Source organism: Natrinema sp. LJW11 (assembly GCF_056135975.1).
This window is the reverse complement of the sequence record NZ_JBWBDM010000008.1, coordinates 55819-113489: the sequence shown is the minus strand read 5'-3', so window position 1 is coordinate 113489 and position 57671 is coordinate 55819. Positions and strand designations below refer to the sequence as shown.

Sequence of the window (57671 nt, the reverse complement as noted above, 5' to 3'; positions counted from 1 at the left end):
TCCGATACCTCTCGCCGTGGCAGTAAAGTAGCTCCGTTCTTCGCTATTCGATCGAAAGGGAACGCTTTTGAGTATTTCCGCAGAGGGGTCACACATGCAAATCGCAGTTCTCGGAGCCGGCAGTATGGGACACGGAATCGCACAGGTCTCCGCGATGGCGGGCCACGACGTGGTCCTCCGAGACATCGAGGAAGCGTTCGTCGAAAACGGCCTCGAGGGGATTCGAGACAACCTCCAGGGCGGCGTCGACCGGGACAAGCTCGACGAGTCGGAGATGGAAGCGACCCTCGAGCGCATCGAGGGGACGACCGACCTCGCGGGAGCGGTCGAAGACGCCGACCTCGTCGTCGAGGCGGTGCCCGAGGACATGGACCTGAAGAAGGAGGTCTTCGCGGACGTCGAAGACGCCGCTGGCGAGGACACCGTCATCGCCTCGAACACCTCCTCGCTGTCGGTCACGGAGATGGCCAGCGCGCTCGAGCACCCCGAACGCGCCGTCGGATTGCATTTCTTTAATCCGCCGCATCTCATGGATCTGGTGGAGATCGTCATCGCCGAGCGGACCGACGAGCGCACCGAGGAGTTCGCCGTCGACTACGTGCAGGGTATCGGGAAGGAGGACGTCGTCGTCCGCGACACGGCCGGCTTCGCCACCTCGCGACTCGGCCTCGCGCTCGGTCTCGAGGCGATCCGGATGGTCGAGCAGGGCGTCGCCAGCCCGGCCGACATCGACGAGGGGATGGAGATCGGGTACGGTCACCCGATGGGGCCCCTCGAGTTGACCGACCACGTCGGGCTGGACGTGCGCTTGCACATCGCCGAACACCTCCGCGAGGAGCTCGGCGAGCGGTTCAAGCCGCCCCAGTCCCTGCGCCGGAAGGTCCGGGCGGGCAACCTCGGCAAGAAAAGCGGCGAGGGCTACTACGTCTGGGAGGACGGCGAACGCGTCGGTATGAGCGGCGACTGGGGCGAAGACGCGTAGGACCGATACCGGCAGTAGCGGACGGCGAGTTCGACCCGGCCGGGCGCGACGCGCCCGGCTCCAGGGGACGAGAAACCCAACTAGTTAGGCAAATCGGTTGTTTCGCTGTCCCCGGTACCTGCTGGTACCGTCCGTGGATTCGGACGGCGGCCCCACGGCCGTGGGAAAACGACGGGGCCACGTTGCCACTCGGTCACCACTCCCAGTCCCTCGGCCCACGTGCCGGCCGGGCGGTCCGAGATCCGCCGCCCGTCCGCTTCCCGTCGACTCGTGACGGTCGACCGACCGAAATCGAACGGCATAGATCTCGCCAATGCGGATCCTTTTAGCCACCCCTGAGCAAGGGTGACGTATGTCTCTCGAGCCGAGCGCCGACCCGGCCGCCGACCGGCGAGCGAACTACGACTATCGGAGCGACGACGTCGATCGTCCGGCCCTGGTCGCGGACCTCGAGGAACTCGTCGCCTGCGAGGTCCGCGCGGACTCTTACTCTCGCGAACTGTACGCGACCGACGCGAGCGCCTACGAGCTGACGCCGATCGCCGTCGCCTTTCCGGAGTCGACCGCCGACGTTTCGGGTATCCTCGAGTACTGCGCGGAGCGCGAAATTCCGGTCCTCCCGCGTGGCGGCGGGACGAGCCTCGCCGGGCAGACGGTCAACCGGGCCGTCGTCCTCGACTTCACGCGGTACATGAACGAGATCCGCGAGATCGACCCCGACGGCCACTGTGCGACGGTCCAGCCCGGAACGATCCTCGGGACGCTGAACGAGGCCCTCGAGCCCCACGGCCTCAAGTTCGCCCCCGACCCCGCGTGGGGCGACAAGAGCGCCATCGGCGGCGCGATCGGCAACAATTCGACCGGCTCGCACTCGCTGCAGTACGGCAAGACCGACGCCTACATCGAAGAAGTCGAGGCCGTCCTCGCCGACGGCACCGTCACCCGCTTCGGCGAGGTCACGCTCGAGGAAATCGGCGAGCGGGCCGACCCCGACGGCGACCTCGAGGGCCGGCTCTACGCCGAAGTCGAGCGCATCATCGCGGAGGACGCGGATCGGATCGCGGAGACCTACCCGGATCTCAAGCGCAACGTCTCGGGTTACAATCTCGACCGGCTCGTCGCCGAGGCTCGCGGCGAGGAGCTGCCGGGCGGGGAAGAAACCGGGGAGGCGGGCACCGTCAACCTCGCGCGGCTGCTGGCCGGCAGCGAGGGCACGCTGGCGATCGTCACCGAGGCGACCGTCTCGCTCGAGCCGATCCCCGAAACGAAGGCCGTCTCCCTGCTCTGCTATCCCGACCTCCACCAGGCGATGCGAGACGTCGAGCCCGTCCTCGCACACGATCCCGCCGCCGTCGAGGTGCTCGACGATGTGTTGATCGATCTCGCGCGGGACACCGCCGAGTTCGGCCCCGTCACGCGGATGCTTCCCGACGGGACGAACGCCGTCCTTCTGGTGGAGTTCTACGCCGAGGACGACGACCACGGGAGAGAGCGGGTCGCCGGCCTGCTCGCCGACCGCCTGCCGTCGGCGACGCCCGCGGCGGAACCGGCCGCGGACGCCCCGCGAAGCGAACGCGAGACGCTCGCGATCGAGGCCCTCGAGGCCTACGACGACGCCGAGCGCGCGAAGCTGTGGAAGCTCCGCAAGTCCGGGCTCCCGATTTTGCTCTCGCGGACGACCGACGAGAAGCACATCTCCTTCATCGAGGATACCGCCATTCCGCCGGCGCGGCTCCCCGAGTTCGTCGAGGGCTTCGAGGCGATCCTCGAGGAACACGGCACCTACGCCAGCTTTTACGCGCACGCGGGACCCGGCGTGCTCCACGTCCGGCCGCTCGTGAACACGAAGACCGACGTGGGCCTCGAGCAGCTCCACGGGATCGCGGACGATGTAACGGACCTCGTGGTCGAACTGGGCGGCTCCGTTTCGGGCGAGCACGGCGACGGCCGCGCCCGCACCCAGTGGAATCAAAAGCGCTACGGCGACGAACTCTGGGAGACCTTTCAGGATCTCAAGACGGCGTTCGATCCCGACTGGATACTGAATCCGGGACAGGTCGTCTTCCGCGAGGAGAATCCGACGGATCTGCGAGACCACCTGCGATTCGACCCCGACTACGAGTTCGAGGCCGGCTTCGAGCCCGCGCTCGAGTGGGAGAACGACAACGGCATGCAGGGCATGGTCGAGCTCTGTCACGGCTGTGGCGGCTGTCGCGGCGAGCAGGAGACCACCGGCGGCGTGATGTGCCCGACCTACCGAGCGAGCCGGGAGGAGATCACGGCGACCCGCGGCCGGGCGAACGCGCTCCGACAGGCAATGAGCGGCGACCTCGAGCCCGAAGAAGCCGTTTCCGACGAGTTCGTCGAGGAGGTGATGGGACTGTGTATCGGCTGCAAGGGCTGTGCCATCGACTGTCCGAGCGAGGTCGACATGGCGAAGCTCAAGGCCGAAGTCACCCACGAGTACCACCAGCGCAACGGCGCGAGTCTCCGGGATCGACTCTTCGCCAACGTGTCGGCCCTCTCGAAGTGGGGGAGCCGGCTCGCGCCGCTGTCGAACGCCCTGCCGAAAGTGCCGGGTGCCCGCGAGGCCCTCGAGGTCGCCGCCGGGATCGACGCCGACCGGCCGCTGCCGACGTTCCGCGCGGAGACGTTTCGGGACTGGTTCCGTGAGCGAGGCGGCGAAGCCGCCTCGGAAAGACGAGCAGCGGCGGTACGAGCGGAGCGAGGCGGCGCGACTCGCCGAGCCATCCTCTACCCGGATACCTACACCAACTACAGCCATCCCGACGCCGGGAAGGCGGCCGTTCGGGTGCTCGAGGCCGCCGGCGTCCACGTCGCCGTCCCCGACGACCTCGGCGATACCGGTCGCCCGGCGTTTTCGAAGGGATTCCTCGAGAAGGCGGAAGACGCCGCCCGCGAGAACGTGAACGCGCTCGCCCCGCGGGTCGCGGACGGCTGGGACGTGGTCGTAATCGAGCCCTCCGACGCGGTCATGTTTCAGAAGGACTACCTCGATCTCCTCTCCACCGAGACCGCGGAGACGCTCGCGAGCGCCACCTACGGGGTCTGCGAGTACGTCGACGCCTTCCGGCTGGACGAGGAGATCGATTTCGACGAGCGCAGGGCGACAGGCGAACTGGTCTACCACGGCCACTGCCACCAGAAGTCGGTCGCGAAGGACCACCACGCCGTCGGCGTGCTCCGACGGGCGGGCTACGCCGTCGACCCGCTCGATTCGGGCTGCTGTGGGATGGCCGGCAGTTTCGGCTACGAGTCCGAACACGCCTCGATGAGCGACGCCATCGCCTCGATCCTCTACGACCAGGTCGACGAGAGCGACGGCGACCGCGTCGTCGCTCCCGGCGCTTCCTGCCGGACACAACTCGAGAACAGACCCGGCGCGTCCGAGGAGCCGCCGACGCCGATCGAAATCGTGGCCGAAGCGCTCGACCGTCGGTAAGTACGACATTCCGCACGGCACGCCGTTTTTCGCCGTTCGGACGGCGGTTGTCTTCGCGTGGGGCGAGTTTCCGACGGATGTGAACCGATGTTTCTGACGGATGCGACTCGGTGGGAGTTCGACGCGCAGGCCACCAGTCCCGGTAGTCCCGTCGATACCGATGGGTCGGACCGTATCGAGTCGGCGTCTTCGAGCGGTGTGACAAGTTTTCTTTACATTTATGTGGGAGGGCCAACAACTGTCGCGTATGCCCAATACCCCACTCAGGGCCTACGGTGCGCTCCTGGTCCTCGTCGCAGCGATCGCCAGTGGAATCGTTATCGCCGCCGGGTTCGTGGCGATCGAGTTCGTCCTCGAGACGATCACGGTCTGGGGCTACATCGGTGCCGTGGGCGTGATGGTCGTCTGCGGGTTCATCGGTGCGTTCGTCGATCTCCGAGGGATCCTCGAGCGGGAGTTCGTCGGGGAGGATCGAACGGAGTCCGACGCGGCCGACTCGAGCGGCGTGCCGATGGGGTCGTTTCTCCCCCTGCAGTACAGCCTGTTGTTGTTTCTGATTCCGGCACTTGCCGTTCCCGCGCTTAAGGTCGTAATCGGCAGCCTGCCCGCCGATCCGTCGCTCGGATCGCTCCTCGTTCATCCGACGATATTCGTCGTGATCTTCAACGGCGTCTACTACGGACGGACGCGCCGCGGTGCGGGCGGCGTCATCGACGAACGTGATGTCCGTAACTTAGATCTCTCGTTGATCGTCACGGGAGCCGTCCTCCTCGGCTCGATCGTGGGCCTGTACGGCTGGTACGCGATCAGTGGCGGGACCGTGCCGCGGGAGGTCGACGTCCTCGCTGCGATCGCCGTCGTCACGGTACTGACCGTCCTCGGCGCGACGGAGATACGCCAGCGTATTTGATACCGGCGACCGACGTCCGAGCAAGGGATGGAGAACGACCTCCGGGACAAACGCACGGAACGCGGGCTCACCCAGCAGGAACTCGCCGATTCGGTCGGCGTGAGCCGCCAGACGATCTACGCGATCGAGAATTCGAAGTACGATCCGTCGCTGGAACTGGCGTTCAAGTTCGCTCGTCGGTTCGACTGCGCCGTCGAGGATCTCTTCCACCCGGAACTGGACGATTCCTGAGGATCGACATCGCTTCTCGAGTCCGTTTCCGCACGTCCAGCGGTGTCGTTTAGAGCCCGACCAGTTCGTCGTAGCGCGCGCCCGTCTGCTTCAGCGTCTCGGTCGAGTAGAGTCGCTCGTGGTCGACGGGGAGGTAGTCGGCGGCGAGTTCGTCGATCTTCGCGTCGACGGCCTCGGGGTCGCGACCGTGGATCATCGTGAACAGGTTGTACGACCACTCCTGCTCGGGCCGGCGCGGTCGGTGGTAACAGAGCGTTACGTAGGAGAGTTCGCCCGCGCGCTTGCCCCACTCGTCGAGGTCGTCGTCGGGGACGTCCCAGACGACCATGCAGTTGGCGTCGAACCCCGTTACGACGTGGTTGATCACGCACCCGATCCGCTTGAGACACCCGCTCTCGAGCAGGCGCTCGATAGCCGCGAGCACGTCTTCGACCGCGTACCCCACGTTCGCGGCGATATCCCGATACGGCGTCGCCGACAGGGGGAACCCGTCCTGAATCTCGAGGAGGAGTTCGGCCTCGAGCGCGGAGAGATCGCCCGTGGCCTCCTCGCTGATCCGGGTGGCCGAGGAGTCGGTGCGCCGCGCCAGCGATTCGCGCGCGAAACGATCGCTATTGACGACGGGGAACTCGAGGTCGATATAGTAGTCGGTCAGCATCGGCAGGTTCAACACGGCACAGCCGGTTCGGGCCTCGATGTCGGCGAGGATCTCGTCGCGGGCCTCGCGCGAGCCGGCGGTAACGACGAACCACATGTTCCACTCGTGATCGCGGGCGTAGTTGTGGTTGACCTGCCGATACTCGTTGATGACGGTCGCGATCTCGTCGAAGCGGTCCGCGGGTGCCCGCACCGCGGCGAGCGTCGAGGAGCCGATCACGGGCGGGTTGAGTACGGCACCGAACCGGCGGACGATCCCCGCCTCCCGGAGTGCGCGAACGCGGTCGATCGCCGCCGATTCCTCGAGTCCGAGGTCGGCGGCGACGCGGCGGAACGGGCGCGCTTCGATCGGAAAGCCGCTCTGATAGCCGTCGATCAGCGCCGCGTCCGCGTCGTCGATGGCCTCGCGCCAGTCCCCCGACAGGCTACTCATTGGTTGCCCTAGGGAGAAGGGGACCGTATCGTTTTCGGGTCCGACTCGAGCCGCGCGCGACGGAGCCGTTCTTGTGGTTCATCCGAGTATCGGCTCGAAACCCGTCAATTGACGGCCGAACGAGCGCCGGAAGCGGGAGACTTTTGCGCGATCCGGCCTAACGGGTGCACAACATGGCGCACGCAACCCAGGAATTCGGCGACTGGCCGCTCAAGCGGCTCATGACCGAAGTCGTCGGCTCCGGCCCGAAGTCGGCCGACGATATGACCCGCGAACAGGCTCGAGAGGCGTTCCAGCGCATTCTGGCGGGCGAACCGGACGAAACGACGCTCGGCGCGTTCTGGCTGGCCAACCGCTGGAAGCGAAACATCCCGACGGAGCTGGCGGCCTACGCCGACGTGATGCGCGAGGAGTCGGTCGTCCCCGCCGAGCCGGAGTGCGATCCGGTCGACTGCGGGGCGAACTACGACGGCAAGCACAGCTCCGCCGTCCTCGGCGTCGGCGCCGGCGTCGTCGCCGCGGCCGCGGGCACCCCCATCGTCGTCCACTCCGGCGATCGCGTCCCGACGCAGAAAGCGACGGCGTACAAACACGTCCTCGACGAGCTCGGCGTCCGAACCGAACTCGAGCCCGACGAGAGCGCGAACATGGTCGACGAGACCGGCTTCGGCTTCTACTACCAGCCGAATTTCAACCCCGGGGTTCAGGACCTGTACGGTCGGCGCGATCAGATGGGGGTCCGAACGTTCGTTAACACCGTCGAGACGATCGCGAACCCGTCGAACGCCGACGTTCACCTCGGCTCGTTCTACCATCTCGCCTTCGCGAAGAAGCTGACCGACACGCTCGTCGAAAGCGAGGAACTCGACTACTCCCGCGCGATCTTCTTCCAGGGAATGGAGGGGTACGACGACATCCGTCCCGGCTACACCAAAGTCGCCGAATGGGACGCCGGAAACGAGGAACTCGAGGACTACGAGATCGAGACCGCCGAGTACGGCATGGAGATGGAAGCCGAGGATCTAGAAGTCGACGACGTGACCGCCGATTCCGCGGCGATCACCGAGGAAGTCCTCGCCGGCGACCGCGAAGACCACTTCACCGACGCGATCGCGCTCAACGGCGCGTTCCGGATGTACGCCCGACAGGACGTCGACAGTCTCGAGGACGGACTCGAGCGGGCCCGCGAGGTCATCGCCGACGGCAGCGCACAGGCCGTGCTCGAAGATCTCCGGGCGTTCTGAACCGAACGTTCTGCGGCGGGCGTTGTGAGCCGGACGTTCGTCGCGGTCGAACACGTTCCTACCGTTGCTCGAGCGGAGTTCGAGCCGGCACGCAGTATCGGCCGCAGCTCGTCGAAATGGAGATCGTTCCACTCTGTCGACTATAGTCTAGATTTGATGTGTGTGCCATTCGACTGGGGACAGCAACAGAAAAGAGAGAGAGTGGGGAAGACGGCCATTCGCGGCCGAAGTAGAGGGTTTTGACGTTTCTCGACCCGAACACGACCGGGCCATCTCCAACCTGACGGAAGGCTCGTACCCTTCCGCTTACGGCGGTTTCTCGCTCGGGATCGGTTTTTGGAGCGGAACTCGAATAGGTATATGAAATAATACAGTACTCCACTAGTATAATCAGAGATATATTTTGGCGGTTTTCCCGACCCTCGTTACCGGCAGTTCTGATTTGCGACTCGAGCACGCGATCGCATCGGCGGCTCACTTCCGACCACACGGTGTGACGACGAGGAATCGGGGGGTTTCGCCTCGCACCGTCCGTAATCGGTGTTCGGTACGGTCGTCGGGAGAACGAATTCGCGACGGCCGATACGGTCCGTTGTACCGATCTCCCGGAGCAATCGCAGGCCGGTTCGCGGGTGCTCCGGAGCTGACTTCCAACAAACCGTATGAAACGGCGAACGATGTACCTTTTTGACTGTTGCCCGTGACCACCGTACATGGACCGATCATTCGACACTGTCCTGGTAGAGTACGACGAGGATCGCGGCGTCGGCACGATCACGATGAACCGACCGGACGCGCTGAACGCGCTGAGCGCGCAGTTGCGAGACGACATCGTCGCCGGGCTCGAGTCCCTCGAGGAGCGAAACGAGGGTGCAGACGGCGTCGCCCTGCGCGCCGTGGTGCTCGAGGGAGCCGGCGAGAAGGCCTTCTGTGCCGGCGCGGACATCGGCGGCTTCTCCGATGCGTCCGCCGGCGGCTCTTCGGCTCGGACGCATTACGACGTCATCCGGGACTTCCCGGCCCCGGTCATCGCGAAGATCGACGGCTACTGTCTGGGCGGCGGCCTCGAGACCGCGCTGGCCTGTGACTTCCGGCTGGCAAGCGAGGGCAGCACGTTCGGCTTCCCCGAAGTGAATCTCGGCATTCTCCCCGGTGCCGGCGGCGTCCAGTACGTCGAGAAACTGGCCGGTCCCGCCGTCGCGAAGGAACTCGCGATGACCGGGAAACACATCTCGGCGGAGCGAGCGGGGGAGGAAGGGATCGTCAATCACGTCTACGCTGACGACGAGCTCGAGGACGAGGTCGACGAATTCGTCACCGAACTCGCCGGGCAGGCACCGCTGGCGATCCAGGGGATCAAGAAGTCCACGGATATGGCCGTTCACTCCGGACTCGAGGAGGGGCTGGCGTACGACCGCTCGCTCTTCCAGGAGCTGCTCAAGACGGAAGACCACGCGGAAGGCGCGGCGGCGTTCGCCGAAGACCGCGACCCCGAGTTCGAAGGGAAGTAACGACTTCGCACCGGTAACTTTCGTTTTGCGCCATCCGACGAACCAGCCTGCGGTGGCGCGCGCCGTGTCGCGGTGAGTGACGAACGAACCGCGACGCAACGCTGCGCGAGGTTGTCGCGAGTGAAACGAGCGACTGCTCGGAAGACGCACCGCGTCTTCCGTCGGATGAGCGAAGGAACGGAGTGACGGAGCGAATCGGTTGGGGAGGACGTGGAATTCCTAGTTGCCACGGTAGCAGGACGCTCTCACTCGTTGGTTCTAAACACCACTCAACGAGTGTCATCGACCAAGATAGAGTGTACTGCTATCGTGGCGACACGGAGGAACCACACCCTCCCCAGCCGATTCGCTCGCTACACTCGCTCATCCCTCGCGCAGTATCGAACCGCAGTTCGCTTATCGCTCACTGCGGTTCAGCGCGCGCCACCGCAAATCGATTCATCAGTCAAAAACTGAAGCGAATCCGCAACAGTTGCCGAAACAGCCCTCAGTCCCACTCCTCGCCGAGGCCGGCCAGCGAGAACGGGCCGACGGGGAGGTTGTATCCGTCCTCGAGCGCCTTGTCGACCTGTTCCTCCGTGGCGATCCCCTCGTCGACGATCTTCTTGGCCTCTTCGCGCATCGCCGCGTGACAGCGGTTGGCGAGGAAGCCGTAGGAACCGGGGTCGTCGTCGATGGTGACGCGCGTCTTCCCGAGTTCGTCGACGAGTTCCTCGGCGCGCTCGACGACGGCCTCGTCGGTCTCCGGTGCCTGGACGATCTCGACCATATCCATGACCGCGACCGGGTTGAAGAAGTGCGTGACCGCGACGCGGGAGGGATCGTCGACGGCGTTGGCGATCGACGTGACGGCGAACCCGCTCGTGTTCGAGTACAGCGGCTGCTCGTCCGTGACCTCGTTTAAGTCGCGAAAGACCTGCCCCTTGATCGCCAGGTCTTCGGTGACCGCTTCGATGGTGAAGTCGGTCCCGTCCGTCGCCGCGTCGAGATCCGTGGTGAACGTCATCCGGTCCAGGACCGCCTCTTTCTCTTCTTCGGAGAGATAGCCGCCCTCGACGGCGTCGTCGAGCCCGTAGTTGCCCGAGATCACGCGCTCGCGGGCCTCGTCGGCCAGTTCCTCGTTGATCTCGCGGACGGCCACCTCGTAGCCGTTCCGTGCGAGTACCTGTGCAATACCGGCGCCCATGATGCCGCCGCCAACGACGGCAGCACTCTGTTGTGCCATGCCATCACCCTTCATCAGTATCGACTTAGTTCTTGTCAACTGACGTGGCTGCTCGGGTCGGCCGGCGCTCTCTCCGGGTGTCAAATACCCGAAGACATTTTATCATTGGTATGGACAACCATGACATGGCAATCGGACAGTACCGCGACGACCCGGCGGAGATGGACGACGTCGAGCGCGAGGTAGCCGCGGCGCAGTACCCCGAGGGCGGGCTCGTGGTCGGTCTCGGTATCGGGATCGTCCTCCCCGTACTGACGCTCCAGACGCTACTCGTCGTCACACCCTTCCTCGGCGGTATCATCGGGTTCGTCCTCGGGCGACGGTTCCGCGACTACGCGATTCGTCGCCGCCGCAGGGACCGTTCGGCGACGGAATGAGCGCGATTACCGACGGCGACGGGGAGACGCTTTCCTCGAGCATCGGCATCATCGGGGTGTTGGCGCTCCTGGTCGGGAACGCGATCTCGATCCCGATATTCGTCTTGCCGGGGCCGCTGGCGGGGACCGCGGGGCCGGCGCTCGTGCTGGCGATCGTGCTGGCAGCGATCCCGGCCGGGTTCGTCGTCCTCTACAACGCCTTGCTCGGCTCGGCGATGCCGGTCGCCGGCGGTCTGTACGTCTACATCTCTCGACTCACGGCCCCCTACTGGGGGTTTCTGGTTCCGTTCACGATCCCCCTCGTCGCGTGGGCGTCGCTGCTCATTACGGCGACCGGCTTCGCCGAGTACACCCGAATTTTCTTCGACGCGCCGTCGACGTGGCTCATCTACGTCCTGCTCGGGTTCGTCTTGCTCGTTAACGTCGTCGGGCTCAGGGTCGTCGCGCAGGTGCAGATCGTCTTTTTCGGCGGCCTCGTCGTCGCGCTCCTGACGTTCATCCTCCCCGGGGTGACCGCGATCGAGACCGCCAATTACGCCCCGTTCTTCCCGGATTACGGCGGGTTCGCGCTCGCGGTCGTCGCGCTGTTCTACCCGTTCCTCGGATTCGGGTTACTGATCGAACTCGGGGAGGAGATAGACGACCCCGGACGGACGATCCCGCTCGTACTGGGGCTCGGAATCGGTATCGTCGTGTTGTTTTACGTGGGGCTGATCGCCGTTCTCGTCGGGGTCGTTCCGTCCGCGGAACTGGGGAACGAAGCCGATCTCGCGCTCGCCGCCTCGAGATATCTCCCCTGGTGGGGCGAGTACGTCGTCGCCGCCGGCGCGATCTTCGCGGTCGTCACCACGGTGAACACGACGCTGCTCGTCTTCTCCCGAACGCTCATGCGCGCGAGCCGTGACGGCATTCTCCCGGCGTCGCTGTCCCGGGTTCATCCCCGGTTCGACACGCCCCACTACGCGGTCGCCGTGCTCGGCGTCCCGCCGTTCGCGCTCGTCCCCCTCGCGGACGAAATCGTCGGGCTCTCCGTCTTCATCGGCCTGGCCAGTCTCACGGCGTACTTCTTCTGTGCCATCGGCCTCTGGAACCTGCCGCGGGAGTTCCCGGCACACTACGCCAACGCCCCGTTTCGACTCCGCCGATACCGCGGGCTCCTCCTCGCGGTAGTGGGCGGGGGAATCGCCACCGGCGCGTTCTGGCTGGTCACGCTCCTCCAGCGACCCGTCGTGGGCGTCGTCCTCATCGGCTGGTTCGGCGTGGCGTACGTCTACTACCGATACCGACTCGCCAAGACCGACCGAATCGAAACGTACCGAACGATGACCACGCTCGACGTCCACGAGCGCGTCGAGGAGAGCGAGGCCCAACGCGCCTCGGATGACGCGAGCGGGGACACCCCGCGAGCGAACACCGGCGAGAGCGGCGACTAACTGACGGACCGCACCTCCGCCCCCGTGTCGGCTGCCAGCCCACACGGTCCGAACGGAGTCCCTAACGAGTCGAACACAACCGACAACCACCGCACATTTAATAGTCGAGTCGACATATGTGTGGTATGGCAACAGAGTACACGCCGACTGCGATGATGGACCGGGAGTCCAGATCGAACCGCTACTATCGAAACGCGGTCGAGCGCCACTGGGACCCCGGCGAGATCGACCTCGAGGAAGACGTCGAGAACCTCCTCGAGTTCATCGAGGCCTCGGAGTCCTACGACCGGGAGTCGTGGTACGGGACCCTCAACGGCATCGCGAAGTTCGGCGCGGGCGAGGACGCGGTCACCGAGGATCTCGCGCCGCTGGGGGCCGTCCTCGATAACATCGACGACCAGCTGTTCCTGACGACCCAGCTCTACGAGGAGGCCAAACACGCCGACTTCTTCGATCGCTACTGGCGCGAAGTCGTCTGGACGGTCGAAGACGAACTCGGCTGGGAGCGATCGGACCCCCGCCACGAGCGGTGGTTCAACGACCCGTACATCGAGCTGTTCGACCGCAACCGGAAGGCGCAGTTCCGGCTGCTCGAAGAGGACACGCCCGAAAACCGAGCAAAGGCGTACTGCCACTACCACCTCACGGTCGAGGGCATCCTCGCCCAGACCGGCTACTACGGGATGCAGACCTCCTACGGCGGCGAGTTCGAGGACCTGCCGCACCTGCCGGGGCTCGTTCAGGGCTTCACCAAGATCCGCAGCGACGAGGGTCGCCACGTCGGCTTCGGGATGAACCAGCTCAAGAAGCTCATCGCCGAGGGCGTCGACCCCGCGCTCATCGAGGAGACGGTCGAGGACCTCCTCCCGCTCGTACAGGGGATCACCGAGGACGAGCGGTTCCAGCCGGACGATCCCGAGGAACGCGTCGGCCTCGAGGACGGGAGACTGGCCGCCTACGCGGTCGACAAGCACACCGACCGGATGCAACAGATCACGGACGCCGCGGCCGATATCCCGGACGTCGACGAGCTAGTGCAACTCGAGGGCGACGACTGACGGAACGAGGCGGCGGCTGACGGGGCGAGGCGACTGCCGACGCAGCGGCGGTCGCCGCGGTGGCCGGCTGCCCGACGACAGTAGGCTTTTGAGAGAAGACCGGGACGTGGTACCATGCAGCTCGATTCCGTCCGAGTACTCGACCTGTCCCGCCTGCTTCCGGGCCCGTACGCGACGCAACTGCTCGCCGACGCGGGCGCCGACGTGATCAAAGTCGAGGACACCGACGCGGGAGACTACGCGCGGTACACGCCGCCGACGACGGACCGCGGCGTCGGCGCGCTGTTCGACGGCGTCAACCGGGGCAAGCGGAGCATCGCCGTCGACCTGAAATCGGCGGCGGGGCGGGACGCCTTCTACGGACTCGTCGCGGACGCCGACGTCGTCTTCGAGCAGTTCCGACCGAGCGTCGCCGAGCGACTCGGGATCGACTACGAAACGCTGCTCGAGTACAACGAGGAGGTCGTCTACTGCTCGCTTTCGGGGTACGGTCAAACCGGGCCGTACGCCGAGCGCGCGGGCCACGACCTCAACTACGTCGGGCTCGCAGGGCTGCTCGATATGACCCGCGAGGACGAGGCGATGGCACCGCAAATCCCGGGCTACCAGATCGGCGACCTCGGCGGCGGGCTGTTCGCGGCCTTCAGCATCGTCGGCGGACTCCTGTCTCGCGAACTCGGCAACGGCGGCGAGTATATCGACGTGGCCATGACCGACGTGGTCGCCTCGTTCTCGCAGGCGGTTTCACACGGAGCGCTCACCGGCGACGATCCCCGGCCCGGCGAGACCGCGCTCACCGGACGGTACCCCTGGTACGACGTGTACGAGGCGGCCGACGGGCGCTACGTGACGCTCGCGGCGCTCGAGCCGAAGTTCTGGGAGGCGTTCTGCGAGGAGACCGGACGAGTGGAGCTGATCGACGCTCACGGCACCGACGACCCGGCCGAACTCGAGGCGGTCCGCGAGGAACTCGAGTCGCTGTTCGCGAGCCGCTCGCGGGACGAGTGGCTCGAGGCGCTCTCCGACGAGACGATGGTCGGGCCGGTGTGTACGCCCGCCGAAGCCCTCGAGCACCCCCAGCTCGAGGCGCGCGGACTGATCGAGCGGTCGGCGGACGCGCCGCCGCGGATCGGCTTCCCGGCACGGGGATCGAACGCGTCCGAGAGTCACGACGAGTCGCTTCCGGGCCACGGAGAGGACACCGACGACCTGCTCGCGTCGATGGGGTACGACGAAAGCGAGCGGGCCGACCTCCGCGAGTCCGGGATCATCCGCTGACGGCTCCGTTCATCCGTCGCGGCGGCGTGCCCCTCCCAAATCATAAGGTACTGGACAGAATAGGGACGATGGCTATGATGGGAGTCGAGTTAACACTTGACAAAATTCTCGAACGGGCGGTCGACCTGTTTCCCGACCGGGAACTGGTGACGAAACTGCCCGACGGGAGGGTGCACCGATACACGTACGCCGACGCGTCCGAACGGATCAACCGGCTCGCGCACGCGCTCGACGAACTCGGCCTCGAGCGGGGCGACCGCGTCGGCGTCGTCGCGACGAACCACTACCGGCACTTCGAACTGTACTTCGGGCCGGCCTGTTCGGGGCGGTCGATCCACATGTGCAACATGCGACTGCCCGATCACCACTTCGTCCACACGGTCGACGACGCCGAGGACCGGGTGATCTTCGTCGATCCCGGCCTCATCGAAAAGGTCGAGGCGAACGCCGACGACCTCGAGACGGTCGAGCAGTACGTCGTGCTGGACGACGAGGTCCCCGAGACCGACCTCGAGCCGGTCACTGACTACGAGTCGCTACTCGAGGGCCACTCGAGCGAATACGAGTGGCCCGACATCGACGAGGACGCGGAGTACGGGATGTGCCACACCTCGGGGACGACGGGGCTGCCCAAGGGCGTCGCCTACTCCCACCGGGCGATGTATCTCCACAGCATCATGGGCGGTCACACCGACGCCAACGCGATCGGCGAGCGCGACACCGTGCTCCCGGTCGTCCCCATGTTCCACGCCAACGGTTGGGGGATTCCCTACGGCGCGACGCTCGTCGGCGCGAAGCAGGTCTTCCCCTCGGTCCACACCGACCCCGAGTCGATCGCGCGCCTGATCGCCGAGGAGGACGTCACGTTCTCGGCGGCGGTGCCGACCATCTGGCTCGAGATGGCCGAGTTCTTGGACGAGAATCCCGAGGTCGACATCTCGAACATCGATCGGCTGACGGTCGGGGGTTCGGCGCCGCCTGAATCGCTCATCCGGAAGTACGACGAGGAGTACGACGCGCCGATCATCCAGGGGTGGGGAATGACCGAGACCTCGCCCCTCGGAACCCTCAGCACGCTCCGCAAGGAGGCTGCGGAACTCCCGAGCGACGAACAGTACGAGTACCGAACCAAGGCGGGCCTCCCCGTCCCGGGGATGCAGACCCGCATCGTCGACGACGACGGCGAGGAGGTCCCCGCCGACGGGGAGACGATGGGCGAATTGCAGGTCCGCAGCCCGTGGGTGACCGACGGCTATCACAACCGACCCGAGGAGAACGAGCAGGCGTTTACGGACGACGGCTTCCTGCGGACCGGTGACATCGCCACTCGCGACGAGATGGGCTACGTCGACGTCGTCGACCGCGACAAGGACGTGATCAAGTCCGGCGGCGAGTGGATTTCGTCGGTGCAACTCGAGAACGAACTGATCGGCCACGAGGGTGTCAGCGAAGCGACGGTCATCGCCGTCGAGCACGAGCGCTGGCAGGAACGGCCCATGGCGATCGTGGTACCGAAGGCGGGGACGGACCTCACGGAGGACGACCTCGAGGCCCACCTCGCCGAGACGTTCCCCTCCTGGTGGCTGCCCGACGCCTACGAGTTCGTCGACGAAATCCCGAAGACCTCGACCGGGAAGTTCGACAAGAAAACGCTGCGCGAGCGGTTCGACGTGGTCCTCGAGGCGGAAGACGACGAGCCCGCGGCCCAGCAGTGAGCGGTTCAGAGAACGCGTTTCAACATGGTAACAAACACCACAGGCGGCGTGAGCTTCGACACCGACGACGAGACCCGACTGATCCTCGAGAGTCTGGACGACTTCGTCGAACGAGAGGTCGACCCGATCGTCGAAGAACTGGGAGACGTCTACACCAACCCCCGCAAGGGACACCACGAGAACGGGCGCGTGACCGACGAGGTGCTCGAGGCCCGAGACGAGATCCGACGCCGATCCGCCGAGGCCGGCTTCTACGCGATGAACCTGCCGGAGGACGCGGGCGGCGACGGCATCTCACCAGTGACGTGGTATCGGGCGAAGAAACACGTCGCCAGCCACGGCGGCGGCCTCGAGCGCTACGTCCTCGCCGGTCCCGAAGGGCCGAAACCGCTCCTGTTGCAGGCCGAGGGCGAGCAGGTCGAGCGCTACCTCGAGCCCGTGGTCCGCGGCGAGAAGTCGACGGCGTTCGGCCAGACCGAGCCCGGTGTGGGGTCTGACTCGCCGAACATGGAGACGACCGCAAAGAGGGACGGGGACGAATGGGTGATCGACGGCCGCAAGCAGTGGATCACCAACGCGCCCTACGCGGACTTCGTCCAGCTATTCGCTCGGACGACGCCCCAGGAGGAGGGCGGCCGCTACGGCGGCATCACCTGCTTCATCGTCGAGCGCGACGAGTACGAGATCGGGTCGTACAACAACGCCGTCGGCGCGGAGGGATCACAGGCCGAGATCGTTCTGGACGGCGTGTGCGTCCCCGAGGACCGCGTGCTCGGCGCGGTCGACGAGGCCTTCTACGCCGCGATGGACTTCCTCTCGCTCGGGCGACTCGAGCTGGGTGCCGAGGCCGTGGGGTACAGCGAGTACCTGCTCGAGGAGGCGAGCGAGTACGTCACCGAGCGGGAGGCCTTCGGGGAACCGATCGGGAACTTCCAGCAGGTCTCCACGAAGCTCGCGACGGGGCGAGCGAAGACCTACGCGGCCGACGCGGCGGGGCTGAAACTCGCCTGGAAGATGGCCGAAGGCGAGCGGACGATCATGGACTCGTCGGTGCTGAAGTGGTTCGCGACGAACGTCCTCTGGGAGGTCGCCGACGCGGCCGTGCAGGTCCACGGCGCGAACGGGTTGGCCGAGGAGAATCCCTACATGGACCTGGTCCATCAGGCGCGGATCCTGCGGATCGTCGAGGGAACCGACGAAATTCAGCTCAACACGATCGCGAAATCGATGGGGATCACGGACTGATCCGGATGGTCGCATCACCCACACGCACGACTGCCGCGGGGCTCGCGAGAGGGATCCGGGACGGAGTGTACTCGCCGACCGAGGTCGTCGACGCCGCCCTCGAGCGCATCCGCGAGCGAAACGACCGGACGAACGCGTTCGTCACGGTGACGGACGATCTGGCCCGCGAGATGGCCGAAGACGCGGAGCGGGCGATCGACGAGGGCGAGCCGCTCGGGCCGCTGCACGGCGTCCCCGTCGCGATCAAGGACCTCGACGACGTCGAGGGGGTCACGACGACCTCGGGATCGCTGCTCTTCGAGGGCCGCGTGGCCGAGTCGGATTCGCCGTTCGTCGCCCGGCTCAGGGAGGCGGGCGCCATCGTCGTCGGGAAGACGAACACGCCCGAGTTCGGGCTCGGGACGACGACCGACAACCGCGTCGCCGGGCCGACCGGAACGCCGTTCGATCCCGACCGCGTCTCGGGTGGCTCCTCCGGCGGGGCCGGCGCGGCGCTCGGCGACCGGCTCGTCCCGCTCGCACCAGGCTCCGACGCCGGCGGCTCGGTCCGGATCCCGGCGAGCTTCTGTGGCGTGTACGGACTGAAACCCACGCAGGGCGTGATCCCGAACGTCAGCCGCCCGAACGGGTTCGCGAGCCACACGCCGTTCTCGACGACGGGACCGATGGCCCGGACGGTCGAGGACGCGGCGCTCTCGCTCGACGTGATGGCGGGGATTCACCCGCGCGATCCCTTCTCGGTCCCGAAGCACGGCGAGTACCGCGCGGCGGTCGACCGCCCGATCGACGAGTTGGACGTCGCGTACAGCCCCGATATGGGGATCTACCCCGTCGATCCGGCGGTGCGCGAGGTCCTCGAGGACGCCGTCTCGGCGTTCGAACGCGCCGGCGCGACCGTCGACGCGGTCGATCCCGATCTGGGCCACACTAACGAGGAGATACTGGACGCCTACTACACGATGGCGACCGTGCGGTGGGGATCGCTGCTCGAGAACCTCGAGGACGAGGGCTTCGACCCGCTCGGCGAGGACCGCGGCCGCCTTCGGCCGTATCTCGTCGACCTCATCATGGACGCCGAGGAGCCGACCACGCGGGAGTACAAGCGCGCTGACGTCGTTCGGACCCGCGTCCTCGACGGACTGGGAGACCTGTTCGCCGAGTTCGATCTCCTCGCGACGGCCACCTGCGGAACGACGCCGTTCCCCCACGGTGAGGAACCGACGGAGATCGACGGCGTCGAGATCGAGCCGTACCGCGGCTGGGTGCTCACGCAACCGTTCAACCTCACCGGCCAGCCGGCGGCCTCGGTCCCGGCCGGCGTCGTCGACGGGCTTCCGGTCGGCATGCAAATCGCGGGCCCACGCCACGCCGACGACGACGTGATCGCCGCAAGCGCCGCGTTCGAGCGCCAGCGGCCGTGGCGCGACACGTATCCCGAGTGACCGGGACGGCGCAGTCGACGGTTTTTCGCGTGCGATCAGAAGCTAAAGAGGTCGATCCCGCCAGTGACGCCGACGATCTGTCCCGTGACGTAGGAGGCTTGCTCCGAGCAGAGGTACGCGACCGTGTTGGCCACGTCCTCCTCCGTCCCGAGGTGGCGCATCGGCGTCGCTTCGGCGATACGAGCGTAGTACTCGTCGACGTTCTCCCGGAGTTCATCGGGGTCCATATCGGCCCAGTCGCCGACGACGATGTTGGGCGCGATGACGTTCGAGGTCACCCCGGACTGGGCTCCCTCGAGCGCCATCGTCCGGCCGACGCCGATCATAGCGGCCTTCGTCGCGGAGTAGGAGATCTGACCGAAGCCGCCGTACCAGCCGGCCATCGAAGACATGTTCACGACGCGACCCCAGCCGCGGTCGCACATCTCCGGGAAGACCTCCGCGCTGATGTTGTACGTGCCCGTGAGGTTGATCTCCACGTCGCGGTTCCAGACGTCGTCGTCGTAGTCGGCCAGCCGCGAGCGCGCGTCGACCATCGCGGCGTTGTTCACGAGGATGTCGACGCCGCCGAAGGCGTCGCGGACCTCGTCTATCGAGTCCGCCACGTCCTGTCGGTCGGTGAGATCGCACTCGAGGGCCATCGCATCCCCGTTGTCAGCGGTCTCGTCGATCTCGTCGGCGACCTCCCGCGCGCCGTCGGCGTCCACGTCGAGGACGACGACGTTCGCACCCTCCTCCGCGAGCAATCGACAGTCGGCGCTTCCGATCCGTCCGGCTCCGCCGGTGACGACAGCGGTCCGGTCCCGTAGTCCGAAGTCCATCGTCCGAGCGACTACTACGCTATCTGATTTAATCATTGTGTCGCGATAGCAGCGAACACGGTTTTTCACGGATCGATTCAACCGAGAAAGAGTCCAACACCGTCGATCACGAATTTATGCACAACCTCTATGATCGATCGTGTAATAGCCAATCGCACGTCATGAACTCCGCAGTCATCGTCGACGCCGTCCGAACGCCATTCGGGAAACGCGACGGGTCGTTCAGGGACACGCACCCGCAGGATCTGGCCGCCGAGCCCCTCGAGGCGCTCCGAGAGCGCAACGGATTCGAGCCGGAGACGATCGAGGACGTCATCTACGGCTGTGTAACACCGGTCGACGAGCAGGGGCTCAACATCGGGCGGCTCGCGCCGATGGTCGCCGGCTGGGGCGATATCGTACCGGGGGTACAGCTCAATCGGATGTGCGGCTCGGGCCAGCAGGCGGCTAACTTCGCCGCGGCGAACGTCATGGCCGGCCAGCACGACGTGCTCATCGCGGGCGGCGTCGAGCACATGACCCGCGTGCCGATGGGGTCCGACGGCGACGCGCCGACGGATACGTACTTCGAGTATTTCGACGAGCTGACCACGCAGGGCGAAGGTGCCGAGCGAATCGCCGAGGAGTACGGCCTGACGCGAACGGAACTCGACGAGATCGCCGCCGACTCCCAGCGGCGCTGGAAGGAGGCCTGGGACGAGGGCCGCTACGACGACCAGATCGCGCCCGTCGAAACGGAACTCGACGGCGAAGAGGTCGTGGTCGAACAGGACGAACACCCGCGTCCGGGAACGGACGAAGAAACCCTCGGCGAGCTCCCGCTGTCGTTCCGCGAGGAGGGCGAGGGCTTCCACCACCCGGGCAACTCCTCGGGTATCGTCGACGGCTCGGCCGCGCTGCTCATCGCGAGCGAGGAAGCCGCCGCGGAACACGGCTGGGAGCCGATGGCCCGCATCGTCCAGACGGAGGTCGTCGGCGTCGATCCCGTGACGATGCTGAAGGGGCCGATCCCCGCGACCGAGAACGTCCTCGAGCAGGCCGACATGACGGTCGGCGACATCGACCTCTTCGAGGTCAACGAGGCGTTCGCGGCGGTCGTCGGCGCCTGGCTCGAGGAGACCGGCGCGTCCTGGGAGGACGTCAACGTCAACGGCGGGGCGATCGCCCACGGCCACCCGCTGGGCGCGACCGGCGCGATGCTCCTGACGAAACTGGCCCACGAACTCGAGCGGACGGAACAAGACACCGCGCTATCGACGATGTGCATCGGCTTCGGCCAGGGCGTCGCGACGATCCTCGAGCGGGTCTGATCGCTCCACTCGAGCGAGGATCGACGCGGTGAGCCGCGAGGTGGACGGTTGAGACGACGACGGAGAAAGGGGGAGGACGGCGACAGCACTCGAGGAGCGGCTCGTATCGCGTGCGTTTGCCAATTCATGGGAAGCGTTACCTATATCTTTACAGTGCTGTACCCGATCATGAGTGATATGGAGTACCACGACTCCGAGAAAGCAAAAGAGGTTGCGGGTCGCGTAGAGGAGTTCATGGACGAAGTCGTCATTCCGCGCGAGCGCGAGGCGCTGGCCACGGGTGAGCAGATCACCATGGACGAGATCCACGAGATGTGGGACATGGCTAAAGAGCGGGACCTGTTCGCACCGCAGGTACCCGAAGAGTACGGCGGTCAGGGACTCGACTTCAGCGACATGCTGCCGTCGTTCGAACAGGTCGGTCGCTCGCTGATCGGCGCGCTCGCGATTCGGGCCAACGCGCCCCAGGAGGGGAACATGCACACCCTCGAGATGGTGGGCACGGAAGAGCAGAAAGAGGAGTGGCTCCGCCCGCTCGTACAGGGAGAGATTCAGACGGCGTTCGCGATGACCGAGCCCAAGGTCGGTGCCGGCTCGGACCCGAAGATGCTCCAGAGCACCGCCGTCAAAGACGGCGACGAGTGGGTCATCAACGCCCACAAGTGGTGGACCTCCGACGGCCTCGGCGCGGACTACTATCTCGCGATGGTCCGAACCGATCTGGACGCCCATCCCTACGAGGGCACCTCGATCATCATGGTCCCGCAGGACGCCGACGGCGTCGAAGTCCAGCGGAACATCCCCCACCTCGGCGGCCACGGCATCACCGAACGAGAGGGCGGCCACGCCGAAGTGAAGTTCGATAACGTCCGCGTCCCCGTCGAGAACACCATCGGCGAGGAAGGCGCAGGCTTCCAGATCGCCCAGATGCGACTCGGCGGCGGTCGGCTCACTCACTGCATGCGTTACTCCGGCATGGCCGAGCGCTCGCTCGACATCGCGAAGGCCTACCTGCAAGAGCGCGAGGCCTTCGGCTCGAAGCTCGAGGAGAAGCAAGCGCTGCGCCATCGCATCGCCGACGCCGAGACGCGCCTGCACGCGGCTCGCTGTATGGTCCGGCACGCGGCGCGGGAACTCGACCGCAGCGACGCCCGCATCGAGGTCGCGATGTCGAAGATGTTCACCGCGAACGTCACCAACGAGACCATCGACCTCGCCCTGCAGTGCTGTGGCGGCAACGGGATCGGCAAGGACCTCCCGATCGCGCACTTCTACGAGAACGTCCGCGCGTTCCGCATCGTCGACGGGGCCGACGAAGTCCACCGCCGCTCGATCGCCCGCTGGGCCTTCGAGGACGTCGACGAAGCCGAGATCGAAAACACCCTCCAGTTCGACGAGGACCTGCGCATCGACGGACTCGACGACTAACGCGTTCGACGCGAGACCCACGTTTCTCTCTTTCGACGGCCGTTTCAAACGTAAAGCCCGTCCTCCGGTCCTCGGAAAGAGCGGGACACCGTCCTCGAGCGAGTCCGAGTCGATAGAACGGAGACCAACACAGCGGGCCGCGACGGGACGCGACGCGATCAAAAAGGGCAGCGACGGGCCTCGAGGCCTCGGTAGTACCGCGTCCGTTTCCAATAAATGTGAATAGTGACCTATATCTTTACAATCCTGTGATTCAGTGTAGGTACTATGGAATACCACGATTCCGAGAAAGCAAAAGAGGTTGCGAGTCGCGTAGAGACCTTCATGGACGAAGTCGTCATTCCGCGCGAGCGCGAAGCGCTGGCCACGGGCGAGGAGATTACGATGGGCGAGATCCACGAGATGTGGGAGATGTCCAAAGAACGGAATCTATTCGCGCCGCAGGTACCCGAAGAGTACGGCGGTCAGGGACTCGACTTCAGCGACATGCTGCCGTCGTTCGAACAGGTCGGGCGCTCGCTGATCGGGGCGCTCGCGATCCGGGCCAACGCGCCCCAGGAGGGCAACATGCACACTCTGGAGATGGTCGGGACGGAAGCGCAGAAAGAAGAGTGGCTCCGACCGCTCGTGCAGGGAGAGATTCAGACGGCCTTTGCGATGACCGAGCCAAAGGTCGGTGCCGGCTCCGACCCGAAGATGCTCCAGAGTACCGCCGTCAAGGACGGCGACGAGTGGGTCATCAACGGCCACAAGTGGTGGACCTCCGACGGCCTCAGCGCCGACTACTATCTCGCGATGGTCAGAACCGATCTGGACGCCCACCCCTACGAGGGGACCTCGATCATCATGGTGCCCCGCGACGCCGACGGCGTCGAAGTCGTCCGTAACGTTCCCCACCTGGGGGGACACGGTATCACCGAACGCGAGGGCGGTCACGCCGAAGTGAAGTTCGACAACGTCCGCGTCCCCGTCGAGAACACCATCGGCGAAGAGGGCGAGGGCTTCCAGATCGCCCAGATGCGACTCGGCGGCGGCCGCCTCACCCACTGCATGCGCTACTCCGGGATGGCCGAACGCTCGCTGGACGTCGCGAAGGCCTACCTGCAGGAACGCGAGGCCTTCGGCTCGAAACTCGAGGAGAAACAGGCGCTGCGCCACCGCATCGCCGACGCCGAGACGCAACTCCACGCCGCACGGACGATGGTTCGTCACGCCGCGCGCGAACTCGACCGCAACGACGCCCGCATCGAGGTCGCGATGTCGAAGATGTTCGCCGCGAACGTCACCAACGAGACCATCGACCTCGCCCTGCAGTGCTGTGGCGGCAACGGGATCGGCAAGGACCTCCCGATCGCGCACTTCTACGAGGCCGTCCGTCGGTTCCGGATCGTCGACGGAGCAGACGAGGTCCACCGCCGCTCGATCGCCCGCTGGGCCTTCGAGGACGTCGACGAAGCCGAGATCGAGAACACCCTCCAGTTCGACGAGGACCTGCGCATCGACGGACTCGACGACTAACCGCGCAGTGAACCGCCTCGAGTCGTTCGAGGCACTCGGCCTGCGTTTCGCTGTAGAACTCGAGCAACGCGTTCCGGACGCCGCGTCTCGATCGAGGACTCGAGTCAGCGATGTCGAGTCAAGTCGGGGCGCGTCGATGACGTTGATACTGCCGTCGAGGAGTGAAGCGGACCGCTGTACACCGTTATCAGCACACCCACAGGGACGGTCGCAATCGCTCCGGGAACCCGTCACAGCGGTCCGTCTGGCCGTAGCGACGGGGTGCAGACCCGCCGGAGGGCCGCGACGCCGACCGGGCGACCGGATCGGGCCCTCCGTGCCACTGTCACCCACATCTATTTAGTCCTCGGAAGAAATTGCAGCTATATATGAGTGGAGATACCACATCACGGAAAACGGAGAACGCAGGGTTAGAGAACATCCGTGAGGCGTCGGACGCAGTCGAGAAGTCGACGACCGGTGTCGTCCTCGAGAAGATCGTGGAACGCTGGCAAACGGTCGGTACCATCGTCGTGCTGGCGGTCACCAGCGTCCTGCTGTACCAGGTGGACGGCTACCTGTCGATCGATTCGCAGGTCTTCGGCGGGATTACGCTCTTCCTGTTGGGCTACTTCCTCGTGACGTTGCGAACGGACATCCGAATGGAGTGACTGCGGGCGAGCGACGGCAGGTATTTTGTACCCGCTGGCGAATAATACCGCCATGAACGGCGAGGCGGTGGGCTCGTGATCGACTGGAAGCTGGACGGGTTCTTGCCGACCCAGCGACAACCGGCACCGAGAGTCGAGACCGCGAGCGACCGGGACGTGGTGCTCGCCCGCGGCGTCGCGGCGGCGATCGATCTGTTCGTCTGTTACGTACTGATCGAGTTTCCGCTGATCTACGTCGCGAGCGTGGTCTTCAGCGGGCCCTACGAGGCGCTGGGCGGATACGTCGTTCCCCTCTCGCTGCTCGTTCTCCTGCCGCTCTACGCGACGTACTCGTTTACCCTCGAGTGGCGCTACGGCCGGACGCCGGGGAAGGTTAACCGCGGCCTGCTGGTGGTCATGGCGGACGGAAGCCAGTGTACGCTCCGGGCCAGCGTCGTGCGGAATCTGCTCCGATACGTCGATCTACTCGGCGTCCCGCCGCTGGTGGTCGGGCTCGCGTCGGCGCTCGTGACCGGCGGTCGTCGCATCGGCGACCACGCGGCTAATACGATCGTCGTCCGCTCGACGGCACCGGCGAATCGGGAGACGGCAGTCGCTGCCGACGCGGACACGAGCGCGGCCGCTCGAGCGAGCGGCGACGAAAAGAACTGACCGATCAGGCGATCCGAACGCCGGAATCGGTATCGAACAGCTGGATGTGCTCGTCGTCGAAGACGAGGCCGTACTCCTTGCCGTCGCCCTCGAAGTCCGGGCTGGTGACGACGACGATCTCGCCGAACTCCGTGTCGAAGAAGCTGTGGGTCGCATCGCCCAGCGGCTCGTCGAGCAGGTGCGTCGCCGGGATACCGGTCTCGGGATCCTCGCTAACCCGGATGTACTGCGGCCGGAGGCCGACGCGAATGTCCTCATCGGCCCAGCCCTCGAGCCCGTCGCGGGCGAGGTCGTACTCGTAGCCGCCGACGTCGAGTTCTGCGGTTCCGTTGACGGCTCCGACCCTCGCGTCGAAGAACTGCGTCGACGGCTGGCCGATGAACTGACTGACGAACTGCGAATTGGGCTCGTCGTAGACCTCCTTCGGCGGGGCGACCTGGGCCAGTTCGCCGTCGTTGATGACCGCGACGCGGTCGGACATGGTCATCGCCTCCTCCTGGTCGTGAGTGACGTACAGCGTCGGACAGCCGATCTCGTCGGTCACCTTCTCGATGACCGGCCGCAGTTCGGCCTTGAGCTTGGCGTCTAAGTCCGACATCGGCTCGTCGAACAGGAAGATGTCCGGGTCACGCACGAGCGATCGGCCGAGCGCGACGCGCTGTTGCTGGCCGCCCGAGAGGTCCGCCGGCATCTTGTCGAGTTGGTCCGTGATCTGGAGCAGTTCCGCGGCCTCCTCGACGCGGGCGATGCGTTCCTCGCGCGAAAAGCCGGCGATTTTGAGCCCGTAGGCCATGTTCTCCTGGACGCTCATGTGAGGGTAGAGCGCGATATCCTGGAAGAGCAACGCGATGTTGCGCTCCTGGACCGGCTTGTCAGTCACGTCACGGTCGCCGAACATGATGGTGCCGCTGGTCGGCTCGTTCAGCCCCGCGACACAGCGGAGCGTCGTCGTCTTCCCACAGCCCGAGGGACCGACGAGCGTCACGAACTCGCCGTCTTCGATAGTGAGGTCGACGTCGTCGACGGCGACGATTCTGTTGCCCGACTCCTCGTACACTTTCGTCAGATTTCGAATTTCGATGTCTGGCATATGTTGGTATTTCTCGTGGTATTAGTTGTAAATCTGGTGCACTCTCAGAGGGCTCTGACCTGGAACCCTTTCAGCAAGTAGCTCTGCATGAAGTAGGCGAACAGGAGCGGCGGCAGAGTCATCGCCAGCGAGATCGCCATCAGGTAGGCGTCCGGCAGGAACTGGGCCTGCCCCATCGCCCGGAGGATCCCGGGCGCGAACGTCGTGGTCTCGGTCTGGGGCAGGAGGATCTCCGCGAACGTGAAGTCGTTCCAGGCCAGCGCGAAGGCGAACAGGGCAGCGGCGATGATCGCCGGTCGGCACTGCGGCACGACGACATCGCGGAAGCCCCGCCACCGTGACGCGCCGTCGACCCAGGCCGCCTCCTCGTGGGCCTCCGGGATCGTCATGATGTACTTCCACATCAGCCACACCGCAAAGGGCATCGAGACCGCCGACAGCGCGATGATGACCCCGACGCGGGTACCCAACAGCCCGATTCGCTGCCAGATCTGGTAAAGCGGGATCCCGATGACGATCGGACTGAAGAGGTAGCCGATCAGGAGGATCCGCGCGAAGTTCTCCTTCTGGGGGAACTCCAGTCGGGCGAGCCCGTAGCCGGCGACCAGCGAGACGAGGACGACCGTCACGATGGTTCCGATAGCCACCACGACTGTGTTGAACATGTAGGTGTACATCTCCGGCTCGGTAATCACGTTGAAGTTTTCGAGCGTGAAGATGTCCGGCGTGGGGAAGACGGTGACCCGATCCCCGACGACTCCGTAGTCGGTGAACGACAGTTGCGCCATCCAGTAAATCGGCCAGGCGCCGACGATGACGATGATCGCCGTACTGATGAGTTTCAGTGCTTCGAAGACGCTGGTCTCGCCGTCGTATGAGAGGCCCAATATGCCTCCCGGTGGTTCGCTTTGACTCATGTAGTCGTTTCGACCTCGTTACTGGGATTGAACAGCTTGAAGTAGATGATCGCCGACGCGAGCAAGAACAGGAACATGACGATGGCGATCGCGTTCGCGAGCCCGTAGGCTTGTGCGTCACCGTAGACGGTTCTGTAGGCGAGCACGGGCAGCGTGGTCGTCGCGTCACCGGGCCCACCCTGCGTGAGCTGCCAGATGATGTCGAACTTGTTGAACATGAAGATCGACCGGAGCAAGACGACGACCAGCACGATCCCCATGAGCCGCGGCAGCGTGATGTCGCGGAACATCTGCCAGCGGTTCGCACCGCAGACCTTCGCCGCTTCGTAGAACCGATCGGGAATCGCCCGCAACTGAGCGAGCGTAAAGATGGTCACGAAGACGGAGAACTTCCAGCTGCCGATGAGGATCAGCAGCGGCATGGCCCACGTTCCGTCCGCTAGCGGGCCCTGTCGCGTGCCCCACAGGCCGAGCCACTCGGCACCGATCATCTGGAACACGCCGCCTGCCGGGTCGAGCACGCGAAGCGCCACCAGCGAGACGATGATCGTCGGGATCAGGTAGGCGGTAAAGACCACCGCGGTCAGCAGCTTCTGCCCGCGCGTGATGCGGTTGAGCACGAGCGCCATCCACAGACCGACGATCAGCTGTAGAGTTGTACTGCCGACCATGTACACGACTCCTCTCCACAGCGAGGCCCTGAACGTGTCGATCTCCAGGACCTCGCGGTAGTTATCGAGGCCGGCCCACTCCCACACTGGGCTGAGCGTGTGAATATCGTGTAGCGATGCCCAGAACGCGAACGCGATCGGAAGCACCGCAATAAGAAAGTACAGTACGGCGACGGGGAGAACCGTCCCGATACCGACGATCGTCTCCCGTTCGACGGGGAGATCGTCCCACGGAATGTACTCCCTGCGAGGTTGAATCGTTTCTCCAGTTTCACCGGCCATATCTAGGCTTCCTCTTCATCCATGTATGTTAATCTCACGGTTATTCGTAAACGATCCGGTCCTGTGCCGAAGACAGTTAAATGAGGTGTCGCGTCGACCGATCAGGCGAAGTTCTCTTGGGCCTCTGTAAACGCGTCCTCGAGTTTTCCGAGTCCCCACTCGTAGGTCTCCTGAACGTCGTCCCCGGTGACAACCCTGTTGACCATCTCGCCGTAGAACCACTGCCGTTGCATGTACAACGCCTCGGGCGAGGCGAGGTTGGCTTCGTCGACGTTGCCGTAGTGGTTCTCCCAGATCTCGTTCTGGGTGTACTCGACCTTTTCGAGCAGGTGCGGGTGTGCTTGGAAGATGTCCTGGTTCTGGAACTCCTCGGACTCCAGGACGTTGGAGTACGTCGGCAGGAACCGACCCGGATCCGTCTCGTAGAAGCTCACGGTCCGTTCCATACTGTCTGCGTAGAGCCACTCGAACCACTCCTTGGCCTCGTCCGGTCTGTCACCGTTCGTGAAGATGTGGTAGCCGTCGGGGGCCGGATCGCTCAGCCAGTTCTGCTCCTTGTCGATTTCCTCCCACGTCGGGTACGCTCTGATCTGGGTCGCCTTGGCCAGCCCGCGCAGCGCGTCGCTGTCGTTCGCCTCGGCAGCTTGCGCGGTGACGCCCACCGGCCACGCGTTGAGGTGGTAACACTGGGCGTACTCTCCCTCCACCCAGTGGGTGAGCGAATCCGCCCAACCGATCTGCGTCGGTTCGTAGGAGTACTCGGAGAGGTCCTGCATGAACTGCAGCACCGTCGTCACCTCCTCTTCGGGGAAGTGGACCTCGAGTTCCTCGCGCGCGTCCGGATCCTGCCAGCGAAGGCCGATACCGGAGACGCCCGCGCTCGCCAGCATGACGAGGAACTCGTCCTGGCTTTTGCCGGCCTTCCGTCCGGCCAGCCCGTAGCCGCGCGTCTCGAATTCGGACTCGTCGATCGCCTGCGCGTTGTCGAGGATGTCCTGAAAGGTCTCCGGCTCCGATAGCCCGAGTTCCTGGTAGATGTCCGCTCTGTACTGGAAGTTCGAGACGTACAGTCCGTGCGGAATCTGGTAAATCTCGTCACCCTCCCCGAGGAACGCGTCGGTGTTGATCTCGCCGTTGACCTCTTCGATCGACGAGACGACGTCGTTGACGGTGTCCAACTGATCGGTCTCCCAGATGTCGGCCACCTGATCGAAGGTCGAGGTGTTCGCGTCCGGGGGATCGTTCGCCTGAATCAGCTCGGCGAGCCGACCCTCTTGCGTGCCGGACATCCCGCCCTCCTCGATGTTTATCTGCATGTCCGTTTCGTCCTCGAACTCCGACTCGAGGTCTCCCCAGTTGGCTTCCCACGCGGACGTGTAGTAGTCTGTGATGAAGTGAATCTCGTCGTCACCGCCACCACCACCCAGGCAGCCAGCCATCGCCGCAGCGATTCCAGCACCAGTTCCCGTAAGCACCCGCCGTCTATTGATGTTGTTCCGTGTCATCATTTCTCAAGGCTGATTGTCCATTGCCAACAACTCACCACAACCATATAAACGTTCACGTTTTTTCATAGGGTATATCCCGGTGGTTTCAGCGTCGATCGCCGCGGCTCCGCTCGCAGACGCCGATCACCGACCGTCGAATTGCTGCCAGGCGGTCACTGCGGTCGGACGGTCTCGGAAACCCATCCGGTCGCACCGTCGGGCTTCGGGCCGTCTTCCTCGGGGATCTGGAGGTTCCCGTCGCCGTCGCGGGCCCGAACGATCACCTCGTGGGTCCCGCCAGCCCCGTACTCGTGGCGCCACTGCCGCCAGACGTCGTCACCGGGGAGGGGCTCGGAGAGTTCGGCATCGGCCCAGCTGTCGCCCTCGTCGGTCGAAACTTCGACGGCCTCGATACCTCGGGTTCCGGCGTAGGCGTGGCCGGCCGCCTCGTAGCGGCCGCTTCCCAGGGAGTGGGTCTGCCAGAGCTTGGCCACGGTGTTGACCGGGCCGGTACCGTGCCAGCCCCGCTGCTCCCAGTACCCCGTCGTGTCCTCGTCACGAACTTCGATCTCGGTCAGCCACTTCACGTTGACCTCACCCCAGTGGCCCGGGACGAGCGCGCGCACCGGCGCGCCGTGTGCCCGCGGCAGCGGCCGTCCGTTCATTCGATAGGCCAACAGCCCCGGCCACAGCGCATCGATCGGGAACTCGTTGTAGTAGCCGTCGGCTCCGTGCAAGATGACTCGATCGCCCGCCGGCTCCGCCGCCTCGAGGAGCTGCCGGACGGAGACGCCGCTCCAGAGCGCGGTGTCCATCTGCCAGCCGTTGAGCTGGTCGCCGACGCACCGCAGCGTCGCGAAGCGATCCTCGAGGGGCATGGCCTCGAAGTCAGAGAAATCGTACTCGGCCGGCTCCGCGACCGCGCCCGTGATCGAGAGAGACCACTCCTCGGGGTCGACGTCGGGATCGACGTTGCGGATGTCGACCTCGTAGAAGTTCGTGCTGACCAGCGGCTCGAGTCCCTCGACACCGAACGACTGCTCTTTCGCCCGCGCGAGCAGCTCCCGGACCTCGGGACGGGCGTCCTCGGGGATCTCGAGGGGCGAGGGGAACGACTCCTCGCCGGTGCCCTGAACGAAGAGTGCGAGCCCGCCTACGCCGATCGCCGAACCGACGGCTCCGAGGACGCGTCGCCGGGCGGGGGAACCGAGGGAGCGGCCGTCACCGCCGAGCAGCGCGGACGTTCCGGCCGTCGCGAGTAAAACGAATCCCGCACCGGCGGCAACGCCGAGCGTCGACGGCTGCGAGCGCGTCAGTCCGTACGCGACGACGGCCGGGGTGAGCGTCCCGAGGAGTACGCCGAGAGAAGCTCTGCCGCCTCGAGACAGCGCGCCGGGAGCCGGGCCGCGACCCAGCAGGAACGCCGCGCCGGGCAGGGCAGCCAGCCCGAAGACCGCGCAGGTCGCTGCGATGGCCGTCAGGAAGGCCAGCTGGTGACCGAGCGTCCCGAGTTGGGTGATCGCAAAGGCCACGAGCGCGTCGGGGCTGAGGAGCAACACGAGTCGATCGAACGGCACTACGATGAATGCCGGCCGTCGGCCGACGGATAGGTACGATCCCCCGACGGCGCCCAGCCCCGCGGCGAGCGCCACGGCGACTGCGGGGAGCCACGGGCGCGCCCGGGCAGCCACCCCTCCCGTGCGGGACTTTGTCATGGTTGTATGTAACAATAGCCGCGGCCGAACATGAAAGCTTCGTACACGTGAGGAGGGGTCCCGGCTCCGAACCGCGCCGGACGGCCGTCGATCGATGCAGTGACTGCCGTCCTAGTCCGCTTTCACTCCCGTTCGCGAGACCTCGGGATTGCGCAACAGCGGCAACGAGACGATCGTCAGGCAACTCAAGACGAGCGCGGCACAGAGCACGTAGGTCGTCTGGTAGCCGAACCAGCTATCGACGGCCGGAATCGCGATCAACGGACCCAGGCTGAGCCCGATGTCACCCATCACCTGATAGGCACCGCCCATCCGGCCGAGCTCGTCGCCTGGCGTGAGATCGCCCATGATCGCGAGCATGGCGGGCGCGGCCGCGCCCATGCCGCCGCCGACGAGGACGATCGCCCCGAGCAGCGCTTCGATCGTCGGGACGTAGGCGATGATCAGGAAGCCCGCGCCCATCGACAGGAATGCGGGGACCGTCAGCAGCGTCCGGTCGCTGACCAGATCCGATACCCAGCCGGTAACAACCGTCAGCGATCCCGACGTCACGACACCCAGTCCCATCACCACCCCGCTGATCCCGGCAGCGCCAAGGGCGGACAGCTCGAGGCCGTAATCGCTCGCGTAGCGGGCGAGCGTCGAGAGGATGATACCGCCCCAGAGAAAGCGGACGGTAAAGTTGCCGTAGCCGATCAGGAGGACGGTCGGATTGCTGGCGAGCAACGCCGGGACTTCGCGGAGTTTCGCGGCCCGACCCTCCGCACCGGCGTGAACGTCCGGCAACACGAGCGTCGCGATGATCCCGGCCAGCAGCGCGAGCACGCCGGCGGTGAGAAACGCCGTCTGCATGCTCGCGAGATCGGTCAGGAGGCCGCCGAGGACGAGCCCGGTCGGGAACCCCAGCGACTGGCCGCCGCGCATGTAGCCGACCCAGCGACCGCGGTTGTTAGCCGTCGTGACGTACGTGATCGTCGCGAACGCGCCGATGAAGACGAACGCGCTGCCGACCCCCCAGAACAGCCGCGAGAGGACGAAGACGACGCCCGGCAGCGACACGTCGCCGAGTATCGGCAGCGTTCCGAGGTCGGTCGGGGGCGTGTGCAGACCGACGACGTAGCCGAAGGGAGCCAGCGCTTGCGTGAACAGCCCGAAGATCATCGGTTTCCGCGCGCCGACCCGGTCGATGATCGTCCCGGCCGGCGTGTTCATGAACAGCCGGGCGATCCGATTGGCCGAGAGAATCAGGCTCAGCATAATCGCGGAGATGACGAGCTTCTCGTCGAGCAGCGGGAGCGTGGGAAAGGCGACGCCGGTCGCGACGCCGCCGAAGAAGACGCCGGCGATGACCGCGAGCGCGATCGTCCTGATCTCCGCCGTCGAGTAGGTGTGGTCCTCAGACATCGTCGTGATATGTACCGACTCGAGCGCCCGGGTACAGATAGCTCACGATTCGAGTCCGCGGTCAGCGACGAACTCGTCGCGCAAGGTCGTCTTGCGGATCTTCCCGCTGCCGGTCTTGGGGAGTTCCGAGCGGACCTCGACGATGCGGGGGTGTTTGTAGGGCGCGAGTTCGTCGAGGACGTACGCTTCGACGTCCTCGGCGGTGATCTCCGCGCCCTCCGCGGGGGTGACGGCGGCGGCGACGGTCTCGCCCCGGCGCTCGTCGGGAAGGCCGAAGACCGCGGCCTCGTGGATCTCGGGGTGATCGTAGAGCAGGTCCTCGATCTCCCGGGGGTAGACGTTGTACCCGCCGGTCAGGATCATCTCCTTCTCGCGACCCTTAATGTAGTAGTAGTTGTCCTCGTCGCGGGTCCCGATGTCGCCGGTCCGGAAGAAGCCGTCCTCGGTGAAGACCGCCTCGTTGGCCTCGGGATTCTCGTAGTAGCCCTTCATCACCTGCGAGCCGGCGATGAGGATCTCGCCTTCCTCGCCGGGGTCGACCTCGTTGCCGTCCTCGTCGACGACCTTCGAGCGGGTGTGGCCCACCGGTTGGCCGACGCTGCCGGGCCGGTTACCGAGCGACGACCACCGGATCGTGTGGCTCGTCGCGGTCGTCTCGGTCAGCCCGTACCCCTCGGTGAGCGGCACGTCGAACGCCTCCTCGAACTGTTCTTGGGTCGGTTTCGGGAGCTTGTCTCCGCCCTGCCCCGCCTTGATCAGCGTCGACAGGTCGTACTCGTCGGGGTCGTGGGCCTCGAGCAGATCGACGAACATCGCGGCGACGCCGACGAAGGACGGAATGTCGTGTTCGTCGAGTTTTCGGAGCACCAGTTCGGGGTCCCACTGGTCGGGCCGGAGCAGGTGCAGCGTCCGGCCGGCACACAGGGAGGCCATCATCCCGAGCATTCCAGTGATGTGGTACATCGGGAGAACGATGATCCCGTCGCCCTCGATCGGGCCGGCGCTGTAACTCGAGACGCTCTGTGCGATCTGGACCCGGAAGTTGCGGTGGGTCAGCAAGACGCCCTTGGGTCGCCCCGTCGTCCCCGACGTGTAGGGCTGAAGGAGGACGTCGTCGTCCGCGCGGTCGACGACGGCGGCGTTCCCGGCGGCGTCGGCGTCGCCGAGGGCGGGCAACGAGTGGTGGTCCTCCGCGGCCGTCGCGCTGACGATCTCCGTCTCGAGGTCCGCGACGGCCTCGCGGACGTAGTCGTCCGCCTCGCCCTCGATCAGAACCGCTTCGGCGTCGGCGTGCTCGAGCTGGTACTCGATCTCGCGACGGCGGTACTCGGGGTTCAGCGGACTCGCGATAATCCCGGCGTGACAGCAGGCCCAGGCCACGGTACAGAAGGGGATCCCGTTGGGCATGTAGACGCCGACCCGGTCGCCGGCCTCGAGGCCGAGTTCACGGAGCCCGTCGGCGAAGCGCGCGACCCGATCGCCGAAGTCGCGATACGTGATGGTCTCGCCGGCGTGTTCGATCGCGGTCGCATCCGGGTGTTCGGTTACGGCCCGCTCGAGGAGGTTGGCCACGTTGCCGTCGTAGGGCGACTCCATGAGCGTCTCCGCGGAGACGATATCGAGCTCCATGTTGCCCCTGATTTATCGTTCGACCTGAAAAGTGTGCGGGTACTGGTAACACGGTTCGTCTTTCGAAGTACGCCACCGTTCGTCTTTCGGCCCCGTCCCGCGCGGCCGGGCATCGCCTCGAGCCGGCGGTCTCGAGGCGATCGTCGTTACTCGCCGAGGCGGGGGATGCCCTTGATCTCGATCGTCTCGCCGACCATGTACGACGAGGCGGGGCTGGCGAGGAACTGCGCGAGGTCGGCGACCTCCTCGGGTTTACCGATGGTTCGATCGGGGGTGGTGCGGGCGATCTCGTCGGCGTCGTCCTCGACGCCCATCTGGGTGCGGACGCCCTCGGTGGCGACGAGGCCGGGCGCGATGCAGTTGACCCAGATGCCGTCCTCGGCCCAGTCGGCCGCGGACGAGGTGGTGAAGTTGACGACGCCGGCCTTGGCCGCGCCGTAGTGGCTCATCGTCTTCGAACCGCGAGTGCCCGCGACGCTGGCGAAGTTGACGATCCGGCCGCCGCCGTTGTCCCGCATGTACTCGACGGCGAGTTGCGAGCAGTGGAAGGTCCCGTGCAGGTTGATGTCGACGATGGTCTTCCAGCCGTTCTCGCTGATCTCCGAGGGCGGGGCCTGGAAGCTCGCTCCCGCGTTGTTGATCAGAATGTCGAGGCCGCCGAACTCGTCGACGGTCTCGTCGATCAGCTGCTGGACCGCGTCTCGCTCCGTCACGTCGCACTCGATCGCGATCGCCTCGCCCGGCCGCTCGCTCTCGTTGATCGCGTCCGCGACCGGTTCGACGTTCTCCATCTCCCGCGAGGTGACGACCACGTTCGCGCCGTCGGCGGCGAAGCGCTCGACGATCATCTTCCCGATGCCGCTCGAGGAACCCGTGACGATCGCCGTCTGTCCGTCGACGCTGAACTGGTCGACCGTCATCGGTCGTCCTCCGCGACGCTCGTTCGTTCTACTGACCGTTCTCCATATCCGAGTATGTTAGTCACTGCCATGATCGTCTCCGTGTTCATCGACCGCCGGTATAAGCTATTCGACCAGTCGACATGCGGTGGCGCGCGCCGGCGGCCGACTTCGCTACCGCTCAGTCGGCCGACAACGCCGTGCGAGGTCGTCGCGAGTAGTGCGAGATCTTCGATCTCGCATACCATGCGAACGGGCCGTCGGCCCGTGAGCAGACGGAACGAGCGACTGCTCGGAAGGCGCGAAGCGTCTTCCGTTGGATGAGCGAGCGAGTCGTGCGAGCGAATCGGCTGGGGAGGGCGTGGCTACTCTGTGTTGCCACGATAGCAGCGTACTCGTCGTCGCGTCGTCACCGAAAGAAGCCCGACGCTGACAACTCGACCGAGACGGTCTCCCGAGCAGTCCCCGTGAAAGCGTCCGAGAAGGGTACTGTTATGGCAGTCGTCCACAAACCGTGTCGGCAATGAAACGCGGCCACAGCACCGAGGTGCGACGCGACGTGACGACCGAACAGCCTGCGACCGGCCCAGAAGCCACGGAGGGCTACCATGCCGAATAAGCCCATCGAGGAACTCGAGGCGATGGTCGGCGACACCACGGTCACGGCCGAGGCGTTCCGCATCGAGCCGGGCAAGGTCGAGGAGTTCGCGCGGGCGATCACCGCCGACGACCCCGTCTTCCGCGACGAGTCGGTCGCCGCCGAGCGGGGCCACGACCGCGTCCCCGCGCCGCTGACTTACTCGCAGGTCGCCCGCTTCCCGCGGTACACCCCGGACGACGTCGACGGGAAGGGCTTCGACCTCGCCTTCCAGCCGGAGTACGTCATCCACGGCGAGCAGGCCCACGAGTACGAACGCCCCGTCTACGTCGGCGACGTCCTCGAGGGGACGACCACCCTCGCGGACATCTTCCAGCGCGAAGGGGGACGAGCGGGGACGATGACCTTCGCCGTCCTCGAGACCGAGTACCGGACGCCGGACGGCGAACTCGTCCTGACCGACCGCTCGACGGCGATCGAAACGGAGGGCGCGATCGAAGACGGCGGCGACGAGAGCGCGGCCGAGGGCGACGCCGACGCGTCGGAACCGACCGAAGCCAACGGCGGCACCGCCGTCGCCGAGCCGGACGCGCCGTCACCGACGGTCGGCGAGTTCGATCGCGTCACCGACGTCACCGATCTCGAGCCCGGCGCGACCGGCCCGACGGTCGTCGTCGAAGACCTCGAGCGCCAGCACTTCGTGAAGTACGCCGGGGCCAGCGGCGACTTCAACCCGATTCACTACGACGAGCCGTTCGCCACGGGTGCGGGCAACGAGAGCGTCTTCGGGCAGGGGATGTTCACCGCCGGGATCACCTCCCGCGTCGTCGCGAACTGGTTCGACCTGCGGGACGTGACGAGCTTCGGCGTCCGGTTCCAGTCCCGGGTCTTCCCCGGTGACACGGTCGTCGCGACCGGCGAGGTCGGCGAGATCGATCGCGACGCGGGAACGGTCGAGACCGAACTCGAGGCCCGGACGACCGACGGCGAGACGCTGCTGACCGGGACGGCGACGGCCGACCTCGAATGAAAAAGACGCGGTCGAGTTTTATTCCGGCACGAACACCGGCATCGCCGCCTCGTCGGAGATCCGCCAGAAGGTGACCGCGACCGACGCACCGATCTCGAGGTCGTCGGGGTCGGCGTCGAGCAGCGCGAGCAGCCGCGGTCCCTCGGCGAGGTCGATCGCGCCGACGACGTAGGGCGTCCGATCGCCGAAGCCGGGTTCGCCGGGGACGTGGCAGACGGTGTAGGTGTAGATCGTCCCGACGCCTTCGCCGTCTTCGAACGGCGGGTCCTCGGCCCCGCAGGCGGTACAGACCGCCCGCGGGTACAGCTGGCGGTGGCCGCAGTCACACGCCTGATAGCGGAGGTCACCCTCGAGCGTGCCCGCCCAGAATGGCGTCGTCGCACCGGTCGGGACCGGCACCGGCCCCTCCCACTCATCGCGGCGGTCGTCCACCGGGGCGCTCATGTTTCCCTCCGTAAGACGACGGTGCTGCTCGAGGAGAGTAAGCCCCCGGTACCGTGGGCGACCGCCACCTCGGCGTCGTCGACCTGGCGGTCGCCCGTGTAGTCGCCCCGAAGCTGACGGGCGGCCTCTATGAGGACGAACACCCCGAAGTGACCGGGGTGACAGTAGGAGAGCCCGCCGCCCTGGGTATTCATCGGCAGTTCGCCGCCGGGGGCGGTCGTTCCGCCCGAGACGAACTCGCCGCCGTCGCCCTTCTCGCAAAAGCCCAGGTCCTCGAGGGTGACCAGGGCGGTGTAGGTAAACGAGTCGTAAATCTCGGCGATGTCGACGTCGTCGTGGGTAATTCCGGCTTGCTCGAAGGCCTTCGGTCCCGTCACGGCCGCGCCGGTGGTCGTCATGTCCGGCATTTCGCTGATATCCTGCCGGTGGGTGCTGGTCGAGGCGACGCCCGCGACGGCTATCTCCGGAACGCCGAGTTCCGCGGCTTTCTCCTCGCTGACGAGGACGACCGCGCCGCCGCCGTCCGAGACGAGACAGCAGTCGAGCAGGTTGAACGGCTCCGCGATCTGCCGGGACTCGAGGACGTCCTCGACCGTGATCGGCTCCCGCTGGGCCGCTTTCGGATTCATGGAGGCCCACTCGCGGGTCGCGACGGCGACCGCCGCGAGTTGCTCCTCGGTGGTGCCGTACTCGTGCATGTGCCGGCGGGCCGCCATCGCGTAGGCTCCCGGCGGCCGGAACAGCCCCGTCGGGCGGACGAAGCCGTCGACCGGGTGGGTTTCCTCGAGCGACCGATCCCGACCGGGACCGGTCTTGCTCGTCGAACCGTAGGCGATGACCACCACGTCGGCCTCGCCGCGGGTCATCGCGTCGCGAACGTGCCCGCAGAAGTGCTCGAACGACGAGCCGCCGATCTCGGTCCCCTCGAGGAAGGAGGGCTCGTCGAGGTCGAGGTACTCCGAAAGCACCAGCGCCGGCATGTAGTCGTCGCCACCCGCGACCGCGACGCCGTCGACATCCGCGAGGGGACAACCGGCGTCCTCGAGCGCGCGGACGGTCGCGATCGCCGCGTTATCGAGCCAGTTACGGTCGGGCGTCTCGCCGAGTTCGCTCTCGGCGACGCCCGCGAGGATCGGTTCAGCCACAGGTGTTCCTCCGTCCGGCGGATCGTATCATCGATATCCGATATCTCGACCGAACGCAAATAGTTTATGATGAACGATACCACAGCACGCGCCGCTCGAGTCGCGTAATCGGTTAGGGGGCTCGGCACGTGACGACGCCGCGACAGCGCCGGACGCCTACACCGTTGGTAAGCGGTGAGTCGCTGGGAGACAACGGACTGCCGAACTGGGCACCGATTTCTTGCCAGACATAGATACTATTTTATAGCGTTCCGTGGTGCCATTCGTCATGGACTTGGCAAGCGTTAGCAAGGGTGCCAGAGCCGGGAACGTCGCGCGGCTCCACGACGAAACCGCCCGGCTCCACGGCGACGCGCAGGCGATCGAGTATCACGGGCAGACGCTCACCCACGACGATCTCAAAGCGGAGAGTTCGCGCTTCGCCGGCGGACTGGCCGACCTCGGAATCGAACCCGGCGACGTGATGCTGCAGTACTTACCGAACTGCCCGCCGTACCTGATCGGCGCGCTCGGCGCGTTCAAGGCCGGCGTGATCGTCTCGCCGGTCAACCCGCAGTACCGCAAGCGGGAGCTGACCTATCAGCTCGAGGATACCGACGCGTCGGCCGTGCTCACCCACGAGGCGTTAGAGCCCTTCCTCGAGGAGGCACTCGCCGAAATCGACCGGGATCCGGTCGTCATCTCGGTCGGCACCGATACCGACGAGTTTCGGGCCTTCGACGGCGTTCGCGGCGAGGAGACGTTCGTCGAGCGCGACGACGACGACGTGGCGTTGCTTCCCTACACCTCGGGGACGACGGGCAAACCGAAAGGCGTCCAGCTGACTCACCGAAACTTCCGCGCACAGACGTTCTCGGTGCTCTCCCAGGACCACGCGCTCGACGACGAGGACGTGCGCAGCCTCGTCTGGCTGCCGCTGTACCACATCACCGGCTTCACCCACACCGCGTGGCAACCCCTCGTCCGCGGCGGGAGCGTCTACCTCCGGAGCGCGGCCAACTGGGACGGCGACACCGCGATGGCGCTGATCGAGGAGGAAGGTATCACGCATTACGTCGGCGTCACCGCGATGTACGTCGACATGATCAACAGCGAGCGCTTCGGCGAGTACGACCTCACCAGCCTCGAGTCGGCCGGCGAAGGCGGCGCGAAGATGTCCGTCGCGGTCCAGGAGGAGTTCGAGGAGACCGCCGGCGTCGAGATGAGCGAGGGGTACGGGCTGACGGAGACGAACGGCGCGACCCACTCCCAGAGCGGCTCGACGTTCGGCCTGCGCCACGGCACGATCGGCCAGCCGACGCGGATGACCGAGGCGATCATCGTCGACGGCAGCGGCGAGACCGTCGGCATCGGCGAGGAAGGGGAGCTCCTCGTCCGCGGCCCGCAGGTGATGAAGGGGTACCACGACATGCCCGAGGCGACCGAGCGGGCGTTCACCGAGGACGGCTTCTTCCGCACGGGCGACATCGCCCGCCGGGACGCGGACAACTACTACGAGATCGTCGACCGGAAGAAACACATGATCAACTCCGCCGGCTACAACATCTACCCGAGCGAGCTCGAGGAACTCCTGGCCGAACACGAGGCCGTCGCGGAGGGCGCGGTCGTCGGAATCCCCGACGAGCGGCGCAACGAAGTGCCGAAGGCCTACGTCGTCACCGCGCCGGGCGTCGAGCCCGGCGAAGACGTGACCGCCGAGGAGATCACGGACTACTTCCTCGACAACGTCGCCTCCTACAAACACCCCCGCGAGGTCGAGTTCATCGAGGAACTCCCGCGGACGACCTCCGGGAAGATCCAGAAGTACAGGCTCGAGGACGGCGAGGAGGCGGAGGGACAGTAGATCGTGCGAGTCATCGTCACGCCCCACATCCTCGGTGGCGGCGGGCCCCTCGTCACCGAGGAGATCCGGGAGCGGCGACCCGAGATCGACCTCGTCCACGTCGAGGACGGGGACGAGTTACTCGAGACCGTCGTCGACGCGTCGGTACTGGTCACCCACTGGGTCCCGGACGACGCGCTCGAGGCGGCCGCCGACCTCGAGTGGGTGCAGGCGCTCAGCGCCGGCACCGATCGCTACGATCACGACGCGCTGGCGGACCGCGGCGTGGCGCTGACGAGCGTCTCGGGGATCCACGCGAAGCCGATCGGCCAGCAGGTGCTCGGCTATCTGCTCCACTTCGAGCGGCGCTTCGATCGCGCGGTCGCACAACAGCACCGCCGGGAGTGGAACCGGTATACGGGCGGCGAACTCGGCGATCGAACGGTCGGGATCGTCGGCGTCGGTGCGATCGGCTCGACGGTGGCCGACTACTGCCAGACCTTCGACGCCCGCGTGATCGGGACCAAACGGGATCCGACCGACGCACCCGAGGGCGTCGACGAGATCTACGGAACTGACGGGCTCGAGTCCGTCCTCGCCGAGAGCGACTACCTCGTGCTCGCCTGTCCGCTGACCGACGAGACGCGGGGGCTGATCGACGCCGACGCGCTGGCGGCGCTCTCGGACGACGCCGTACTCGTCAACATCGCGCGCGGCGGCGTCGTCGACCAGTCCGCGCTCGTCGACGCGCTCGAAGCCGACGGACTCGGCGGGGCCGCGCTGGACGTCTTCGAGGAGGAGCCCCTGCCCGAGGAGTCGCCGCTGTGGGATCGCGACGACGTGCTCGTGACGCCGCACATGGCCGGCAGCACGCCCCACTACTGGGAGCGCTGTGCCGACGTCTTCGTCCGGAACTACGATCGGTTTCGCGAGGGCGAAGCCCTCGAGAACCGCGTCGTCTGAGCCGGAAAACGGCGCTCGCTTTCCGGCCGCGGACGCGAAACGCGGCCATAGATTGAAGCCCCGTCACGTCGAGCATCGCGTATGTCTGACCTTCGCATCGACGCGATGGTACCCGGCTTATCGACCGACTCCGGCGACGCGGCCGCTCGCGCGGAGGAACTCGGCTTCGACGGCGTCTGGACGCCCGAGATGGACAACGACGCGTTCCTGCCGCATCCGCTGATCGCGGACCGGACCGACGAGATCCGGCAGGGGACCCGCATCGCGCTGTCGTTCACTCGCAGTCCGATGGCGCTTGCCTACAGCGCCTGGGACCTCGCGCAGTACTCCGACGGCCGGTTCGTCCTCGGGATCGGTACGCAGGTCAAGGGCCACAACGAGCGCCGGTTCAGCGTCGACTGGGAATCACCGGGGCCCAGACTGCGCGAGGTCGTCGAGTCCCTCCAGCACATCTTCGACGTCTTTCAGGGCGAGGCCGATCTCGACTACCAGGGCGAGCACTACTCGTTCTCGCTCATGACGGACAACTTCAATCCGGGACCGATCGACCACCCCGACGTGCCGATCTACATCGCGGGCGTCAACGAGTACAACATCCGGCTCGCGGGCGAGCTCTGCGACGGGCTGGATATGCACGTCTTCAACACCCCCGGCTACACCGACGATGTCATCGCACCGACCGTCGCCGACGGGGCCGACCGCGGGGATCGGTCGCTCGAGGACGTGTCGCTTTCGGCGAGCCCGTTCGTCGTGACCGGTGACACCGAGGAGGAGCGCGAGCAGTCACGGGCGGCGGTGCGCCGGCGCATCGCCTTCTACGGCAGCACCCGCACCTACCACGACGTGCTCGCCCACCACGGCTGGCGCTCCGTCGGCGAGGAGTTACACGAACTCTCGAAGGAGCAGCGCTGGGACGAGATGACCGATCTGGTCACCGACGAGATGGTGGCGACGTTCGCGATCGAAGCGCCGCCCGAAGCGTTACTCGCGGAGGCGGAGGACGTCTACGGCGGCATCGCCGATCGGGTCGTCCTCCCGCTCGATCACGGCGAGGCCTTTCTGACCGAGTAGTAGCGGACGCCGTCGCGGTCCTCGTACTCGATCCGGTCTCGGACCTCGAGCGTGCCGAGCGCACCGAGCGTGTCGAGCAACTGCGCGGGATACCGGACCTCGCCGGCGCGGTGGCGCGTGAGCTCCATCGGCGTCGCGGGGCCGACGCTCGCGACCGCCTCGAACGTCTCGCCCGTGAGCGACTCGAGCGCCGACCGCGTGCTCTCGATCGCCCCCTCGTAGTCGGTGAAGACGGGACCGTGACCGGGATAGACCCGGTCGACGTTGCGGCCCTCGAGTCGGTCCATCGCGCGGTGGAACGCGTCGACGGCATCGTAGGCGCCGTAGTCGATGCCGACGTGGATCGCGCCGGGCCGGAACGGCTCGATGAGCGCGTCGCCGCTGAACAGCGCGCGCTCGCCGTTGAGTTCGGTCGCCAGGCTCGCGTGATGGATCTGGTGGCCAGGGGTGTGCACGGCCTCGAACTCGCGGCCCGCGACCGTAAACGGCTCGTCGAACTCGAAGGGGACGGCCTCGTCGGGCGCGAGCAACCGCCGGTTGCGCCGCAGTGACGACTGGGCGCGTTCGACCTCGCGTTCGATCGCCTCGCCGTGGTAGCCCGCCGAGTGGCCGATCTCGCGGACGCCCTCCGCGAGGTCGGCCGGGTCGCGCTCGAGTTGCTCGAGGACGGGTTGGGGGGCGTACACCGTCGCGCCGGCCTCGCGTAACAGCGGCACCTGTCCGATGTGGTCGCTGTGAGGATGGGTGACGACGACCGCCTCGACGTCCCCGGGGTCGTACCCCTTCGCGGCCAGCCCCTCGCGGACGGTCGTTTCGCCGCGGTCCTCCGGGTCGCCGGTGTCGATCAGGACCGGACCCGGTTCCTCGACGAGGTAGGCCGCGGCGTGTTTCGGCGGCCACTCGATGTCGAAGTCGAGCCGCGAGACCTGCGACGCGGGGGCTTTCGTTCGCCGTTCCGTCGGGTCGTCCATCGTCGACCCTTAGATGAGTTCCCGGGCGATCGTCCGCTTCTGGATCTCGTCGGTGCCCTCGAAGATGCGGAAGACGCGGGCCGAGCGGTAGTTGCGTTCGATCGGGAGATCCTTCATGAAGCCGGCGCCGCCGTGGACCTGCATCGCGATGTCGGCGGCGTCGTTCGCGAGCTTCGCGCCGCGGAGTTTCGCCATCGACTCCTCCTTGCGGGCGCGCTCGCCGTTGTCCATCTTCCACGCGGCGTAGCGGTAGAGCTGGCGGACCTGCTCGATGTCCGTCGCGAGCTCGGCCAGCTGGAACGAGACGCCCTGCCGATGGCCGATCTTTTTCTCGAACGTCTCCCGCTCGCGGGCGTACTCGACCGACATGTCGAGCAGGAACTGCGCCGTCCCGACGGAGCCGGCGGCGATGTTGATCCGGCCGCCGCCGATCCAGTCCATCGCGGACTGGAACCCTTTGTCGACCTCGCCCAGCACCTGCTCCTCGCCGACGCGGCAGTCGCTGAAGTACAGCTCCGAGTGCGTTCCGGGGGTCATCCCCATCGCGCGGTGGATCGTGCCCACCTCGAAGCCCGGGTTGTCGTCGTCGACGAGGAAGCACGTGATGCCGCTGAGGTCGCCGTCCTCGCCGCTCGTCCGGGCGAACACCATCGTGAAATCGGCGTACGGGCCGTTCGTGATGTAACACTTCTGCCCGTTGATCACCCACTCGTCGCCGTCTTTCTCCGCACTGGTGTCCATGTAGTGCGCGTCGCTGCCGTGGCCCGGCTCGGTCAGCGCGAAACAGGTCGTGATCTCGCCGTCCATCAGCGGCTCGAGGTACTCCTCGCGCTGTCGGTCGTCACAGGCGAGCAAAATGGGCGTCGGGCCGCCGGCACCGCCGAAAATCGAGCTGTGGAAGCCCGGCGGCCGGTTCGACATGTGCTCGCCGACGATCGCTCGAGTGAGGATGTCGACGTCGCCGCCGCCGACTTCCTCGGGCATCGTCATCCCGTAGAAACCCGCTTCGACGGATTTCTGTCGGATCTGTTCGACGATGTTTCGATACTCGGGGACCTGCCGATGCTCGTCGTCGACGATCTCCTTCTCGTAGTCGGCGCCGAGAAACTGATCGTACTCGTTCTCGAGGGGAGCGACTTCCTGGTCGATGAAATCGTCGAGCGCCTTCTTGATCTGCACGGCTTCGGACGGTTCGCTAAAGTCCATACCATATCACACATAACTCGATACTTAAGCGTTACCGTGTTATAGTCTTTCAATGACGGCGAATCGATCGATACGCACGAATTCGGGCGATTCAGACGGTAACAACCGAAGACGAGGGTTCCACATGATTTTTTCACGGAGAGATAGCGTTCAGCAGAGCGGAACAGTTTTAGTTCACTTCGTAGAACGTAAAGTATGGCAACGGCAGGCACGGACGGGGGGACGCGGATCGAAGCGGTAGTCAAAACGCTCGACGTGCTCGAGGCGCTGTGGCAGGCCGAAGGAGCCGGTGTGACGGCGCTCACCGAGCGAACGGGACTGGCGAAGAGTACGGTCCACGCCCATCTGACGACGTTGCGCTCGAAGGGATACGTGGTCCAAGAGGGCGACGAGTATCGACTAAGTCTGCGATTTCTCTCCTTCGGCGAACACGTCAAACACGCCGAACCGCTGTACGCGGCGTCCGACGCGCCCATCGACGACTTCGCGGACGAAACGGGGGAACGAGTGCTCTGTTCAACACACCAGAACGGGCTCGGGACGGTCATCAACACCGGCGAGGGTGCTCGTTCGTTCACGAGCGACATCGGCGTCGGGACGCACACCTACCTCCACAATTCGGCCGGCGGCAAGGCCATGCTCGCACACTTCTCCGAGGAGCGCGTCGACGAGATCATCGACGAGTGGGGGCTCCCCGCGTTCTCCGAGAAGACGATCACCGACCGAGAGACGCTCTTCGAAGAGCTCGCGACGGTTCGCGACGAGGGCGTCGCGTACACTCGCGGGGAGTATCTGCCCGGAATCAATGCGATCGGCGCGCCGATACTGGACACGGACGGGACCGTCTTCGGAGCCGTCAGCGTCGCCGGACCACAGCACCAACTCGAGAACAAGTGGGAGAAGACCGACTTCCAGGATCAGTTACTGTCGACGGCGAACACGATCGAAGTGAACCTGATGTTCTCGTAGCCGTTCAATCGGAGTGAACACGACGTCGGACGCCGGTCGAGACGACGGCGCCGCCTACAGGGTGAACGGCTGTCAAACGACTCGTTCTCCTCACGCCGCAAGCGGCGGAGACTGCGACGCCCCCCGCCCGTAGCATCGCCGCTTTGATTACACGCATATGGATGTAACTATGGTCGCTCGTCAGTCGCCTCGCCGCGGTGATGACGCGAACCGCGTAGCGCTTGCGCACTCGAGTCGAATCGGAGGAGAGCGGAAGGGTTCCATACAGGGCAACACGAGAGCATAGTACGAAACCAACTGTGAGGGGCGTTATCGAAGGTTGGGAAGAACCGCTAGCGACGTTACCCACCGATAGTGGCGGCAGTAGCGGCCAGAATACGAACGGTCCACGGGAGACCACCTGTAACAGTCAGTCGTACTCCCGCTCAAGTAAAACGAAGTGAGAGAACAGCAGGGACTTCATATTGAAATTTCGATAGTAATTGGCATACATCAGAATTCATATATTATGTGCGAGTCGCTATACGGATGACGGACAGCGCCGTGGGTCGATCGAGATCGATCGCGATCGTGTCGGTCGCGAATCGACGGGTTACTCGGCTCGCTCCGCTCGCTCGGCCATCATCGCCGCCGCGCCAGCCGCCCAATCGCCCCACAGGAACCCAGATCCCACGACGAGGGCCCACCACGCGTAGCTGAGCACGATGCCGGCGTACACGCCGAGGAGTCCGTAGCCGAGCGTGACTCCGGCGAGGTACGAGAAGCCGAGCAGAAACAGAGTGGTCCCGGTCAATCGAGCGTAAAACGGCGTTCGCGTATCGCCCGCGCCGCGGAGACTGCCCGATAGCGGGAAGAAGAGTCCGAAGAACGGCATCGAGACGCCGAAGGCGCGAGTGAAGGCGGTCGCGTGCTCGAGCGTGGCGGGATCGCCCGTGAACAGCCGTGCGATCGGTCTCGCGCCGGCGACGAGAACGACGCCGGCGAACCCGAGCGTGAGCACGCTGAGCGCCGTGATCGCCAGCCCCGCAAACCGCGCCTCGTCGGGGTCTCCCTCCCCGAGCAGTTGGCCGACGACGATGCTCGCGGCGACGCTGTACGAGCGGTACAGCGGCCCGCTGAACTGTTGATAGACCCGTCGACTGATGTGATAGGCTGCCGTCACGTCGGTCCCGAAGGTCAATAGGAGCGCGTTGAACGGGAAGTTCGCGAGCGACGTGCTCAGTCCCTCCGCGACGTTCGGGAGACTGACCGCCACGAGCTGGCGCGTAACGGTGAGACTGCGCGGTCGCGCGAACGACGGAGTCGTCCGTGGGCTGGCAACCGCGGCCGTGATCGCGACGGCCTCGACCGTCCGGCTGACCGCGGTGGCCAGTCCGACGCCGACGATGCCCAGGTTCGGGAACGGGCCGATTCCGAGCCCCAGGCCGACCGTCGCGGCGATGTTGATCACGTTCGCGCCGCCGTTGACCACCATCGGCGTCCGCGTGTCGCCGGTCCCCTGTAACGACCGCGCGCCGACCAATCCGACGATTCGCATCGGCGCGGCCGCGAAGACGAGCGCGAGGTACCGACCGCCCATGTCGACCACCGCGGGTTCGGCCCCGAGCAGAGCGATCAGCGGACCCGACACCGTCAGTCCGACGAGCAAGAGCGGCAAGCCCACCAGAAATCCGATGACGAACGCCTGGGTGATCGACCGGTCGCGGGTCGATACCGCCCCCCGTCCCGTATCCTGGCTCGAGAGGGCGATCGCGCCGGTCCCGAGCCCGAGACCGAGCCGCAGCGGGAGCTGGGCGTAGAGATCGGCCAACCCGACCGCAGCGACGGCCGCGGGCGAAAACAGCCCGGTGACGATGATGTCGACCGTCCGCATCAGCGTGTTGAACGTCTGCTGGACGGCGAGCGGCCACGAGAGCGAGAGCGTCCGCCGCCAGACGGTACGGACGCGATCGCTGAGTTCGGCCATACACCGTCGGCGACGGGCATCGGCCGGATCAACGTGTCGGTCCGGGCAAGCACCGAACGGATTCACCGATGCAGTTCTCCCAACTATAGATATAGTTTATGAAATCGGTATGTGTACAGTGGCCGCGCAGATAGCCGTCGGCTCGAGCTGGCTTCCGATTACGAACCGAGAGCAGTCGATACGGCCCGAGCCGTACACTGATGACGGCTCTACCGGTGCAGGTATCGATCGGAAGAGAACGTACTCTCGTACCCGTTGCTCGATATATTCAGCAGTTATAGGGCTTCTTCTGGAGATACTAGTCGAATTCCGCTACTCGAGTCGGCAGGCTGCTGGGGAACAAAAAGTATAACTGTAATCTGATAGGTGGCGGATAGTGACAGTGTAAATATTTGAATGAGAAGGAATTATTTCCGGGTGGCGCGTCCATCGGTCACGAGGCGGGCCGCCGCGGGGAATCGCGGAGACGGGGAACCGACCGAACGACCGTGGAGGCGTTTCCATCGTTCGATATTCTCTGCCCATCCGTAAACAGAATAGGTTCCGACCACGGCACTTGTGACCTATTTTATGTGGCAGCCGTTCGATGCCAGACGTATGCGACTCGAAGACAAAACCGTAGTTATCACGGGTGCGGCGTCGGGAATCGGCCGGTCGACGGCCGAGCGCTGCGCCGAAGAAGGGGCGCGCGTCATCGTCACCGACGTCGACACCGAGGGCGGACGGGCGGTCGCCGAGGCCATCGAGGACTCCGGTGGCGACGCCGAGTTCCACGAGCTCGACGTGACCGACAGCGATCAGTTCCACGCGGTCGTCGACGCGGTCGCCGAGGACGACGGGCTGGACGTGATGGTCAACAACGCCGGGACCGGTCATCCGGCCGGCAGCCTCGAAACCCTCGAAGACGACATCCGGGACTTCGTCATCGACATCAACGTCAAGGGCGTCTGGAACGGCTGTCACGCGGCGCTTCCCCACCTCAAGGAACAGGGCCACGGTGCCATCGTCAACGTCGGCTCGCTGGCGAGCATCCTCGGGCTCCCGAAGCAATCCGCCTACTCGATGAGCAAGGGTGCGGTCCTGAACATGACGCGGGCGGTCGCCGCCGAGGCCGGTCCCTACGGCGTCCGCGCGAACACGGTCTGTCCCGGCTTCACCGAGACCTCCCTGCTCGATGAGTATCTCGAGGATCAGGAGGATCCCGAGAAAGCTCGCGAGCGAATGATTCAGCAGTATCCGCTCAAACGCCTCGCCGAACCGGAGGAGATCGCGGACGCGATCCTCTTTTTGGCCAGCGAGGAGTCGTCGTTCGTCAACGGCCACGGACTCGTCGTCGACGGCGGCTTCTCGGCCTGAGACGGTCCTCGAACCGTCACCGGCTTCGCCTCACTCCTCGCGGACCAGCGCCACGCTCGCGAGTTGGTCGCCCGCTGTCACGGTCGCTTCGCGAGTGAGCGCGTAGAGCACCCCGTCGCGGTCCGCGCGGGCGTCGTGGAGCGGCTCGTACGTCGTCGGATGATAGACCGTCCCGATGGCCGCTCCCTCGGATATCGACTGGCCGACCTCGAGCGACGGAGCCGGCCGGAAGAGCCCGGAGTCGTCGGCGGTGACCTGTCCGAGGTGGTTCCGGGCGACGATCGGGTCGCGCTCGGGCACGTCACCGGGAAGGAGACCGAGATACCGGCAGACGTCGAGCAGGCCGTCGACCCCCTCGTCGACGACGTCCTCGAGGATCTGCTTGTTGTGCGCGAGTTCGGGCGTGATCGACGGGATCCCCTCCTCGGCGGCGGCCACCCGGAGCTTTCCCGCGAAGCCGCGATGGTGCCACTCTCGGGGAGCGTCTTCGTCGGCCTGTTCGGACAGCAGGAGATCGGTCCCGAAGGCGTCGGCGAGGCTGCGAGAGCGCTCGTCGTCCTCGCGGTAGACGACGTGGGGGAGCATGTTCGGACTCCCCGTGTGGAGATCGACGAGGGCGTCGGCCGCCGTGACGAACTCCCAGAGCCGAGCGGCCATGCGTTGGTGGAGGCTCCCGTCGCCGTCGCCCGGCCAGATCCGATTCATGTTGGGGTTGATACTGTCGAGTTGTTCCGGCGTCGTGTAGGAGACGCGATCGAAGGTAAGCGGGTTCGCGACGGGGACGGCGATCACGGTCCCCGACAGCGACTCGAGGGGGAGGCGCTCGTGGAACCGCCGCAGGACCTCGGTCCCGTTGATCTCGCGGCCGTGCTGGGCCGCCTGCACGTACAGCGTCGGGCCCGATTCGTCGCCGCGATAGGTGTGGACCGTCGTCGTCAGTTCGACGCCCGACGGCAACCGTGCGAGCGTCACCTGTTCAGCCGTGTGCGTGCCCTCGTTCATGCCCGGCCATTCCACGTCCCGCGGTATGTACCTGCGGCCGCCCCTCGCCACCGTCGATCAAATGCAGAGCTGAAAATAGCGGAGGGAGGGCGGTCACGTATCAGTGAACGTATTCTGAGAGTTGTGCTGTCGCCTCGTCGACGATACCGTTCCGCAGTCTGCCCTGGTAGCTCTCGATCAGGTCCGAATCGATCGAATTGACCGACCACGGCATAATTGAACTCGATCGAGGCGCACCTCCCTCCTTCCAGTCCGACTCGTCCAGCGGGATTCGCTCCTCGTACCACGTCCGAGTTGTGAGCGAGAGCGTGATCTATTGCTCCCCGTGAAACGGCGTCTGCTCGTGACCGATGAGTAGAAACGGACGGCCGCTCGAGGCGTCTCTGAACGGATCGAGAGCGACGACGACGTCGCCGCGCTCGTAGCCCATCGCTACTCGCCCTCGGAAGCGTGTTCTCGCCACTCCTCGAGGTCTTCTTCCCCGTATCTCTCGTCCAGCGCCTGCATGACCCGGTGTGTCCTGTATGCGTCGCGGACGGTCTCTGTCTCACCGATCGCCCAGTAGTCTCCTTTGTGTCGAACGAGGTCTCGGTCCTCGAGGCGACTGAGAACCGTCCCGATCGAATTTTTCTTGATATCGATCTGTTCAGCGATCTCGGAGGGAGTGTATGCCTTGTCATCGTTCGCAGCGAGAAATCGAACGACTTTCTCGGCGTTCGTGAGCGTATTCAGTTCCTCACCGGAACTCTCATCGAACGTTTCGATGTCGATCGGCATGGGTGTAAGTAGAGTACAAGAAGTCATAGATGTTTCCCTGTAAGTGCAGTAAGCGATTACTCGCAGCCAAGCCCATCAAGGCGAGACCACTACCGTTTTCACTCGTCCTGCCGTCCCTGAGGATATGGGAGACGTTACTGCTACCCTGCACACGAACGAGGGCGATATCGAGGTCGAACTCTACGACGAGCGCGCGCCGCGGACCGTCGACAACTTCGTCGGTCTCGCGACCGGCGGCAAGACCTGGGAAGACCCCGAAACGGGCGAGGAAGTCGACGGCGAGCCGCTGTACGACGACGTGGCCTTCCACCGCGTTATCGAGGACTTCATGATTCAGGGCGGCGACCCGACCGAGACCGGTCGCGGCGGCCCCGGCTACCAGTTTGACGACGAGTTCCACGACGACCTGCGCCACGACGACGAGGGCGTCCTGAGCATGGCCAACTCCGGCCCCGACACCAACGGCTCGCAGTTCTTCATCACCCTCGGTCCCCAGCCCCACCTCGACGACCGCCACGCCGTCTTCGGCAAGGTCATCGACGGCATGGACGTCGTTCGCGAGATCGGCGATGTCGACACGAACGCCAACGACCAGCCGAAAGAAGACGTCGTCCTCGAGTCCGTCTCCGTCGACTACGAGTAACGCGTCGATCGCCCGATCGCGGACGGTTTTTCGGCTGTGCGTGCCCTCGACTCGAGCGCGAGCTGCTAGCAATCAGCGGTAGCGAATCCGGTATGGTTACTTCGATGCCGCGTCCACGAGTGGAATCACCCGCTATCGACGAACGCTACTGGCCGGAGCCGCCTCGAGTCTCGCCCTGCCGCTTGCCGGCTGCGGAGGGACGACGGCGACGTTACGCACGAGTGAGGGCGATATCGAGGTCGAACTGTACGACGAGCGCGCACCGCGAACCGTCGAGAATTTCGTCGGTCTCGCGACGGGTGAGCGCGCGTGGATCGACCCCGAGACGGGCGACACGATCGAGGGCGAGGCGCTGTACGACGACGTGGCCTTCCACCGCGTCATCGAGGACTTCGTGATTCAAACCGGTGATTCGACCGGTACCGGCCGGGGTGGTCCCGGCTACCGGTTCGACGACGAACTCCATCCCGAACTCCGCCACGACGGTGCGGGTATCGTGAGCATGGCCAACTCCGGCTCCGACGCCAACAGCTCGCAGTTCTCCATCACGCTCGGCTCCCAGCCTCACCTCGACGACCGCCACGCCGTCTTCGGCAAGGTCACCGACGTCTCCGCGAGCGGCGCGAGCGGAGGCTTGGAAGAAGACCAAAGCGCGTCTTCCAGCGGCATGGACGTCGTCCGCGAAATCGGCGATGCGGACACCGACGCCGACGATCGACCGAAAGCGGATATCGCCCTCGAGTCGATTTCGGTCGACGACGAGTAACTCGAGCGGTGCTCGAGACGTGAGATGTCGTTTCTCCGGCACGGCGTTCGAGCGACGCGACGCCCCGTATCGACGCCGCGAGTGACGGAGAGGTTTTATCATCTGCGCTACTATGGACGGTCGAATGGGAGCGTCTTCGCCGACTGATGCGGATCTCCGCGCGCGTCTTCGCCGACAGGAGATCATCACCGAACTGAGCCAGCAGGCGCTGGCGGGGACCGATCTCGAGGGGCTCTATCGCGATGCGACGGCCGCCGTCGCCGAGACGTTGGGAACCGAGTACTGCGTCGTCCTCGAGCGGTTACCGGGCGGGAACGAGGGCGTCCTGAAAGCGGGCGTCGGCTGCACGGCAGGGACCGTCGGGAACGCGACCGTCGGGTTGAGGCGAAACGCCGGACCGGCGGAGGCCCGTCCCGCCGAGGAGCCCGTTATCGTCGACGAGTTGGCTGCCGACGAGCGGATCGCCGGATTCGAGTCGCTCACTGATCTCGACATCGTGAGCGGTATCAGCGTCCCGATCGGCACGACCGACGGGCCGTGGGGCGTCCTCGAGACGTACGCGACCGAACGGCGAGCGTTCACCGACTCCGACGCCGATTTCGTGGAACGCGTCGCAGACGTCCTCGCCTCGGCCGTCCAGGCCGAGCGGGTACGCGCCGAACGCGAGGAGTTGTTCGACCGGATATCGGACGCCTTCTTCGCGCTCGACGAAGAGTGGCGGTTCACCTACCTCAACGATCGCGCACACGAACTGATCAACCCCGACGGGCGAGCGCTGATCGGCACGGAAATCTGGGCGGAGTTCCCCGAAGCCAGCGAACGGGCGTTCAGATCGAAATACGAACGAGCGATGGCCGAACAGGAGACCGTCTCGTTCGAGGAGTACTACCCCGAGCCGCTCGACGCGTGGTTCGAGGTGCGCGCTTATCCGTCGGCGACGGGCCTCTCCGTCTACTTCCGCGACGTTACCGAACGACGCGCACGCGAACGAAAGCTCGAGGAGTCCGAGCAACGCTACCGGACGCTGGTCGAACACTTTCCGAACGGGGCCGTCACCCTCGTCGACGAGGAGCTGTGCTATCGGACGGTCGGGGGCACTCCCCTCGAGGCCGCCGATGCCACGATCGAAGAGCTCGAGGGGAACCCACTCGAGGAGGTGCTGCCGCCGGCGTTGGCGACCGAGGTCGTCCCGCGCTACGAGGCCGCACTCGAGGGCGAGGCCAGCGCGTTCGAACTGACGTCGAGCGATCGCATCTACGATATACAGACCATCCCGGTCCGCGACGACGACGGCACGGTTTTCGCCGCACTGGGGATGTCTCAGGACATCACCGAACGCCGCGAGTACGAGCGCCAACTCGAGGAGTCCGAGCGCCGCTATCGCACGCTCGCAGAGCACTTCCCAAACGGGATCGTGACGCTGTTCGACCACGATCTCGAGTACACGCTGGCGGCTGGACAGGGCTTCGACCACATCCCCGCGGAGCCGAACGATCTGGAGGGACAGCAGCTCCACGAAAGTTGGTCCGAAGAGATAGTTAACGCACTTAAACCGGTGTTTCAGGACGCGCTAGACGGCCGGGAACGATCGATCGAACTTCAGGACGCCGGCCGGGAGTGGCTCCTGCACGCGGTGCCGATCACCGACGAGCGCGGCGACGTCTTCGCCGGGATGACGATGAGTCAGGACGTCACCAAGCGGGTTGAACGCGAGAACCACCTCGAGCGCTACGAGACGATCGTCGAGGTCGTCAACGACGGCGTTTACGTCGTCGACGAGGACCGACGGTTCACCATGGTCAACGAAACGTACGCCGAGATGCTCGGCTACACCCCCGACGAACTCGTCGGCACCGATGCCTCCGCGGTCGTCGACGATGCGGTGGCCGGGCAAGTCACCGAACTGGAAGCCACCACTGCGGCTTCGGACGTCGAGTGGCCCTCGATCGAAGCCGAGCTTCGGACGGCGGACGGCGAGACGCTTCCCGTCGAGGGGACCTTCGCGATGCTGCCCGAAGACGACAGTCGGTGGTACCGGGTGGGAATCGTCCGGGACATCAGCGAGCGAAAGGCCCGGGAACGACGGCTCGAGGAGTCCGAACGTCGCTACCGGACCCTCGTCGAGAACTTCCCCGAGGGCGCGGTCGGCCTGTTCGACGAGGAACTCGTGTACACGGCCGTCGGCGGGCAACTCCTCGATAAGATCGGCGTTGCCACGGAAGACCGCGTCGGGAGCAGCATAGACGAGCTCCATCCGGACGGCCTGATCGACGAGATCGAGCCGTACTTTCACGCGGCTCTCGACGGAGAGACGAACTCTTTCGAAGTCGAACGGTACGACCGTCACCTGTACGCCCACACGCTTCCCGTCAGGAACGGCGACGACGAGATCTTCGCGGGCATGGTCGTGGTGCAGGACGTGACAGAGCGCCGTGAGTACCATCGGAAACTCGAGGAATCGAACGAGCGCCTCGAGCAGTTCGCGTACGCGGCCTCCCACGACCTGCAGGAACCGCTGCGGATGGTGACGAGCTACCTGACGTTACTCGAGAACCGCTACGGCGACGCCTTCGACGAGGACGGACGGGAGTTCCTCGCGTACGCCGTCGACGGGGCCGACCGCATGCGAGAGATGATCGACGGCCTGCTCGAGTACTCCCGGGTCGAAACGCAGGGCGATCCGTTCGAGCCGACGGATCTGGCTTCGGTGTTCGAGAGCGTCCGAGAGGACCTCCAGATACAACTCGAGGAGAGCGGTGCCGAGATCACCGTCGAGGACCTGCCCCGCGTCGAGGGCGACGCCAGCCAGTTACGACAGGTCCTACAGAACTTGCTGAGTAACGCGATCACGTACAGCGGCGACGAGTCGCCGCGGGTCCACGTCGGTGCCGACCGGCGGGACGACGAGTGGGTGATCTCGGTCCGCGACGAGGGGATCGGTATCGATCCGGCCGATCAGGATCGGGTGTTCACCATCTTCGATCGCCTCCACAGCCGCGAGGAGTACGAGGGGACGGGTATCGGGCTCGCGCTCAGTGAACGCATCGTCGAACGCCACGGCGGCGAGATCTGGGTCGACTCCGAGCCCGGCGAGGGCGCGACGTTCTCGTTTACGCTGCCCGCATCGCAGGCGCGGGAGTAGTACCGCCGCGTTCCGTCTCCCGCTCGATCGCCTGCCGGATCTCCCACGGAGCACCCATTTAGGCATGGGCGGCATAGAGCGCCTATGAGCTGGACAGCCGACGACGTTCCCGATCAGGACGGCCGAACGATCGTCATCACGGGCGCGAACAGCGGTATCGGCCTCGAGGCCGCCCGCGAACTCGCGCGCAACGGCGCGACGGTGATCATGGCCTGCCGGAGCACCGAGCGCGGCGAGGACGCGGCCGACGACGTCCGCGAGGACGTGCCCGACGCCGACCTCCGCGTCGAGGAGTGCGATCTGGGTGACCTCGAGTCCGTTCGGTCCTTCGCGGAGCGACTCGAGGACGAGGCGATCGACGTGCTGATCAACAACGCGGGGGTCATGGCGATCCCGCGCTCGGAGACCGAGGACGGCTTCGAGACCCAGTTCGGCGTCAACCACCTCGGTCACTTCGCGCTCACCGGATTGCTGCTCGAGAACCTGGCGACCGACGGCGAGGAACCCGCGCGGGTCGTCACCGTCTCGAGCGGGGTCCACGAGAGCGGCGAGATCGACTTCGACGATCTCCAGGGCGAGGACTCTTACGACAAGTGGAGCGCCTACGCCCAGTCGAAACTGGCGAACGTCCTGTTCGCGTACGAACTCGAGCGCCGATTCCTCACCGCGGATATGAATGCACGGAGTATGGCAGTGCATCCGGGCTACGCGAACACGCAACTGCAGTACCGCGGGCCCGAGCAGAGCGGGAGCCGAGTTCGGAAGGCGGCGATGAAACTGCTGAACACGGTGGTCGCGCAGTCGGCCGAGATGGGCGCGCTCCCGACGCTCTACGCTGCGACCGCGTCCGACGCCGAGGGCGGCGCGTACTACGGCCCCGGCGGCTTCCAGAACATGCGGGGCGCGCCCGAGCGACAGGCCTCCTCGGATCGATCGTACGACGAGGAGACGGCTCGTCGGTTGTGGCGGGTCTCGGAAGAGCTGACCGGCGTCACGTACGACCTGCCGAAGCCGAAAGCGGAGAAAGCGGTCTCGGCGTAGCGCGGAAACCAGCGGCCGCCCGTCGCTCGTGCCAACCGTAACGCGAAAGGCGGCTCGCTCGAACGGGTACACATGAGCGACGACGACGGCATCCAACGCGCCAGCGACGTCGGTTCCAGCGACGCGCCGCCGGTCGACGAGAAACCCTACAAGATCATCTTCGAGGCCAACAAGTGCTTCGGCGCGGGCAAGTGCGCCGAGGTCAGCGCCAACTGGGAGATGTCCATCGCCTCGGGCATGGCCCAGCCGGACGAGTACTTCTTCGGCGAGGATGACTTAGAGCACAACGTCCGCGCCGCGGAGGTCTGTCCGGCGAAGAAAGACGACGGCTGCATCCACGTCGTCGACCGCCGGACCGACGAGGAGATCGCGCCGGATCCCCACGGCGACGGCACGCTGAGCGTCGACTGGTAGGGACTCGAGACGGGAGGCTCACGGGCGCACACCGAAACGCACATCCCCGACCCGGGACAACGCTCGAGTGCACTTCTGCGCGAGGGTAGCCAAGCAGGCCAACGGCGGTGGGCTTATCACGCCGGGACCTTTTGCTGCGCTCCGCTCGCGAACTCACGGGTTTCACCCGTTCGTCTCCGCGCGGCGCTGTGCGCCGCGCTTTCGCTCGCGTCACTGGCAAAAGCTCCAGCAAAAGCCGTCGTCACCCCCTTCGGGGGTTCCTCGGCCGCTCGCTCACTTCGTTCGCTCACGAGGGCAACAGATGGGGCACATTTCCGAGGAGTGCGCGTTGGCTCGTTGGCGCGGACATCGAAACGCACATTCCGGGTGGGCCGCTATCCTCGAGTGCGCTTCTGTGCGAGGGTAGCCAAGCAGGCCAACGGCGGTGGGCTTAAGACCCGCTCCCGTAGGGGTCCTTGGGTTCGAATCCCAACCCTCGCATACCAACTCAAACTGAGAGACGTCTCTCCGTGACGCGGTACTGACGATATTACAGTGTCCGACGGAATGACAGAGAACTATTAAGTATCTCGCTGACATATTTGAACATGTGGCTGACGACTACCTGAGACGGACCGCGATCACCCGTCCGAAACTCACCTCAGAGCAGCAACAGCTGCTTGACGCTAC

48 protein-coding genes and 1 tRNA gene (1 of these 49 running past the window's edge) are annotated in these 57671 nt (G+C 65.6%); 31 read left to right on the top strand and 18 right to left on the bottom strand.

All coding sequences use genetic code 11. The annotated features are described in order from the left end of the window. Positions 1 to 94 precede the first annotated feature (94 nt). From AC0QDI_RS19835 to AC0QDI_RS19820, 4 genes are all read left to right on the top strand, one after another. On the top strand, positions 95 to 982 hold the full coding sequence (locus AC0QDI_RS19835; protein ID WP_474671104.1) for a 3-hydroxyacyl-CoA dehydrogenase family protein: 888 nt from the start codon (positions 95 to 97) through the stop codon (positions 980 to 982). 352 nt (positions 983 to 1334) lie between these two features. After that, entirely contained in the window at positions 1335 to 4445 is a 3111-nt protein-coding gene (locus tag AC0QDI_RS19830; protein ID WP_474671102.1) for an FAD-binding and (Fe-S)-binding domain-containing protein, read from the top strand. A 247-nt stretch (positions 4446 to 4692) separates the two neighbouring features. Next, positions 4693 to 5355: a hypothetical protein gene (locus AC0QDI_RS19825; RefSeq protein ID WP_474671100.1), complete on the top strand. Its 663-nt coding sequence runs from the start codon at positions 4693 to 4695 to the stop codon at positions 5353 to 5355. Positions 5356 to 5382: 27 nt separating this feature from the next. Continuing rightward, positions 5383 to 5586 carry a helix-turn-helix transcriptional regulator gene (locus AC0QDI_RS19820; RefSeq protein WP_474671098.1) on the top strand — a complete coding sequence of 68 codons (204 nt, stop codon included), beginning with the start codon at positions 5383 to 5385 and terminating at the stop codon, positions 5584 to 5586. A gap of 49 nt (positions 5587 to 5635) precedes the next feature. On the opposite strand, the gene ahbB is transcribed toward AC0QDI_RS19820, so the two are convergent. Then, positions 5636 to 6676, bottom strand: coding sequence for a siroheme decarboxylase subunit beta (ahbB, locus tag AC0QDI_RS19815; RefSeq protein WP_474671097.1), 1041 nt, complete (start codon positions 6674 to 6676; stop codon positions 5636 to 5638). Between the two features lie 173 nt (positions 6677 to 6849). Between ahbB and AC0QDI_RS19810 the strand changes: the two genes are divergently transcribed. Both AC0QDI_RS19810 and AC0QDI_RS19805 read left to right on the top strand, forming a co-directional pair. Further along, positions 6850 to 7920, top strand: a complete 1071-nt coding sequence (locus AC0QDI_RS19810) for an anthranilate phosphoribosyltransferase (RefSeq protein WP_474671095.1) — start codon at positions 6850 to 6852, stop codon at positions 7918 to 7920. A 713-nt stretch (positions 7921 to 8633) separates the two neighbouring features. Continuing rightward, a complete protein-coding gene (locus AC0QDI_RS19805) occupies positions 8634 to 9431 on the top strand; it encodes an enoyl-CoA hydratase/isomerase family protein (protein ID WP_474671093.1) in 798 nt (265 codons plus the stop codon). Positions 9432 to 9918: 487 nt separating this feature from the next. Here AC0QDI_RS19805 and AC0QDI_RS19800 read toward each other — a convergent pair whose 3' ends face one another. After that, positions 9919 to 10656, bottom strand: coding sequence for a 3-hydroxyacyl-CoA dehydrogenase family protein (locus tag AC0QDI_RS19800; protein ID WP_474671091.1), 738 nt, complete (start codon positions 10654 to 10656; stop codon positions 9919 to 9921). A gap of 125 nt (positions 10657 to 10781) precedes the next feature. On the opposite strand from AC0QDI_RS19800, the gene AC0QDI_RS19795 reads away from it, so the two are divergent. The 7 genes from AC0QDI_RS19795 to AC0QDI_RS19765 all read left to right on the top strand — a co-directional run bounded on the left by AC0QDI_RS19795 (position 10782) and on the right by AC0QDI_RS19765 (position 19204). After that, the gene (locus AC0QDI_RS19795) at positions 10782 to 11033 is read left to right on the top strand and encodes a hypothetical protein (RefSeq protein WP_474671089.1); all 252 of its coding nucleotides are present in this window, start codon (positions 10782 to 10784) and stop codon (positions 11031 to 11033) included. Further along, a complete protein-coding gene (locus AC0QDI_RS19790) occupies positions 11030 to 12466 on the top strand; it encodes an APC family permease (RefSeq protein WP_474671087.1) in 1437 nt (478 codons plus the stop codon). Before AC0QDI_RS19795 ends, AC0QDI_RS19790 begins: the two co-directional genes overlap by 4 nt. Before the next feature lie 125 nt (positions 12467 to 12591). Beyond that, a complete protein-coding gene (locus AC0QDI_RS19785) occupies positions 12592 to 13524 on the top strand; it encodes a ferritin family protein (RefSeq protein WP_474671086.1) in 933 nt (310 codons plus the stop codon). Between the two features lie 114 nt (positions 13525 to 13638). Next, the gene (locus AC0QDI_RS19780; RefSeq protein WP_474671085.1) at positions 13639 to 14802 is read left to right on the top strand and encodes a CaiB/BaiF CoA transferase family protein; all 1164 of its coding nucleotides are present in this window, start codon (positions 13639 to 13641) and stop codon (positions 14800 to 14802) included. A gap of 77 nt (positions 14803 to 14879) precedes the next feature. Then, a complete protein-coding gene (locus tag AC0QDI_RS19775; protein WP_474671084.1) occupies positions 14880 to 16517 on the top strand; it encodes a long-chain fatty acid--CoA ligase in 1638 nt (545 codons plus the stop codon). 24 nt (positions 16518 to 16541) lie between these two features. Next, positions 16542 to 17762 (top strand): acyl-CoA dehydrogenase family protein, encoded by a 1221-nt coding sequence (locus tag AC0QDI_RS19770; RefSeq protein WP_474671083.1) that lies wholly within the window; start codon positions 16542 to 16544, stop codon positions 17760 to 17762. 5 nt (positions 17763 to 17767) lie between these two features. Beyond that, positions 17768 to 19204 (top strand): amidase, encoded by a 1437-nt coding sequence (locus tag AC0QDI_RS19765; protein ID WP_474671082.1) that lies wholly within the window; start codon positions 17768 to 17770, stop codon positions 19202 to 19204. Positions 19205 to 19239: 35 nt separating this feature from the next. Here the strand turns inward: AC0QDI_RS19765 and AC0QDI_RS19760 are convergent, their stop codons facing one another. Next, positions 19240 to 20025: an SDR family NAD(P)-dependent oxidoreductase gene (locus tag AC0QDI_RS19760; RefSeq protein WP_474671081.1), complete on the bottom strand. Its 786-nt coding sequence runs from the start codon at positions 20023 to 20025 to the stop codon at positions 19240 to 19242. A gap of 161 nt (positions 20026 to 20186) precedes the next feature. Here AC0QDI_RS19760 and AC0QDI_RS19755 point away from each other — a divergent pair, with 161 nt between their 5' ends. The 5 genes from AC0QDI_RS19755 (at position 20187) to AC0QDI_RS19735 (ending at position 25582) form a co-directional block, all read left to right on the top strand. Beyond that, on the top strand, positions 20187 to 21335 hold the full coding sequence (locus AC0QDI_RS19755; RefSeq protein ID WP_474671079.1) for a thiolase family protein: 1149 nt from the start codon (positions 20187 to 20189) through the stop codon (positions 21333 to 21335). A gap of 177 nt (positions 21336 to 21512) precedes the next feature. Then, positions 21513 to 22763, top strand: coding sequence for an acyl-CoA dehydrogenase family protein (locus AC0QDI_RS19750; protein WP_474671078.1), 1251 nt, complete (start codon positions 21513 to 21515; stop codon positions 22761 to 22763). A 267-nt stretch (positions 22764 to 23030) separates the two neighbouring features. Continuing rightward, a complete protein-coding gene (locus tag AC0QDI_RS19745; RefSeq protein WP_474671076.1) occupies positions 23031 to 24281 on the top strand; it encodes an acyl-CoA dehydrogenase family protein in 1251 nt (416 codons plus the stop codon). Between the two features lie 368 nt (positions 24282 to 24649). After that, a complete protein-coding gene (locus AC0QDI_RS19740; RefSeq protein WP_474671074.1) occupies positions 24650 to 24931 on the top strand; it encodes a hypothetical protein in 282 nt (93 codons plus the stop codon). A gap of 75 nt (positions 24932 to 25006) precedes the next feature. Continuing rightward, complete coding sequence (locus tag AC0QDI_RS19735) at positions 25007 to 25582, top strand: RDD family protein (RefSeq protein ID WP_474671072.1); 576 nt, start codon at positions 25007 to 25009, stop codon at positions 25580 to 25582. Between the two features lie 4 nt (positions 25583 to 25586). On the opposite strand, the gene AC0QDI_RS19730 is transcribed toward AC0QDI_RS19735, so the two are convergent. From AC0QDI_RS19730 to AC0QDI_RS19695, 8 genes are all read right to left on the bottom strand, one after another. Next, the gene (locus tag AC0QDI_RS19730; protein WP_474671070.1) at positions 25587 to 26672 is read right to left on the bottom strand and encodes an ABC transporter ATP-binding protein; all 1086 of its coding nucleotides are present in this window, start codon (positions 26670 to 26672) and stop codon (positions 25587 to 25589) included. Positions 26673 to 26716: 44 nt separating this feature from the next. Further along, entirely contained in the window at positions 26717 to 27589 is an 873-nt protein-coding gene (locus AC0QDI_RS19725; RefSeq protein ID WP_474671068.1) for a carbohydrate ABC transporter permease, read from the bottom strand. Next, a complete protein-coding gene (locus AC0QDI_RS19720; protein ID WP_474671067.1) occupies positions 27586 to 28542 on the bottom strand; it encodes a carbohydrate ABC transporter permease in 957 nt (318 codons plus the stop codon). Before AC0QDI_RS19720 ends, AC0QDI_RS19725 begins: the two co-directional genes overlap by 4 nt. Before the next feature lie 101 nt (positions 28543 to 28643). Then, complete coding sequence (locus AC0QDI_RS19715; protein ID WP_474671065.1) at positions 28644 to 30050, bottom strand: ABC transporter substrate-binding protein; 1407 nt, start codon at positions 30048 to 30050, stop codon at positions 28644 to 28646. 152 nt (positions 30051 to 30202) lie between these two features. Next, a complete protein-coding gene (locus AC0QDI_RS19710; protein WP_474671063.1) occupies positions 30203 to 31744 on the bottom strand; it encodes a molybdopterin-dependent oxidoreductase in 1542 nt (513 codons plus the stop codon). A 111-nt stretch (positions 31745 to 31855) separates the two neighbouring features. Next, complete coding sequence (locus AC0QDI_RS19705) at positions 31856 to 33148, bottom strand: MFS transporter (RefSeq protein ID WP_474671062.1); 1293 nt, start codon at positions 33146 to 33148, stop codon at positions 31856 to 31858. A gap of 42 nt (positions 33149 to 33190) precedes the next feature. Then, positions 33191 to 34777 (bottom strand): class I adenylate-forming enzyme family protein, encoded by a 1587-nt coding sequence (locus tag AC0QDI_RS19700; protein WP_474671060.1) that lies wholly within the window; start codon positions 34775 to 34777, stop codon positions 33191 to 33193. A gap of 146 nt (positions 34778 to 34923) precedes the next feature. Beyond that, positions 34924 to 35697 carry an SDR family NAD(P)-dependent oxidoreductase gene (locus tag AC0QDI_RS19695; protein WP_474671058.1) on the bottom strand — a complete coding sequence of 258 codons (774 nt, stop codon included), beginning with the start codon at positions 35695 to 35697 and terminating at the stop codon, positions 34924 to 34926. Positions 35698 to 36284: 587 nt separating this feature from the next. Here AC0QDI_RS19695 and AC0QDI_RS19690 point away from each other — a divergent pair. Beyond that, entirely contained in the window at positions 36285 to 37304 is a 1020-nt protein-coding gene (locus tag AC0QDI_RS19690) for an FAS1-like dehydratase domain-containing protein (RefSeq protein WP_474671057.1), read from the top strand. 18 nt (positions 37305 to 37322) lie between these two features. Here the strand turns inward: AC0QDI_RS19690 and AC0QDI_RS19685 are convergent, their stop codons facing one another. Both AC0QDI_RS19685 and AC0QDI_RS19680 read right to left on the bottom strand, forming a co-directional pair. Continuing rightward, a complete protein-coding gene (locus AC0QDI_RS19685; protein ID WP_474671055.1) occupies positions 37323 to 37748 on the bottom strand; it encodes a Zn-ribbon domain-containing OB-fold protein in 426 nt (141 codons plus the stop codon). Further along, positions 37745 to 38893 carry an acetyl-CoA acetyltransferase gene (locus AC0QDI_RS19680; RefSeq protein ID WP_474671053.1) on the bottom strand — a complete coding sequence of 383 codons (1149 nt, stop codon included), beginning with the start codon at positions 38891 to 38893 and terminating at the stop codon, positions 37745 to 37747. The genes AC0QDI_RS19685 and AC0QDI_RS19680 overlap by 4 nt, the downstream gene beginning before the upstream one ends. 268 nt (positions 38894 to 39161) lie before the next feature. Between AC0QDI_RS19680 and AC0QDI_RS19675 the strand changes: the two genes are divergently transcribed. The 3 genes from AC0QDI_RS19675 to AC0QDI_RS19665 all read left to right on the top strand — a co-directional run bounded on the left by AC0QDI_RS19675 (position 39162) and on the right by AC0QDI_RS19665 (position 42749). After that, on the top strand, positions 39162 to 40736 hold the full coding sequence (locus AC0QDI_RS19675; protein ID WP_474671051.1) for a class I adenylate-forming enzyme family protein: 1575 nt from the start codon (positions 39162 to 39164) through the stop codon (positions 40734 to 40736). Positions 40737 to 40739: 3 nt separating this feature from the next. Beyond that, entirely contained in the window at positions 40740 to 41678 is a 939-nt protein-coding gene (locus AC0QDI_RS19670; protein ID WP_474671050.1) for a D-2-hydroxyacid dehydrogenase, read from the top strand. Positions 41679 to 41759: 81 nt separating this feature from the next. Beyond that, entirely contained in the window at positions 41760 to 42749 is a 990-nt protein-coding gene (locus tag AC0QDI_RS19665; protein WP_474671048.1) for a TIGR03617 family F420-dependent LLM class oxidoreductase, read from the top strand. Here AC0QDI_RS19665 and AC0QDI_RS19660 read toward each other — a convergent pair. Continuing rightward, a complete protein-coding gene (locus AC0QDI_RS19660; protein ID WP_474671046.1) occupies positions 42722 to 43720 on the bottom strand; it encodes an MBL fold metallo-hydrolase in 999 nt (332 codons plus the stop codon). The two genes, AC0QDI_RS19665 and AC0QDI_RS19660, sit on opposite strands and share 28 nt — an antisense overlap. Positions 43721 to 43729: 9 nt before the next feature. After that, positions 43730 to 44926 (bottom strand): acyl-CoA dehydrogenase family protein, encoded by a 1197-nt coding sequence (locus AC0QDI_RS19655; protein WP_474671044.1) that lies wholly within the window; start codon positions 44924 to 44926, stop codon positions 43730 to 43732. 195 nt (positions 44927 to 45121) lie between these two features. Between AC0QDI_RS19655 and AC0QDI_RS19650 the strand changes: the two genes are divergently transcribed. Further along, positions 45122 to 45895 (top strand): IclR family transcriptional regulator, encoded by a 774-nt coding sequence (locus AC0QDI_RS19650; RefSeq protein WP_474671043.1) that lies wholly within the window; start codon positions 45122 to 45124, stop codon positions 45893 to 45895. Between the two features lie 592 nt (positions 45896 to 46487). On the opposite strand, the gene AC0QDI_RS19645 is transcribed toward AC0QDI_RS19650, so the two are convergent. Continuing rightward, complete coding sequence (locus AC0QDI_RS19645) at positions 46488 to 47861, bottom strand: MATE family efflux transporter (RefSeq protein WP_474671041.1); 1374 nt, start codon at positions 47859 to 47861, stop codon at positions 46488 to 46490. Between the two features lie 597 nt (positions 47862 to 48458). Between AC0QDI_RS19645 and AC0QDI_RS19640 the strand changes: the two genes are divergently transcribed. Then, positions 48459 to 49217: an SDR family NAD(P)-dependent oxidoreductase gene (locus AC0QDI_RS19640; RefSeq protein WP_474671039.1), complete on the top strand. Its 759-nt coding sequence runs from the start codon at positions 48459 to 48461 to the stop codon at positions 49215 to 49217. Between the two features lie 30 nt (positions 49218 to 49247). Here the strand turns inward: AC0QDI_RS19640 and AC0QDI_RS19635 are convergent, their stop codons facing one another. Both AC0QDI_RS19635 and AC0QDI_RS19630 read right to left on the bottom strand, forming a co-directional pair. Further along, positions 49248 to 50219, bottom strand: a complete 972-nt coding sequence (locus AC0QDI_RS19635) for a succinylglutamate desuccinylase/aspartoacylase family protein (RefSeq protein ID WP_474671037.1) — start codon at positions 50217 to 50219, stop codon at positions 49248 to 49250. A 432-nt stretch (positions 50220 to 50651) separates the two neighbouring features. After that, on the bottom strand, positions 50652 to 50996 hold the full coding sequence (locus tag AC0QDI_RS19630) for a TrmB family transcriptional regulator (RefSeq protein ID WP_474671036.1): 345 nt from the start codon (positions 50994 to 50996) through the stop codon (positions 50652 to 50654). A gap of 124 nt (positions 50997 to 51120) precedes the next feature. Between AC0QDI_RS19630 and AC0QDI_RS19625 the strand changes: the two genes are divergently transcribed. The 7 genes from AC0QDI_RS19625 to AC0QDI_RS19595 all read left to right on the top strand — a co-directional run. Further along, the gene (locus AC0QDI_RS19625; protein ID WP_474671034.1) at positions 51121 to 51639 is read left to right on the top strand and encodes a peptidylprolyl isomerase; all 519 of its coding nucleotides are present in this window, start codon (positions 51121 to 51123) and stop codon (positions 51637 to 51639) included. 175 nt (positions 51640 to 51814) lie between these two features. Next, positions 51815 to 52405 carry a peptidylprolyl isomerase gene (locus AC0QDI_RS19620; protein ID WP_474671408.1) on the top strand — a complete coding sequence of 197 codons (591 nt, stop codon included), beginning with the start codon at positions 51815 to 51817 and terminating at the stop codon, positions 52403 to 52405. A gap of 124 nt (positions 52406 to 52529) precedes the next feature. Next, complete coding sequence (locus AC0QDI_RS19615) at positions 52530 to 55547, top strand: PAS domain-containing protein (protein ID WP_474671033.1); 3018 nt, start codon at positions 52530 to 52532, stop codon at positions 55545 to 55547. Positions 55548 to 55631: 84 nt separating this feature from the next. Further along, complete coding sequence (locus AC0QDI_RS19610; protein WP_474671031.1) at positions 55632 to 56588, top strand: oxidoreductase; 957 nt, start codon at positions 55632 to 55634, stop codon at positions 56586 to 56588. A gap of 72 nt (positions 56589 to 56660) precedes the next feature. Next, positions 56661 to 57002 (top strand): ferredoxin, encoded by a 342-nt coding sequence (locus tag AC0QDI_RS19605; protein WP_474671029.1) that lies wholly within the window; start codon positions 56661 to 56663, stop codon positions 57000 to 57002. 396 nt (positions 57003 to 57398) lie between these two features. Continuing rightward, positions 57399 to 57482 (top strand) — tRNA-Leu (locus AC0QDI_RS19600). Positions 57483 to 57591: 109 nt separating this feature from the next. Continuing rightward, on the top strand, positions 57592 to 57671 hold the 5' portion of the coding sequence (locus AC0QDI_RS19595) for an RNA-guided endonuclease InsQ/TnpB family protein (RefSeq protein WP_474671028.1). 1138 nt of this gene lie beyond the right edge of the window; 80 of the gene's 1218 nt are visible here — the first part of the coding sequence; it begins with the start codon at positions 57592 to 57594; its stop codon lies off the right edge, out of view.

What these genes read in the sequence shown, in the direction of transcription:
- AC0QDI_RS19835 (WP_474671104.1), top strand. Translation starts at nt 95, where the DNA reads ATGCAAATCGCAGTTCTCGGAGCCGGCAGTATGGGACACGGAATCGCA.
- AC0QDI_RS19830 (WP_474671102.1), top strand. Translation starts at nt 1,335, where the DNA reads ATGTCTCTCGAGCCGAGCGCCGACCCGGCCGCCGACCGGCGAGCGAAC.
- AC0QDI_RS19825 (WP_474671100.1), top strand. Translation starts at nt 4,693, where the DNA reads ATGCCCAATACCCCACTCAGGGCCTACGGTGCGCTCCTGGTCCTCGTC.
- AC0QDI_RS19820 (WP_474671098.1), top strand. Translation starts at nt 5,383, where the DNA reads ATGGAGAACGACCTCCGGGACAAACGCACGGAACGCGGGCTCACCCAG.
- ahbB (WP_474671097.1), bottom strand. Translation starts at nt 6,676, where the DNA reads ATGAGTAGCCTGTCGGGGGACTGGCGCGAGGCCATCGACGACGCGGAC.
- AC0QDI_RS19810 (WP_474671095.1), top strand. Translation starts at nt 6,850, where the DNA reads ATGGCGCACGCAACCCAGGAATTCGGCGACTGGCCGCTCAAGCGGCTC.
- AC0QDI_RS19805 (WP_474671093.1), top strand. Translation starts at nt 8,634, where the DNA reads ATGGACCGATCATTCGACACTGTCCTGGTAGAGTACGACGAGGATCGC.
- AC0QDI_RS19800 (WP_474671091.1), bottom strand. Translation starts at nt 10,656, where the DNA reads ATGGCACAACAGAGTGCTGCCGTCGTTGGCGGCGGCATCATGGGCGCC.
- AC0QDI_RS19795 (WP_474671089.1), top strand. Translation starts at nt 10,782, where the DNA reads ATGGCAATCGGACAGTACCGCGACGACCCGGCGGAGATGGACGACGTC.
- AC0QDI_RS19790 (WP_474671087.1), top strand. Translation starts at nt 11,030, where the DNA reads ATGAGCGCGATTACCGACGGCGACGGGGAGACGCTTTCCTCGAGCATC.
- AC0QDI_RS19785 (WP_474671086.1), top strand. Translation starts at nt 12,592, where the DNA reads ATGGCAACAGAGTACACGCCGACTGCGATGATGGACCGGGAGTCCAGA.
- AC0QDI_RS19780 (WP_474671085.1), top strand. Translation starts at nt 13,639, where the DNA reads ATGCAGCTCGATTCCGTCCGAGTACTCGACCTGTCCCGCCTGCTTCCG.
- AC0QDI_RS19775 (WP_474671084.1), top strand. Translation starts at nt 14,880, where the DNA reads ATGGGAGTCGAGTTAACACTTGACAAAATTCTCGAACGGGCGGTCGAC.
- AC0QDI_RS19770 (WP_474671083.1), top strand. Translation starts at nt 16,542, where the DNA reads ATGGTAACAAACACCACAGGCGGCGTGAGCTTCGACACCGACGACGAG.
- AC0QDI_RS19765 (WP_474671082.1), top strand. Translation starts at nt 17,768, where the DNA reads ATGGTCGCATCACCCACACGCACGACTGCCGCGGGGCTCGCGAGAGGG.
- AC0QDI_RS19760 (WP_474671081.1), bottom strand. Translation starts at nt 20,025, where the DNA reads ATGGACTTCGGACTACGGGACCGGACCGCTGTCGTCACCGGCGGAGCC.
- AC0QDI_RS19755 (WP_474671079.1), top strand. Translation starts at nt 20,187, where the DNA reads ATGAACTCCGCAGTCATCGTCGACGCCGTCCGAACGCCATTCGGGAAA.
- AC0QDI_RS19750 (WP_474671078.1), top strand. Translation starts at nt 21,513, where the DNA reads ATGGAGTACCACGACTCCGAGAAAGCAAAAGAGGTTGCGGGTCGCGTA.
- AC0QDI_RS19745 (WP_474671076.1), top strand. Translation starts at nt 23,031, where the DNA reads ATGGAATACCACGATTCCGAGAAAGCAAAAGAGGTTGCGAGTCGCGTA.
- AC0QDI_RS19740 (WP_474671074.1), top strand. Translation starts at nt 24,650, where the DNA reads ATGAGTGGAGATACCACATCACGGAAAACGGAGAACGCAGGGTTAGAG.
- AC0QDI_RS19730 (WP_474671070.1), bottom strand. Translation starts at nt 26,672, where the DNA reads ATGCCAGACATCGAAATTCGAAATCTGACGAAAGTGTACGAGGAGTCG.
- AC0QDI_RS19725 (WP_474671068.1), bottom strand. Translation starts at nt 27,589, where the DNA reads ATGAGTCAAAGCGAACCACCGGGAGGCATATTGGGCCTCTCATACGAC.
- AC0QDI_RS19720 (WP_474671067.1), bottom strand. Translation starts at nt 28,542, where the DNA reads ATGGCCGGTGAAACTGGAGAAACGATTCAACCTCGCAGGGAGTACATT.
- AC0QDI_RS19715 (WP_474671065.1), bottom strand. Translation starts at nt 30,050, where the DNA reads ATGATGACACGGAACAACATCAATAGACGGCGGGTGCTTACGGGAACT.
- AC0QDI_RS19710 (WP_474671063.1), bottom strand. Translation starts at nt 31,744, where the DNA reads ATGACAAAGTCCCGCACGGGAGGGGTGGCTGCCCGGGCGCGCCCGTGG.
- AC0QDI_RS19705 (WP_474671062.1), bottom strand. Translation starts at nt 33,148, where the DNA reads ATGTCTGAGGACCACACCTACTCGACGGCGGAGATCAGGACGATCGCG.
- AC0QDI_RS19700 (WP_474671060.1), bottom strand. Translation starts at nt 34,777, where the DNA reads ATGGAGCTCGATATCGTCTCCGCGGAGACGCTCATGGAGTCGCCCTAC.
- AC0QDI_RS19695 (WP_474671058.1), bottom strand. Translation starts at nt 35,697, where the DNA reads ATGACGGTCGACCAGTTCAGCGTCGACGGACAGACGGCGATCGTCACG.
- AC0QDI_RS19690 (WP_474671057.1), top strand. Translation starts at nt 36,285, where the DNA reads ATGCCGAATAAGCCCATCGAGGAACTCGAGGCGATGGTCGGCGACACC.
- AC0QDI_RS19685 (WP_474671055.1), bottom strand. Translation starts at nt 37,748, where the DNA reads ATGAGCGCCCCGGTGGACGACCGCCGCGATGAGTGGGAGGGGCCGGTG.
- AC0QDI_RS19675 (WP_474671051.1), top strand. Translation starts at nt 39,162, where the DNA reads ATGGACTTGGCAAGCGTTAGCAAGGGTGCCAGAGCCGGGAACGTCGCG.
- AC0QDI_RS19665 (WP_474671048.1), top strand. Translation starts at nt 41,760, where the DNA reads ATGTCTGACCTTCGCATCGACGCGATGGTACCCGGCTTATCGACCGAC.
- AC0QDI_RS19660 (WP_474671046.1), bottom strand. Translation starts at nt 43,720, where the DNA reads ATGGACGACCCGACGGAACGGCGAACGAAAGCCCCCGCGTCGCAGGTC.
- AC0QDI_RS19655 (WP_474671044.1), bottom strand. Translation starts at nt 44,926, where the DNA reads ATGGACTTTAGCGAACCGTCCGAAGCCGTGCAGATCAAGAAGGCGCTC.
- AC0QDI_RS19650 (WP_474671043.1), top strand. Translation starts at nt 45,122, where the DNA reads ATGGCAACGGCAGGCACGGACGGGGGGACGCGGATCGAAGCGGTAGTC.
- AC0QDI_RS19645 (WP_474671041.1), bottom strand. Translation starts at nt 47,861, where the DNA reads ATGGCCGAACTCAGCGATCGCGTCCGTACCGTCTGGCGGCGGACGCTC.
- AC0QDI_RS19640 (WP_474671039.1), top strand. Translation starts at nt 48,459, where the DNA reads ATGCGACTCGAAGACAAAACCGTAGTTATCACGGGTGCGGCGTCGGGA.
- AC0QDI_RS19635 (WP_474671037.1), bottom strand. Translation starts at nt 50,219, where the DNA reads ATGAACGAGGGCACGCACACGGCTGAACAGGTGACGCTCGCACGGTTG.
- AC0QDI_RS19630 (WP_474671036.1), bottom strand. Translation starts at nt 50,996, where the DNA reads ATGCCGATCGACATCGAAACGTTCGATGAGAGTTCCGGTGAGGAACTG.
- AC0QDI_RS19625 (WP_474671034.1), top strand. Translation starts at nt 51,121, where the DNA reads ATGGGAGACGTTACTGCTACCCTGCACACGAACGAGGGCGATATCGAG.
- AC0QDI_RS19615 (WP_474671033.1), top strand. Translation starts at nt 52,530, where the DNA reads ATGGGAGCGTCTTCGCCGACTGATGCGGATCTCCGCGCGCGTCTTCGC.
- AC0QDI_RS19610 (WP_474671031.1), top strand. Translation starts at nt 55,632, where the DNA reads ATGAGCTGGACAGCCGACGACGTTCCCGATCAGGACGGCCGAACGATC.
- AC0QDI_RS19605 (WP_474671029.1), top strand. Translation starts at nt 56,661, where the DNA reads ATGAGCGACGACGACGGCATCCAACGCGCCAGCGACGTCGGTTCCAGC.